General features: G+C 66.7%; 56 protein-coding genes (1 of these 56 only partly in view). 24 read left to right on the top strand and 32 right to left on the bottom strand.

From position 1 onward, the window contains the following. Nucleotides 1–274, bottom strand: the 5' end (the start) of a protein-coding gene (locus tag EPO55_RS22365) for an HlyD family secretion protein (RefSeq protein ID WP_296339544.1). It extends 815 nt beyond the left edge of the window; 274 of the gene's 1,089 nt are visible here — the first part of the coding sequence; it begins with the start codon at nt 272–274; its stop codon lies off the left edge, out of view. Further along, nucleotides 271–768, bottom strand: coding sequence for a MarR family transcriptional regulator (locus tag EPO55_RS22360; protein WP_296339542.1), 498 nt, complete (start codon nt 766–768; stop codon nt 271–273). Before EPO55_RS22360 ends, EPO55_RS22365 begins: the two co-directional genes overlap by 4 nt. A gap of 88 nt (nt 769–856) precedes the next feature. On the opposite strand from EPO55_RS22360, the gene EPO55_RS22355 reads away from it, so the two are divergent. The 5 genes from EPO55_RS22355 (at nt 857) to EPO55_RS22335 (ending at nt 6,938) form a co-directional block, all read left to right on the top strand. Continuing rightward, nucleotides 857–2,401, top strand: a complete 1,545-nt coding sequence (locus EPO55_RS22355) for a DHA2 family efflux MFS transporter permease subunit (RefSeq protein WP_296339540.1) — start codon at nt 857–859, stop codon at nt 2,399–2,401. A gap of 112 nt (nt 2,402–2,513) precedes the next feature. Beyond that, on the top strand, nt 2,514–3,020 hold the full coding sequence (locus EPO55_RS22350) for a MarR family transcriptional regulator (RefSeq protein WP_296339538.1): 507 nt from the start codon (nt 2,514–2,516) through the stop codon (nt 3,018–3,020). A gap of 4 nt (nt 3,021–3,024) precedes the next feature. Then, nucleotides 3,025–4,197, top strand: coding sequence for an HlyD family secretion protein (locus EPO55_RS22345; RefSeq protein WP_296339537.1), 1,173 nt, complete (start codon nt 3,025–3,027; stop codon nt 4,195–4,197). Then, the gene (locus EPO55_RS22340; protein WP_296339536.1) at nt 4,184–5,800 is read left to right on the top strand and encodes a DHA2 family efflux MFS transporter permease subunit; all 1,617 of its coding nucleotides are present in this window, start codon (nt 4,184–4,186) and stop codon (nt 5,798–5,800) included. Before EPO55_RS22345 ends, EPO55_RS22340 begins: the two co-directional genes overlap by 14 nt. 148 nt (nt 5,801–5,948) lie before the next feature. Beyond that, the gene (locus EPO55_RS22335; protein ID WP_296339535.1) at nt 5,949–6,938 is read left to right on the top strand and encodes a Gfo/Idh/MocA family oxidoreductase; all 990 of its coding nucleotides are present in this window, start codon (nt 5,949–5,951) and stop codon (nt 6,936–6,938) included. 68 nt (nt 6,939–7,006) lie between these two features. Here the strand turns inward: EPO55_RS22335 and EPO55_RS22330 are convergent, their stop codons facing one another. Then, complete coding sequence (locus tag EPO55_RS22330; RefSeq protein ID WP_296339532.1) at nt 7,007–7,318, bottom strand: hypothetical protein; 312 nt, start codon at nt 7,316–7,318, stop codon at nt 7,007–7,009. A gap of 150 nt (nt 7,319–7,468) precedes the next feature. Between EPO55_RS22330 and EPO55_RS22325 the strand changes: the two genes are divergently transcribed. Continuing rightward, complete coding sequence (locus EPO55_RS22325; RefSeq protein ID WP_296339530.1) at nt 7,469–8,458, top strand: ABC transporter substrate-binding protein; 990 nt, start codon at nt 7,469–7,471, stop codon at nt 8,456–8,458. 111 nt (nt 8,459–8,569) lie between these two features. Here the strand turns inward: EPO55_RS22325 and EPO55_RS22320 are convergent, their stop codons facing one another. Then, on the bottom strand, nt 8,570–9,229 hold the full coding sequence (locus EPO55_RS22320; RefSeq protein ID WP_296339529.1) for a C40 family peptidase: 660 nt from the start codon (nt 9,227–9,229) through the stop codon (nt 8,570–8,572). A gap of 222 nt (nt 9,230–9,451) precedes the next feature. On the opposite strand from EPO55_RS22320, the gene EPO55_RS22315 reads away from it, so the two are divergent. Further along, nucleotides 9,452–10,105, top strand: a complete 654-nt coding sequence (locus tag EPO55_RS22315) for a hypothetical protein (RefSeq protein ID WP_296339527.1) — start codon at nt 9,452–9,454, stop codon at nt 10,103–10,105. A gap of 8 nt (nt 10,106–10,113) precedes the next feature. Here the strand turns inward: EPO55_RS22315 and EPO55_RS22310 are convergent, their stop codons facing one another. Continuing rightward, complete coding sequence (locus EPO55_RS22310) at nt 10,114–10,794, bottom strand: nitroreductase (protein WP_296339525.1); 681 nt, start codon at nt 10,792–10,794, stop codon at nt 10,114–10,116. A gap of 234 nt (nt 10,795–11,028) precedes the next feature. Here EPO55_RS22310 and EPO55_RS22305 point away from each other — a divergent pair, with 234 nt between their 5' ends. Together EPO55_RS22305 and EPO55_RS22300 are read left to right on the top strand one after the other, a co-directional pair. Beyond that, nucleotides 11,029–12,459 (top strand): aldehyde dehydrogenase family protein, encoded by a 1,431-nt coding sequence (locus EPO55_RS22305; RefSeq protein WP_296339523.1) that lies wholly within the window; start codon nt 11,029–11,031, stop codon nt 12,457–12,459. Nucleotides 12,460–12,504: 45 nt separating this feature from the next. Next, a complete protein-coding gene (locus EPO55_RS22300) occupies nt 12,505–12,885 on the top strand; it encodes a hypothetical protein (protein WP_296339522.1) in 381 nt (126 codons plus the stop codon). Nucleotides 12,886–13,136: 251 nt separating this feature from the next. On the opposite strand, the gene EPO55_RS22295 is transcribed toward EPO55_RS22300, so the two are convergent. Then, complete coding sequence (locus tag EPO55_RS22295; RefSeq protein ID WP_296339520.1) at nt 13,137–14,939, bottom strand: adenylate/guanylate cyclase domain-containing protein; 1,803 nt, start codon at nt 14,937–14,939, stop codon at nt 13,137–13,139. A gap of 513 nt (nt 14,940–15,452) precedes the next feature. Here EPO55_RS22295 and EPO55_RS22290 point away from each other — a divergent pair. Beyond that, entirely contained in the window at nt 15,453–15,947 is a 495-nt protein-coding gene (locus tag EPO55_RS22290; protein ID WP_296339519.1) for a hypothetical protein, read from the top strand. Nucleotides 15,948–16,296: 349 nt separating this feature from the next. Here EPO55_RS22290 and EPO55_RS22285 read toward each other — a convergent pair whose 3' ends face one another. From EPO55_RS22285 to EPO55_RS22235, 11 genes are all read right to left on the bottom strand, one after another. After that, nucleotides 16,297–17,073 (bottom strand): hypothetical protein, encoded by a 777-nt coding sequence (locus tag EPO55_RS22285; protein WP_296339517.1) that lies wholly within the window; start codon nt 17,071–17,073, stop codon nt 16,297–16,299. A 16-nt stretch (nt 17,074–17,089) separates the two neighbouring features. Beyond that, a complete protein-coding gene (locus EPO55_RS22280; RefSeq protein ID WP_296339516.1) occupies nt 17,090–17,887 on the bottom strand; it encodes a 3-hydroxybutyrate dehydrogenase in 798 nt (265 codons plus the stop codon). Nucleotides 17,888–17,899: 12 nt separating this feature from the next. Continuing rightward, on the bottom strand, nt 17,900–18,655 hold the full coding sequence (locus tag EPO55_RS22275; RefSeq protein WP_296339515.1) for an acetoacetate decarboxylase: 756 nt from the start codon (nt 18,653–18,655) through the stop codon (nt 17,900–17,902). After that, nucleotides 18,652–19,836 carry a patatin-like phospholipase family protein gene (locus EPO55_RS22270; RefSeq protein ID WP_296339514.1) on the bottom strand — a complete coding sequence of 395 codons (1,185 nt, stop codon included), beginning with the start codon at nt 19,834–19,836 and terminating at the stop codon, nt 18,652–18,654. Before EPO55_RS22270 ends, EPO55_RS22275 begins: the two co-directional genes overlap by 4 nt. Before the next feature lie 143 nt (nt 19,837–19,979). After that, entirely contained in the window at nt 19,980–21,470 is a 1,491-nt protein-coding gene (locus tag EPO55_RS22265) for a class I SAM-dependent methyltransferase (protein WP_296339513.1), read from the bottom strand. A gap of 40 nt (nt 21,471–21,510) precedes the next feature. Continuing rightward, nucleotides 21,511–22,665 (bottom strand): nucleotidyltransferase family protein, encoded by a 1,155-nt coding sequence (locus tag EPO55_RS22260; protein ID WP_296339512.1) that lies wholly within the window; start codon nt 22,663–22,665, stop codon nt 21,511–21,513. Nucleotides 22,666–22,771: 106 nt separating this feature from the next. Beyond that, nucleotides 22,772–22,966 (bottom strand): lasso RiPP family leader peptide-containing protein, encoded by a 195-nt coding sequence (locus EPO55_RS22255; protein WP_296339511.1) that lies wholly within the window; start codon nt 22,964–22,966, stop codon nt 22,772–22,774. A 78-nt stretch (nt 22,967–23,044) separates the two neighbouring features. After that, a complete protein-coding gene (locus EPO55_RS26165; RefSeq protein ID WP_363719643.1) occupies nt 23,045–23,323 on the bottom strand; it encodes a PqqD family protein in 279 nt (92 codons plus the stop codon). A gap of 127 nt (nt 23,324–23,450) precedes the next feature. Then, nucleotides 23,451–25,235, bottom strand: a complete 1,785-nt coding sequence (locus EPO55_RS22245; protein WP_296339508.1) for an asparagine synthase-related protein — start codon at nt 25,233–25,235, stop codon at nt 23,451–23,453. 2 nt (nt 25,236–25,237) lie between these two features. Next, nucleotides 25,238–25,687: a lasso peptide biosynthesis B2 protein gene (locus EPO55_RS22240; RefSeq protein WP_296339507.1), complete on the bottom strand. Its 450-nt coding sequence runs from the start codon at nt 25,685–25,687 to the stop codon at nt 25,238–25,240. Further along, on the bottom strand, nt 25,684–26,631 hold the full coding sequence (locus EPO55_RS22235) for a hypothetical protein (RefSeq protein ID WP_296339506.1): 948 nt from the start codon (nt 26,629–26,631) through the stop codon (nt 25,684–25,686). Before EPO55_RS22235 ends, EPO55_RS22240 begins: the two co-directional genes overlap by 4 nt. Nucleotides 26,632–26,729: 98 nt before the next feature. Between EPO55_RS22235 and EPO55_RS22230 the strand changes: the two genes are divergently transcribed. The 3 genes from EPO55_RS22230 to EPO55_RS22220 are packed head-to-tail and all read left to right on the top strand — an operon-like array spanning nt 26,730 to nt 29,484. Further along, on the top strand, nt 26,730–27,545 hold the full coding sequence (locus EPO55_RS22230) for a phytanoyl-CoA dioxygenase family protein (protein WP_296339505.1): 816 nt from the start codon (nt 26,730–26,732) through the stop codon (nt 27,543–27,545). Then, complete coding sequence (locus EPO55_RS22225) at nt 27,542–28,504, top strand: phytanoyl-CoA dioxygenase family protein (RefSeq protein WP_296339503.1); 963 nt, start codon at nt 27,542–27,544, stop codon at nt 28,502–28,504. Before EPO55_RS22230 ends, EPO55_RS22225 begins: the two co-directional genes overlap by 4 nt. Before the next feature lie 29 nt (nt 28,505–28,533). Next, nucleotides 28,534–29,484: a hypothetical protein gene (locus EPO55_RS22220; RefSeq protein ID WP_296339502.1), complete on the top strand. Its 951-nt coding sequence runs from the start codon at nt 28,534–28,536 to the stop codon at nt 29,482–29,484. Here EPO55_RS22220 and EPO55_RS22215 read toward each other — a convergent pair. The 3 genes from EPO55_RS22215 to EPO55_RS22205 are packed head-to-tail and all read right to left on the bottom strand — an operon-like array spanning nt 29,409 to nt 33,216. Then, entirely contained in the window at nt 29,409–31,139 is a 1,731-nt protein-coding gene (locus EPO55_RS22215) for an ABC transporter ATP-binding protein (protein WP_296339500.1), read from the bottom strand. The genes EPO55_RS22220 and EPO55_RS22215 overlap by 76 nt on opposite strands. Nucleotides 31,140–31,198: 59 nt before the next feature. Beyond that, nucleotides 31,199–32,059 (bottom strand): c-type cytochrome, encoded by an 861-nt coding sequence (locus tag EPO55_RS22210; protein ID WP_296339499.1) that lies wholly within the window; start codon nt 32,057–32,059, stop codon nt 31,199–31,201. Between the two features lie 29 nt (nt 32,060–32,088). Then, complete coding sequence (locus EPO55_RS22205; protein ID WP_296339498.1) at nt 32,089–33,216, bottom strand: LLM class flavin-dependent oxidoreductase; 1,128 nt, start codon at nt 33,214–33,216, stop codon at nt 32,089–32,091. Nucleotides 33,217–33,336: 120 nt separating this feature from the next. Here EPO55_RS22205 and EPO55_RS22200 point away from each other — a divergent pair, with 120 nt between their 5' ends. The 5 genes from EPO55_RS22200 (at nt 33,337) to EPO55_RS22180 (ending at nt 38,935) form a co-directional block, all read left to right on the top strand. After that, nucleotides 33,337–33,966, top strand: a complete 630-nt coding sequence (locus tag EPO55_RS22200) for an outer-membrane lipoprotein carrier protein LolA (protein WP_296339497.1) — start codon at nt 33,337–33,339, stop codon at nt 33,964–33,966. Between the two features lie 69 nt (nt 33,967–34,035). Beyond that, nucleotides 34,036–34,569: a GNAT family N-acetyltransferase gene (locus EPO55_RS22195; RefSeq protein WP_296339496.1), complete on the top strand. Its 534-nt coding sequence runs from the start codon at nt 34,036–34,038 to the stop codon at nt 34,567–34,569. Between the two features lies 1 nt (nt 34,570). After that, nucleotides 34,571–36,106 carry an AMP-binding protein gene (locus EPO55_RS22190; RefSeq protein ID WP_296339495.1) on the top strand — a complete coding sequence of 512 codons (1,536 nt, stop codon included), beginning with the start codon at nt 34,571–34,573 and terminating at the stop codon, nt 36,104–36,106. Nucleotides 36,107–36,121: 15 nt separating this feature from the next. Further along, nucleotides 36,122–37,024, top strand: a complete 903-nt coding sequence (locus tag EPO55_RS22185) for a DMT family transporter (protein WP_296339494.1) — start codon at nt 36,122–36,124, stop codon at nt 37,022–37,024. Nucleotides 37,025–37,075: 51 nt separating this feature from the next. Next, a complete protein-coding gene (locus tag EPO55_RS22180; protein ID WP_296339492.1) occupies nt 37,076–38,935 on the top strand; it encodes a tetratricopeptide repeat protein in 1,860 nt (619 codons plus the stop codon). A 6-nt stretch (nt 38,936–38,941) separates the two neighbouring features. Here the strand turns inward: EPO55_RS22180 and EPO55_RS22175 are convergent, their stop codons facing one another. Together EPO55_RS22175 and EPO55_RS22170 are read right to left on the bottom strand one after the other, a co-directional pair. Continuing rightward, nucleotides 38,942–39,373, bottom strand: coding sequence for a YHS domain-containing (seleno)protein (locus EPO55_RS22175; RefSeq protein ID WP_296339491.1), 432 nt, complete (start codon nt 39,371–39,373; stop codon nt 38,942–38,944). 88 nt (nt 39,374–39,461) lie between these two features. Beyond that, entirely contained in the window at nt 39,462–39,824 is a 363-nt protein-coding gene (locus EPO55_RS22170; RefSeq protein ID WP_296339489.1) for a YkvA family protein, read from the bottom strand. Nucleotides 39,825–39,903: 79 nt separating this feature from the next. On the opposite strand from EPO55_RS22170, the gene EPO55_RS22165 reads away from it, so the two are divergent. Then, on the top strand, nt 39,904–40,665 hold the full coding sequence (locus EPO55_RS22165) for an SDR family NAD(P)-dependent oxidoreductase (protein WP_296339487.1): 762 nt from the start codon (nt 39,904–39,906) through the stop codon (nt 40,663–40,665). A 14-nt stretch (nt 40,666–40,679) separates the two neighbouring features. After that, nucleotides 40,680–41,039: a hypothetical protein gene (locus tag EPO55_RS22160; RefSeq protein WP_296339486.1), complete on the top strand. Its 360-nt coding sequence runs from the start codon at nt 40,680–40,682 to the stop codon at nt 41,037–41,039. 9 nt (nt 41,040–41,048) lie between these two features. Here EPO55_RS22160 and EPO55_RS22155 read toward each other — a convergent pair whose 3' ends face one another. From EPO55_RS22155 to EPO55_RS22145, 3 genes are all read right to left on the bottom strand, one after another. Continuing rightward, entirely contained in the window at nt 41,049–41,666 is a 618-nt protein-coding gene (locus tag EPO55_RS22155; protein WP_296339485.1) for a hypothetical protein, read from the bottom strand. Between the two features lie 77 nt (nt 41,667–41,743). Then, nucleotides 41,744–42,196, bottom strand: a complete 453-nt coding sequence (locus tag EPO55_RS22150) for a chromate resistance protein ChrB domain-containing protein (RefSeq protein ID WP_296339484.1) — start codon at nt 42,194–42,196, stop codon at nt 41,744–41,746. Then, the gene (locus EPO55_RS22145; RefSeq protein WP_296339483.1) at nt 42,193–43,146 is read right to left on the bottom strand and encodes a Fe-Mn family superoxide dismutase; all 954 of its coding nucleotides are present in this window, start codon (nt 43,144–43,146) and stop codon (nt 42,193–42,195) included. Before EPO55_RS22145 ends, EPO55_RS22150 begins: the two co-directional genes overlap by 4 nt. 118 nt (nt 43,147–43,264) lie before the next feature. Here EPO55_RS22145 and EPO55_RS22140 point away from each other — a divergent pair, with 118 nt between their 5' ends. The 3 genes from EPO55_RS22140 to EPO55_RS22130 are packed head-to-tail and all read left to right on the top strand — an operon-like array spanning nt 43,265 to nt 45,883. Beyond that, entirely contained in the window at nt 43,265–44,230 is a 966-nt protein-coding gene (locus tag EPO55_RS22140) for a chromate resistance protein ChrB domain-containing protein (protein WP_296339482.1), read from the top strand. Continuing rightward, nucleotides 44,227–45,591 carry a chromate efflux transporter gene (chrA, locus tag EPO55_RS22135; RefSeq protein WP_296339481.1) on the top strand — a complete coding sequence of 455 codons (1,365 nt, stop codon included), beginning with the start codon at nt 44,227–44,229 and terminating at the stop codon, nt 45,589–45,591. Before EPO55_RS22140 ends, chrA begins: the two co-directional genes overlap by 4 nt. 16 nt (nt 45,592–45,607) lie before the next feature. After that, a complete protein-coding gene (locus EPO55_RS22130) occupies nt 45,608–45,883 on the top strand; it encodes a DUF3297 family protein (protein ID WP_296339479.1) in 276 nt (91 codons plus the stop codon). A gap of 6 nt (nt 45,884–45,889) precedes the next feature. Here the strand turns inward: EPO55_RS22130 and EPO55_RS22125 are convergent, their stop codons facing one another. The 5 genes from EPO55_RS22125 to EPO55_RS22105 form a co-directional block, all read right to left on the bottom strand. After that, on the bottom strand, nt 45,890–49,780 hold the full coding sequence (locus tag EPO55_RS22125) for an autotransporter-associated beta strand repeat-containing protein (protein WP_296339478.1): 3,891 nt from the start codon (nt 49,778–49,780) through the stop codon (nt 45,890–45,892). Between the two features lie 93 nt (nt 49,781–49,873). Then, nucleotides 49,874–50,467: a hypothetical protein gene (locus EPO55_RS22120; protein ID WP_296339476.1), complete on the bottom strand. Its 594-nt coding sequence runs from the start codon at nt 50,465–50,467 to the stop codon at nt 49,874–49,876. Nucleotides 50,468–50,530: 63 nt separating this feature from the next. After that, a complete protein-coding gene (locus tag EPO55_RS22115; protein ID WP_296339474.1) occupies nt 50,531–50,791 on the bottom strand; it encodes a type II toxin-antitoxin system HicB family antitoxin in 261 nt (86 codons plus the stop codon). Nucleotides 50,792–50,880: 89 nt separating this feature from the next. Next, complete coding sequence (locus EPO55_RS22110; protein ID WP_296339473.1) at nt 50,881–51,099, bottom strand: GDCCVxC domain-containing (seleno)protein; 219 nt, start codon at nt 51,097–51,099, stop codon at nt 50,881–50,883. Next, entirely contained in the window at nt 51,096–51,497 is a 402-nt protein-coding gene (locus EPO55_RS22105; RefSeq protein ID WP_296339472.1) for a hypothetical protein, read from the bottom strand. The genes EPO55_RS22110 and EPO55_RS22105 overlap by 4 nt, the downstream gene beginning before the upstream one ends. Nucleotides 51,498–51,564: 67 nt before the next feature. Here EPO55_RS22105 and EPO55_RS22100 point away from each other — a divergent pair, with 67 nt between their 5' ends. Then, the gene (locus EPO55_RS22100; RefSeq protein WP_296339471.1) at nt 51,565–51,975 is read left to right on the top strand and encodes a helix-turn-helix domain-containing protein; all 411 of its coding nucleotides are present in this window, start codon (nt 51,565–51,567) and stop codon (nt 51,973–51,975) included. 36 nt (nt 51,976–52,011) lie between these two features. Here the strand turns inward: EPO55_RS22100 and EPO55_RS22095 are convergent, their stop codons facing one another. Next, entirely contained in the window at nt 52,012–53,445 is a 1,434-nt protein-coding gene (locus EPO55_RS22095; RefSeq protein WP_296339469.1) for a TolC family protein, read from the bottom strand. Beyond that, nucleotides 53,442–55,548: CusA/CzcA family heavy metal efflux RND transporter (locus EPO55_RS22090; RefSeq protein WP_296339468.1), on the bottom strand; the 2,107-nt coding region annotated here is incomplete at its 5' end. The genes EPO55_RS22095 and EPO55_RS22090, both read right to left, overlap by 4 nt.

Below are 55,548 nucleotides of genomic sequence, written 5' to 3'. Positions count from 1 at the left end.
CCTCGGCGCTGTCGAGCGCCAGCCGGAACGGGCGGGTCTCCAGCGTCAGCAGGGTGTCGCCGGTCGAGACGGTGGCATGGTCGAGGACCGGCACGCGGCGCACGGTGCCGGCCACTTCCGGGGCGATCTGCACGATGTGCGCCTTCACGTAGGCATTTTCGGTGACCACGAAGCGGCCGCCCGACAGCCACCAGTATCCGGCACCGGCGATGGCGACTAACGGCACGACGCCCAGCAGGAGGAGGCGCGGCAGCGCCAGGGGACGGCGGCTCATGACAGGGCGGCGCTGCGCTGGCGCGGGGCGGCGATGTCCGGCGCCGGACCGGCATCGGCGCCGGCCATCGACTGCAGCCGCTCCTTCACGCGTGCCGCCAGACCGGTGAAGCGGACGCGCTCCAGCGGCGACAGCGGCGCCAGAGCGTCGTCGACCGTCCGCTCGGCGATCGCCCACATGCGGGCATGGACGCGCCGCGCTTCGGGCGTGAGGTAGAGGCGCTTCACCCGGCGGTCGCCGGCGTCGCCGCGGCGCTCGACCCAGTGGCCTTTTTCCATGCGGTCGATCATGCGGCCGGCGCTGGCGCGATCGACTTCGAGCATGTCGGCGAGTTCGGTCTGGCTGGCGCCGGGACGACGATAGAGCCGCGACAGCACCAGCCACTGGGCGCGGGTGAGGCCGAGGCTGCGCACCCGGCGGTCGAACACGGTGCGGATCAGGCGCGCCACGTCGGACAGCACGTAGCCGATATAGCCGTCGTCGTCGGGACTCAATCGAAGGCCCTCCCGGGCGGCCCCCTCTTGGAAGGCCATGGAATGCCGTTGGTCGGATATTGTTGCCTAGGCTACAATAGCCATGGCCATGAGTTCAAGTGCCCCCGCCACCGCCGCCGGCGCCGCCGCCCACCCCAGTGAATCCTATTCGTTGGGCCGCCGCGTGCTGATTCTGGTCGCCGTCGTATTGGGCTCGACCCTCTATGCCACCACGCTGCTGATCGCCTCGACGCTGCTGCCGCAGATGCAGGGCACCATGTCGGCTACCCAGGATGAGATCGCCTGGGCCATGACCTTCAACATCCTGGCGACCGCCGTGGCGACGCCGATGACCGGCTGGCTGGCGGCCCGCTTCGGCCGCCGCGAGACGATCAGCTGGTCGGTCTTCCTGTTCACCGTCACCACGTTCTTCTGTGGCGCCGCCGATTCGCTGGAGTGGCTGGTGTTTTGGCGAATCCTGCAGGGCGGGCTGGGCGCGCCCGTGATCCCGCTGTCGCAGACCATCCTGCTCGACAGCTTCCCCAAGCGGCAGCAGGGACTCGTGACTTCGATTTTCGGCATGGCGGTGGTGATCGGGCCGGTGATCGGCCCCACCGTCGGCGGCATGCTGTCGGAGCTCTACAGCTGGCGCTGGGCCTTCTACATGATCGTCCCGGTCGGCTTCCTGTCGTTCGCCGGCCTGCGCCTGACCTTGCCGCGCGACAAGCCGGTTGGCCGCACGGCGCTCGACTGGACCGGCTTCCTGTCGCTGTCGGTCACCATCGCCGGCATCCAGCTCGTGCTGTCGCGCGGCCAGCGCCTCGATTGGTACGACTCCACCGAGATCATGCTAGAGACCTTCATCGCCATGCTGGCCTTCTGGGTCTTCCTGGCGCACAGCCTCACGGCGCAAAGGCCGTTCCTCAACCTGCGCCTGCTGCTCGACCGCAACTATGCGCTCGGCCTCGTGCTGGTGTTGATCTACGGCATGCTGAACTTCACGCCGATGGTGCTGTTGCCGCCATTGCTGCAACAGCACGCCGGCTATCCCGACCTGCTGATCGGCGAGATCGTGGCCGCCCGCGGCGCCGGCGCGGCAATGGGCTTTTTCCTCGCCATCTTCGTCGGCCGCATGGATCCGCGCATCGGCCTGATCGGCGGCTTCTCGCTGCAGGTGATCTCGGGATTGTGGCTGATGAGCTTCGACCTCAACGTCGGCGCGACCGCGCTGATGGCCAACAGCTTCGTCCAGGGCATCGCCATCGGCGTCATCTGGGTGCCGCTCACCCTGGTCACCTTCTCGACCGTCGGTTCCGCCAACCTGGCCGAGGGCACGGCGGTCTACCACCTGCTGCGCAACATCGGGTCGAGCTTCTTCATCTCGATCTGCGTCGCCGAGATCGTGCGCGCCACCGGCGCCAACTACGGCCGGATGGTCGAGCTGGTGAACCCCTACAACAAGGCGCTGGCGCTGCCGTGGGTGACCGGCGGCTGGGATTTCGACACGGTCCAGGGGCTCGCCCGCCTGTCGAAGGAGATCAACCGCCAGGCCGCGATGCTGGGCTACATCAACGCCTTCGGCTTCTACACCTTGTGTTCGGCGCTCGCGATCCCGCTGATCCTGCTGATCGGCCGCCGCGCCCGGGCGGCCTAGGCCGCCGCCCCCCTCGACGGCCCCTCGGCATGCAGAGCGCGCGTTGCAGCCTGACGGCGGACGCGGGGATGGATCGTTGGCGTGCTAATGATTTCAGTCCTATGATTTTTCCATGACAGGTACTGACGATCCTTCCTATCGCTTGGGACTGGCCCTGGCCGAGGTTTCCCGGCTGTGGCGGCACGTGCTCGACGCCCGCCTGAAGCCGCTCGGCCTGTCGACGGCGCGTTGGGTGGCGTTGGTCAACCTGTCGGCCCATCCCGAGGGCCTGACCCAGAACGCGCTGGCGCTGCGGGTCGGCATCAAGGGCTCGACCCTGGTGCGCCAGCTCGACCTGCTCGAGGCCGACGGCTGGGTCGTGCGGCGGGCCCAGCCCGGCGACCGGCGGGCGAAGCGCGTCTTTCTCACGCCCAAGGCGCGGCCGGCGTTGGCCTCGATCGCCGCGGTCGGCCGCGATCTGCGGCGCGAACTGCTGCGCGACTGCGGCGATGCCGAGATCCGCGCCTCCGTCCGCCTGCTCGGCCGCGTGAAGGCGCGCCTGCAGCCGCTCGCGGGTCCCCTGGCTGGGCCACTTGCGAGCGATGGCCGCGTCCCGCCGCGGCTGGTCGCAGCCGAGTAACCACGTGGACCAATCCATTCAGCCACCCGCCACCCGCGCTCCGGCCGCGCCGCCGCCGAGCGCGCTGCCGCGCCAGCAGCAGTGGTCGGCCGGCCGCGGCCGCGCCCTGCTGCGGCCCCGCAGCTTCGTCATCGCCGCGGTCCTGCTGATGGCGCTCGCCTATGGCGGCCGCGAACTCTACATGCGATTCACCCACGTCTACGAGTACGACGCCCGCGTGAGCGCCGACATCGTGACGATCTCCAGCCGTGGCGATGGCTGGGTGGTCGACATGTCGGTGCGCGAGGGCATGCAGGTCGAGGCGGGGCAGGTGCTCGTGCGCATCGACGACCGCATCGCCAAGCTGAAGGCCGACGCGCTGCGCGCGCAGATCGAAGGCGTCCGCGTCGAGCGGGCCAGGCTGCGCGCCGAACGCAAGCTCGACCAGAACCAGGCCAATGCCTCCATGCGCACGCGCACTTCGAACGTGACCGTGCGCGAGAAGGCGCTGGCCGCGCTGCGCGCCGATCTCGATTTCGCCAAGCTGGAACTCGAGCGCAACCGTGTGCTGTTCGCCAGCCGCGTGGTCAACGAGCGCCAGCTCCAGATGTCGCAGGCGGCGGTGACCAAGCTCGAGATCCAGATCCTGCAGCTTCAGGCGGAACACGAGCAGGCCGAAGGCAGCCTCGACGAGGCCCGCGTCGGCCATGACCGGCTGGGCGTGATCGACGCCCAGATCGAGGCGCTCACCCACCAGGTCGCCAACCTCGCGGCCCAGCTCCACCAGCAGCTGGTCGATGTCGAGGACCGCACCATCAAGAGCCCGATACCGGCGGTGATCGACCGTACCTTCGTGCTGCCGGGCGAGTATGTCGCCGCGGGACAGCGCATCCTGCTGCTGCACAATCCCAAGGAGGTCTGGGTCGAGGCCAACATCAAGGAGACGCAGGTGAGCCGGCTCAAGCTCGGCCAGCGCGTGCATGTTTCGGTCGACGCCTATCCCGACGACAGGTTCGTCGGCCGCGTCGCCCGCATCGGCAGCGCCACCATGGCCCGTTTCGCGCTGATCCCGACGCCCAATCCCTCGGGCAACTTCACCAAGATCACCCAGCGCGTGGCGGTGAAAATCGACCTGGTCGACATGCCCAAGCCGCTGACGCCGGGCATGATGGTCGAAGTCGACATTGACGTCCGTTAACGAACCGCTGCGAGGCACACCGCCTCCGGCCAACCCCATCCAGAACGCGGCCTTTCTCGCCGAACACTATGGCCCGGCCTACCGCTGGCTGGTGACCATCACCGGCATGGTGGGCGTGGTGGCGATGGTGCTGGCCATGACCACCGTCAACGTGGCCGTCCCCGACGTCATGGGCGCCTTCGGCATCGGCCAGGACAAGGCGCAGTGGATGTCGTCGGCCTACATGGCGACCATGACCGCCGGCATGCTGCTGAACGCCTGGCTGTCGGGCGTGCTGGGCGAGCGCCGCACCTTCATCGGCGCGCTGTTCTTCTTCTCCCTGGGCGCGGTGATGGGCGGCATGGCGCCGAACGAGGACATGCTGATCTTCGCCCGCGTGCTGCAGGGCTTCAGCGCCGGCATCGCCCAGCCGCTGGTGATGGCCACCATCTTCACCGTCTTCCCGCCCGAGCGGCGCGGCACGGCGATGGGCATCTTTGGCCTCGGCGTCGTCTTCGCGCCGGCCATCGGCCCGACCCTGGGCGGCCTGATGATCGAATACTTCTCGTGGCGCTACGTGTTCTACATCTCGCTGCCGTTCTGCGGCCTTGCCGCCATCATGGGCGCGCTGTTCATGCCGACCCGGCCGCTGGCGCGCGAGATCCCGCCCTTCGACTGGCTGGGCTTTGCGCTGCTCTGCGTCGGGCTGTGGGGCCTGATGACGGGCATCGCCGACGGCCAGCGCGAGGGCTGGGGCTCCGACATCATCGTCTTCCGCCTGGTGCTCGGCACCGTGGCCGCCGTGGGCTTCGTGCTGTGGGAGCTCCATACGCCCAGGGCGCTGCTCGACATGCGCATCTTCGCCAACATCGAGTTCGCCTCCACCGCGGTGATCGCCTTCATCTTCGGCGCCGGCATGATGGGCTCGACCTACATCATCCCGGTGTTCGTCCAGACCATGGTGGGCTTCACGCCACTGCTCGCCGGGCTGATGATGATGCCGGCCGGGTTGATGCTGGCCTTCATCTTTCCGCTGGCCGGGCGGCTGTCGGACGCCGTGCCGGGCTCGATCATGATCATCGGCGGCCTGGTGCTGTTCGCCGCGGGCTTCGCCCTGATGGTCGGGGCCGACGCCAATACGACCTTCTGGACCCTGGTCGGCATGGTGATGGTCTCGCGGCTTGGCCTGGGCTTCATCAACCCCAGCCTCAACGCCTCGGCGTTGAAGGCGCTGCCGCCCGACCGGGTGCGCCAGGGCGCCGGCGTCGCCAACTTCATGCGCCAGCTGGGCGGCGCCTTCGGCATCAACCTGATCGTGGCCTTCTTCGAGGTCCGCACGCGCTTCCATGCCGATGCGCTGACCGCCACCCAGGACTGGGGCAACCGCACCACCGAGCGCCTGCTCATCCAGATGGAGCAGCTCATGCAGCGCTCCGGCCTGCCGTTCCAGCAGCAGAAGACCGCGGCGCTGGAGTTCCTCGGCCAGATGGTGAATGCCCAGGCCCAGATGCTGGCCTTCTCCGACACCTTCATCGTGATCGCGATCGTGTCGCTCCTGGCCCTGATCCCGGCGGCGCTGCTGTCGCGCTCGCAGCAGCAGGTCCGGCGGCCTGCCTGGCGCTGAGAAGAGAAAAGAATTCCCGTCGTCTCTCCACGCCGCGTTGCGCGCTCCGGTCGAGACGACGGAATATCACGCTCTGGGGTGACCGCTTTCCGCTGACGCCGTACAACTACCCCGACACCCAACGGCAAGAGGGGCTGCGGTCACAGGTATGAAACACGACAGCGTTGCGATCGGCATCATCGGCGCCGGCATCATGGGAGAGCGGCTGCTCAACGCGATTCTCCAGCAGGACCCCGGGCTGGTGCAGGCCTGCGGCATCTGGGATCCCGCGCCTGAAGCGATGCAGCGCATGGCAAAGGCCTTTCCCCAGGTGCCGCGCCTCGCCGATGCGGCTGCCGTCATTGCGGCGAGCGACTGCACCTACATCGCCTCGCCCCCGGCCTCGCATCTCCCGCACGCCCGCGCGGCGCTGGCCGCCGGCAAGAGCGTATTCTGCGAGAAGCCGCTGGCGGTCGATGTCGCCGATGCGCGCGCGTTCGTGGCGGAGGCCGGCGATCGCGGCGCGGTGAACTTTCCTTTCGCCTCGTCGCCGGCCGTGGCGACGATCCGGCGCTGGATCGAGGGCGGCGAGATCGGCACGCCGCGCCGCATCGCGATCGAGGTGGGCTTCGCCAAGTGGCCGCGCGGCTGGCAGGCCGATGCGGCGGGCTGGCTGGACGGGCCGGCGCAGGGTGGTTTCACGCGCGAGGTCGTCTCGCATTTCCTCTTTCTGTCGCGGCGGCTCGTCGGGCCGTTGCAGGGTCTCGCCGGCAAGGCGTCTTTTCCGGAAGCCGGCAAGTCCGAACGGCGCATCGCCGCGACCCTGCAGGCGGGCGACCTGCCGGTCACGCTCAAAGGCGCGGTCGGCGAGACGCCGAAGGACGATCACAACATCTGGATGCTGGAAGGCGACAAGGGCGCGGTCCGGCTCTGCGACTGGTCGATCGCCGAGCGGCGCCTGGTCGACGGCACGTGGCAGCCGGCGCCGGATGCCCTGCCGCAGGCAGAGGCCCGGCCGCTGGCCCTCAGGCGCCAGCTCGAAGGCGTGGCCAAACTCGCCCGCGGCGAGCCGCATCATCTCGCGACCCTGGCCGACGCCCTCGAGGTCCAGGAGATCGTCGAAGCCATTCTCGCTGGCCGAGCAGCATCGATTCGATGATTTTTTGTTCCTCTCCCCCGTTAGGGGGAGAGGAGTATGAAGGTGACGACGTCTCGTCGGAATTTGCCCTACCGAAGCTGTCCCAACTTCGTCCGCTCGAAGCTCCGGCGAAGCTCCGCCGTCGACAGCAGCGCGTACCCCGTCGGAACTCGGGCGATGTCCTCGGGCGAACGGCGCTCGGCCGGCGTCTCGGCCAGCCGCAGCCGCGCCTCGCCGGCGGCATAGTCGCCGGCCTTCAGGCTGGCGAGGGCGCGCACCAGATACTCGCCGGCAAAGGCGTCCGGCGGCTGTCCGCTCGCCTCATGGCCGGCGATGAAGGCTTCTATGCGCTCTTCCAGGTGGCGGCGCGCCGCTTCGTGCGCACCGGGCGGCAGGGTCATGGCGGAAACAACAGCCTCACAGGATGTCGCAACTGTAGCTCAAATAGCAGTCGGTAGGGATGCATTCACGCCCGCGGCTCACGGGGACAAGCGGCGGTGACCAATCCGGGCTATAGAGTGTGCGGTAAAGCGATGGATTGAGGAGAGGATGTGAAGCGGCGCTTGTTTCTCGGCGGCCCCCCTGCAGCGGTCGCTGCCGGCAGCGTTCCCCACCGCGTACTGGCACAAGCCGGAGGCAAGCGCGTGGTAGGCATTCTCACCGGCTATGCCGATGCCGATCCGGAAGGAACGGCGCATCTTGCCGCGCTCCAGGAAGCCCTCGATCGGCGTGGGTGGACCGACGGCCGCAATGTCCGAATCGAGTATCGTCGTACGGTTGGCAATGCGGATCGCGCCGCTCTCCAGGCTGCCGAACTGCTCGAGCTGAAACCCGACGTCATTCTGACGACGGGCGGCACGGCGCTCGTATCCGTGCTGCGGCTGACCCGATCCGTACCCGTCGTGTTCGTTACCGACACCGATCCTGTGGCGTTGGGTTTGGTCTCGAGCCTTGCCCGCCCTGGCGGAAACGCCACGGGCTTTATCTCATTCTCTGCCGACATCGCATCCAAATGGCTGCAGCTTCTCAAGGAGATTTCTCCTGGCCTGACGCGCGTTGCCGTCCTGAAAAGCTCCAATCCTCAGGCGACAGTGACGTTGCCGGTCATCGAGGGCGCCGCCCCGGGATTGGGCCTGCGCAGCGTCGCCATCGATATCGGCAACAGCGCCGATATCGAGCGGTCTGTCAGCGAAGCCACGGGAGAGCCCAATACCGGGTTGCTGGTGCTTGCCGGCGCCACGGCACTCGGCCATCGCGAGCTGATCGTCGGACTGGCCGCCAGGCATCGGCTGCCCGCGATGTATTCGAATGTTGCCTTCCCTCGCGCTGGTGGACTGATGTCCTACGGCGTCGATCGCCGCGAGCGGATGGTGCAGGCTGCAGGTTACGTAGACCGCATCCTCAGGGGCGAAAAGCCCGCGAATTTGCCGGTGCAGACTCCGACTGTTTTTGAACTGGTGCTCAACGTGCGGACGGCAAGGATGCTGGACCTTGCGCTGCCACCGCACTTGCTCGCGCTCGCCAGCGAACTGATTGAATGAGAGCAACGGGTGCAGCTGCCTCTTTGGCGAAGCTGTCCCAATCTTGTCCGCTCGAAGCTCCGGCGATGCTCCGCTCCGCTCGGGAAAGAGGGCAGGACGCCGTCGGCGCCGCTACTGCGGAGACAGCCTCACCGCCGTCATGAAGCGGGTGCGGAAGTAGTCGGAGTCGAGGTGCGTCACCATCACGGGCGAGCCGCGATGCGTGGCATGAACGAACTGGTCGTTGCCCGCGTAGATTCCGATGTGGGTGAAGGTGCCGCGGGAGCCGAAGAAGACGAGGTCTCCGCGCTGCAGGTCGCTGCGCGCGACAGGCGTGCCCTCGCGCGCCATCTCGTGCGGCATGCGCGGAATCCGTTGTCCGAAGACCGCGCCGTAGAGGTAGTAGACGAAGCCGCTGCAGTCGAAGCCCGTCTTCGGCGAGGTGCCGCCGTAGCGATAGGGCGTGCCCAGGTAGTTCATGGCGCGCGAGACCAGGCGGTCGCCCCAATCGTTGGCGACGGCGGGGGTGGCGAAGGAGACCGGGACCACGGCGGCCACGGCAGGCGCCGCCTGCGTGAAGCCGGCGTACACGCCGTTCTCCTGCTGCCATTTGGCATTGAGTTGATCGGAAACGGTATCCGTCGGATCGGCCTTCGCGGCTGCTTTGGGGGCCGCAGGCTTCAGCTTCGCCTTGGCGGGCGCCTTGACCTGGGCAAAGGCGGGAGAAAGAACACCCGCCGTCCCGAAAAAGGCCAGGGTGGCCAGCAGCAGGATCCGGTTTCTCAACGCCATGAACTTTGGTCTCCCTTGGCCCCGATGCAGGGCGCCCAGCGGTTCAGGCCATTGTGGCGAAGGCGAACCCGTCCGTCCAACAAATGTTGCATTTTTGCCACAGTAATTTTAGCCGATAACGCATTGGTTTCATTACCTTTTCGGCATCTCACATGCCAGATTGGTGCCGGGGGTCGAGCCATCGGCCCCCCGTTCTTGAGGCTTGTGTTCTGAGGATGGGAAATGGGCGGGCTCGAGAAGCTGGTCGTGGTCGCGGCGTGTGTCCTGGCGATGACATCCTGTGCCAGCGACCCTTCCTTCCAGGTGGCGGCCATGGAAGCCTCCGACAGCGGCGATCAGAAAGCGGCCACCGTCCTCGCCCGGAAAGAGGTGGCCCGCTTTGCCACCGCCGACCAGTGCTCGCCGAAAGTCACCGTCAATTGCGGCACGCTCGCCCTGGCCTACGGCACGCTCGCCCGTTACCAGATCCTGGACGGCGATCGAATGGGCGGAGAAAGCAGCTTCAGGAGTGCCAAGGCGGCGTTGCGGTTGACCGGCCTCGAGACCAGGGCAAGTGCCACCGGCGTGGTCTATGGCGACGTCTCGGAAGCGTTCTGGAAAGCCGGCGACCGGGCTCGCGCCATCGACGTCTTCAAGGAAGGCCGAACGGCGGGCGCAGACCAGTACCTGTACATGACCTCTGCGGCGCGATTTGTGGATCAGCAACAACAGCAACAGCAGCAGCAACCAACCGATCAACCGCCGCCGACTGCCCCAGGGCCGAGCGTTCAAGCCACGACCCGAACCGCGGGCACAGCACCCGCCAGCTCTCCCCTTCAGCCGACTCCCCTTCAGCCGACTCCTCTGCAGCCATCGCCCCTTCAGCCGACGCGATAGCGGGGGGATCAGTCCTCCGCGAAGCCGACGTAGCGGACGAACGCATCGGCCGGCTGGCGTTCGGAGCGGACCGCATTCGCCGGGAAGGCCTCGTCGGGATAGCCCATCGCGATGCAGGTCATGATCGCTTCGTCGTCGGGGATGTCGGCCACCTCGCGCACGATGTCGGAGCGGGAGATGCCCTGGCCGTTCACGACCGCGCCGATGCCGCGATCCCAGGCCGCCAGCACGATGCCGTAGCAGAGCGCGCCCAGATCGAAGTGGCAAGTGGCGCCGGGATCGAGGACGCGATCGTAGGTGAGCACCAGCGAGACTGGCGCATCGAACTGCCTGAAACCGCGCAGCACCCAGTCCTGGCGCATCGCCTTGTCGTCGCGGGCGATCCCCATGGCGGCGAACAGCTGCTTGGCGATGTCGACCTGGCGCGTGCGATGGACGCCCTCGTAGGGGCCGTGGGTGAAGATGTCCCGTTTCGGTTTCTTGCCCGCCGCCATCTCCTCCATGTTGCGGCGACGGACCTGCTCCAGCGGCCCGCCGGTGAGGACGTGGACATGCCACGGCTGGCTGTTCATCGACGACGGCGCGCGCTTGGCATCCTCGATGATCTCGCGGATCAGCGCCTTCGGCACCGTCTGGTTCCTGAAGCCCCTGACGCTGCGGCGGCTATGCACCAGTTCCTGAAAATCCATGAGTCGAAACCGTGCGTCCCTGCGCGTGTGATCGAGAGGGGTCAGGATAGCAGGCATGCCGGCCGGGAAACATGAAGCATCGCCGCCGGTCCGACGTCTGAAGTCGGCCGATTGGCGGAATTCATCGAAAAGAACGACGTAGGAATTGCGGCCGGCCAGCCTTATCGTCTGGCCCGTTCGGGCCGCGCCTGCAGCGGCCCCCGGATTTCAACCTGGATTTCAACGAGGTGCGCCATGGTCAATCGCATGAAGTTCTACATCGACGGCGCCTGGGTCGATCCGGCCGTCATGAAGACCGTCCCGGTGGTCAATCCGGCCACCGAAGAGCGTCTCTATGACGTGGCCGTCGGCTCGAAGGCGGACGTCGACAAGGCGGTCGCCGCGGCCCGCCGCGCGTTCGAAACCTTCTCGGTGACGACCCGGGAGGAGCGCATCGAGCTGCTCACCAGGATGATCGAGGCCTACAAGGCCCGCGCCAAGGACATCGCGCTCGCCATCTCCGACGAGATGGGCGCGCCGATGATGATGGCCGAGCGCGCGCAGGCGGGATCGGGCCTCGGCCACCTGATGTCGACCTTGCAGGTGCTGAAGGACTATCACTTCGAGGAAAAGGTCGGCTCAGCCATCGTCGTGCGCGAGCCGGTCGGCGTCATCGGCATGATCACGCCGTGGAACTGGCCGCTCAACCAGATCGCCTGCAAGGTGGCGCCCGCGATCGCCGCCGGCTGCACCATGCTTCTTAAGCCGTCGGAGTTCACGCCGACCTCGGCCTTGATCTTCGCCGAAGTCATGCATGACGCGGGCGTGCCCAAGGGCGTGTTCAACCTCGTGAACGGCCTCGGCCCCGATGTCGGCGTCGCGATGAGCGAACACACCGGCATCGACATGATCTCGTTCACGGGCTCGACCCGCGCCGGCATCGACGTCGCCAAGCGCGCCGCCAATACCGTGAAGCGCGTCAGCCAGGAACTCGGCGGCAAGTCGCCGAACGTCATCCTGGAAGATGCCGATTTCCTCAAGGCGGTCTCGGGCGGCGTGGCCTCGGTGTTCAATAACTCGGGCCAGTCCTGCAACGCGCCGACGCGCATGATCGTGCCGGCGGCGAAGATGAAGGAAGTGGCGGCGATCGCCAAAGGCGTCGCCGACAAGACGAAGGTGGGCGACCCCAAGGCCGAGGGCATCACCATGGGGCCCGTGGTCAATCGCACGCAATGGGACAAGATCCAGGCGCTGATCAAGAAGGGCATCGACGAGGGCGCCACGCTGGTCGCCGGCGGCCCCGGCCTGCCCGAGGGCGTCAACAAGGGCTTCTACGTCCGCCCGACCATCTTCGCCGACGTCACCAACGACATGACGGTGGCCCGCGAGGAGATCTTCGGACCGGTGATCACCATCCTCGGCGCCAAGGACGAAGCCGACGCGGTCAAGATCGCCAACGACACGCCCTACGGCCTTGCCGGCTACGTCTCGGCCGGCTCGGTCGAAAGCGCCAACCGCGTCGGCCGGCAGATCCGCGCCGGCAACGTCAACCTCAATGGCGTGCCGAACGAGCGCACCGCCCCGTTCGGCGGCTACAAGCAGTCCGGCAACGGCCGCGAATGGGGCAAGTTCGGCATGGAGGAATTCCTCGAGGTCAAGGCGATCGCCGGCGCCAATCCCTCGTAGGCTCGGCACGCCTCTCGTCCGAGAGGGTACGGGAGGCGGCCCATTGTGAAGTTCATCGAATGGAACCGGACGGGGATGTCCCGCGACGTGCTGTGCGTCGGGCGTTGGGCGTTGAAGCTCCCCAAGCTGAAGACGTGGCGGGCATTCCTAATAGGGCTGCTTGCGAACATGCAGGAGCGCGACTTGTCGAAGCGCGATTGCTGGCCCGAACTCTACCCTGTGGTGTTCGCGCTGCCGGGAGGCTGGCTTGTCGTCATGCGGCGCGCCACACCCCTGACGGATGCACAAGCCGAAGCTCTTGACCCGTTAGCGGTCCTGTCGCCAGAGGATGACCGCCCCTCGATACCAGCGGAGCCCAAAGCCAGCAGCTTCGGAATGTTGGACGGACGCCTTGTCGTGGTGGACTACGGCGACAATCCCAATTGATGGCGAGACGCGCAAGCATTTAGCAGCAGGTGCGACAGGAGGAAGTCCCACAGTATTCCAAGGCTTCCCACCACGAGGTGTCGCACCTTCAGACCCACTTGGGCCATCCTTGGAGGTCCGCTATTGGGGTCAGACCAGAAGTGATCGACGCCCCCTCCGGACGACGCGAATGACCCGAAGCTGACATGGCGAAACCGCTTACTCGGGCACCCCGACGACCGAAACAATGGTGGCCAGGCAGCGCTGCTCTCTCATTCGGGAAGCCCTGCGAGGCGCAGACCTTGACGTATAGACGCGTACTTCTCCGGGGCGGCGTTCGGGATCCCCCGATTCCCCCGACCAATTGTGTACGCAGGATCGAGCGCAAGAACATGCTCGGCGGCCATGCGGGCTTCGGCCTCTCTGCCGGTCGAGGCGGCAGCTGAGGCGAGCTCGATCCATCCCGACAGATAGTTCGGATTGTGCTGAACCGAACGGCGTGCCCAATCGCAGGCGGCTACCGGGTCGCCGTCGACGTGATGTGCCAAGGCGAGCCCATGGAAGATGGCGTAATTCCGCAAATCGCGGGGGCTGAGCCGGCGCGCGCGGTTGAGATGGTCAATGGCAATTCGAGTCTCACCCAATCGCGCCCTCACCAAACCACTCTGCATAAAGCCATGCGCGTAGTTCGGGTTTATGGCAATCGCCTCATCGATATAGGTGATTCCCTTCGACAGATCGCGTGCAAACCAGGCGAAGCATTGTCCGGCGGTACCGAGCATGAACGGATCGAGCCGGTCCGCGCGCAGGCCGCGTTCGACGAGGTCGAGCACCTCAGCGAATTCCGTCGCTTCATCGACGATCCAGCCCTGCGTCAGCCGCTGAATATAAGCGCGCGCTGCCAGCGCATAGGCTGGGGCCAAGGACGGATCGAGACTGATGGCGTGAAGACACCCCTCCAGCATCTCCTGGGCGGCCTCGCGCGTGAAGGCATGGGTGAACGTCAGACTACGGAGATAGTGATCGTATGCATTCAGGTTCTCCGGGCGCTTGCGGCGTGTCCGCTCAATCTCGGCTTGCTGGATCGCCGGCTCCAGAACGCCGACCACGGCCTCGGTGATCTGATCCTGCAACTCGAACAGGTTTTCGATGGGTCCGTCATACTTATCGGCCCATACGTGGTTGCCCGAGGATGTGTCGATGAGCTGTGCCGTGAAGCGAACCCGACTACCGGCACGTCGGACGCTTCCTTCAAGAACATAGTGCACGCCGAGGTCGCGACCGACCTGTCGTATGTCAACCGCCTTGCCTTTGTAGGTGAAGCTTGAGTTGCGGGCGATGACGAATAGCCAGCGGTAGTGCGACAACCCGGTCAGGATGTCCTCCGCCATGCCGTCGGCAAAGTATTCCTGTTCGGGGTCGCCGCTCATGTTCTGGAATGGCAGCACGGCGATGGAAGGTTTGGCCGGCAGCTTGAGGGGAACATCAGCGAGTGGCGTCGCAAGAGTAGGCGCTGCAACGGTCGATGGAGCTTTGACTGTCCAATCGGCTGGGTCCCATTTTACACCGAACGCCTGAACCGGCCGCTCGATGTTCTTCAGTGCAAGACTGCCAAGATCGTCGAAGTTGGCCTTGAGCCGACCGGCTACTGCGTTATGTACGTCGCCGGAGATCACAATGCCGCCGGGCGGCGCTTCCGCCTCCAGCCGCGCCGCCACGTTCACACCATCGCCGTAGAGATCGTCGCCGTCGACAATCAGGTCGCCGAGGTGCAGGCCGATGCGGAATACGATGGCCGTGTCCTCCGGTTGATCCTGATTGGCCTCCGCCATGGCATGCTGGAATTCGATTACTGCGCCAAGTGCATCCACGGCACTCGGAAACTCAATGAGTGCTCCATCACCGGTCAGTTTGACCAGCCGTCCGCCGTGGCGGGCCACCGCCGGCTCAAGACGTTCGGTTCGATGCTCCCGCAGGCGTGCTAGCGTGCCGCTCTCGTCCCGCCCCATCAGCCGGGAGTAGCCGACCACATCGGCTGCTACGATTGCTGCTAATCGACGATGCTCGCGGGCCAATGGAATTTCCCAGCCTCCACATCTTGGATCGTAGAGGAGCCTATCTAACTGGGCAATGACGCTGCCGACGTCGCTCGTTCATGACCGCTAATGGCACTAAGCGGACATTCCGAGAAGCCTGCGACATGCCCGCAATCGGGTGGAAAGCGGACCTCGGTCGCTGGGTTTGCTGCACACGAGTAACGCGTCCAAGAAGCCGCGAATTGGCTGTTAAGCCTGCTGGGTGTAGTTCCAATTTCGCCAAGGATGTCGCACCAGGCGCTAAGTGCCTGATGCCTTTGACAGAATAAAAGTGGTTGGTGCCCGAGACGGAATCGAACTGCCGCCCATTCCATCGAGACCCGCATGCACTGCCAGCATTTCAAAACGCTCCAACAAAATTTGACAGGTTCAGCAGGTTTTTGCTAAGAAAAAATATATTGTGGCGGATTGCATGTCTGCTGCTTCCAGGCCCGCCCGGCCCCTGATCCCAGGAGGCGCAGCGGGCTTTTTCCTGTCCAAACGAGGTCCAGAATGTCCAAGCCGGAAAGCCGCGGCCCCGGTCGCGCGCCCCTGCCCAAGGCCAGGGTGAACGCCTTCTTCCATCATCTCGGCCGCACCGGCTCGGTGACGGTCGCCGCCAACCGCGCCCAGCTCCGGCGCAGCACGCTCTACCAGAGGCGCCAGGACGACGAGGAATTCGCCGAGCGCTGGGCCCAGGCGCTCGATCTCGGCGTCGAGCGGCTGCAGGACAATGCCATGAACCGCGCGATGAACGGCACGCCCAAGCCGGTCTGGCGCAACGGCCGACAAGTCGGCTCGGTCCAGCAGTTCGACAATCGCCTGCTGCAGTTCCTGCTGCGCTCGCATCGCCCGGAGATCTATGGCGATCGCAAGAATGCCGGGCTGCCCGCATTGCCGTTCGATCTCGCCAAGCGTCTCGCCGCCGCCGCTATCCGCGCCGACGCCTATGACGCCCGCCGCGCCGAGGAGAAGCGGCGGGCCGAGAGCGACAAACGAGGAGACTGATATCGACAACGACGACCACAACTCAGTCCATCAACCACAAGGCGTCCGTGCCACCGGGCCTCCCCCCGGCGTGCCCCAAAAGCTCTTTAGAGAGCGCTGCGCCTTGGCATGGTCCTGACCATGCCCTCGACAACGAAACGAGACCCAAACAGCAAACAATGCCGACGGCGAACGTCGGTGCGGGCGACCGGTTTGCGACGCTGCCCCGGACAGGTTTCTGGACAGAACGCGTTACATTCAGGCGTCCACAAATAATGCGAGAAGGCCGTGCAAACACGGCATCGAACGGCCTTTCAGGTCGTGAAAAAGCGCGTGAGGCGCGGGCAGGGAGTTTGCCCGCGTCGCAACGTCAGTGGCCGCCGCCGAGCGGAAACTGGACGTTGAAGCCGGCATAGACCTGGAAGGTCGGCACGCCGTCGCCGCTGCGGATCGCCGAGTACTGGGGCTCGACGAAGAAGTTGAGGATGCGACCGCTCGGCAGCGGGATCACCCGGCCGAGGCCGATGCCGATCGGCACGACCGTCGTGCGATGGGCGAGGTCGAACGACACGATGCCGCTCGAGCGCAGGTAGTAGCCGTCGTCCAGATTGTAGAAGAGCAGGGGCTGGAAGGTGAGCGACTGCGACTGGCGGTCGAACGACTGCTGATAGGCGGCGAGAACCGCCGTCAGGCCCCAGGTGTGCCGCGCGCTGGCGATGCCCTGGCCGCCCAGCTGCCACCGGCGGTCGCCCAGCGCGGTGCTGGTGGCCGTCGGCACCACCGCCAGCGGGCCGACGCCGAATTTCACGTTGTCCACGAAGAAGACGGGCACGTCGAAGATCGTGAGGTCGCCGATGCCGGTTTGCGAGCCGCCCGGTCCCCAGGCGCTGGCCAGCGCCGGAAACGAGGCGCGGGCGAACTGGGCGACGCCGAAAGCATCGTGCGGCAGCACGCCCCGGACGTTGGTCTGGTTGGCGCCGCTGCCCGTCTGCCCGTTCAGGAAGGGCTGGAAGTAGTCCTGGAGCTGCAGCGCCGCCTTCGGGGTCAGCGGATCGTTGCCCTCGTTCTGGGCATTGTCCTGCGCTGCGGCGGCCGCGGGCAGGGCAAGCAGCGCCGCCAGCAGCCGCCGGACGATCCGTCGATGCATGATTGGCCGGGAGGCCTTACTGCATGAACCAGCCGTGGCTGACGACGGCCGACTGGCCGCTGTGCACCGTGTTTTTTGCCGCGGCATAGAAGAGGACCGCATCGGCCACGTCGTCGGTGGTCGTGAACTGGCCGTCGATCGTGTCCTTCAGCATGACGTTCTTGATCACGTCGGCCTCGGAGATCTTGAGCTCCGCGGCCTGCTCGGGGATCTGCTTGTCGACCAGCGGCGTGCGCACGAAGCCCGGGCAGACGACGTTGGACGAGACGTTGAACTCCGCGCCTTCCTTGGCCAGCACCTTGGAGAGGCCGATCAGCCCGTGCTTGGCGGTGACGTAGGGCGCCTTGAGCTTGGAGGCTTCCTTGGAGTGGACCGAGCCCATGTAGATCACGCGGCCGTACTTGGCCTTGTACATGTGCTTCAGGCAGGCCTTGGTGGTGAGGAAGGCGCCGTCGAGATGGATCGCGAGCAGCTTCTTCCAGTCGGCGAAGGGGAAATCGACCAGCGGCTTCACGATCTGGATGCCGGCGTTGCTCACCAGGATGTCGATCTTGCCGTACTTGGCGATGGTGTCGGCGACGCCCTTCTCGACCTCGGCCTCGTCGGTCACGTTCATGGCGACGGCGAAGGCATCGCCGCCCCCCTTGTCACCATAGCGTGCCTTGATCTCGGCCGCGGTCTTGCCGGCGGCGTCGAGGTTGAGGTCGGCGATCACCGGGATGCCACCTTCGGCCGCCAGACGCAGCGCGATTTCCTTGCCGATGCCGCTCGCGGCGCCGGTGACGATGGCAACTCTTCCTGTGAAACGTGACATGAACGGCTCCTGTTATTTGGCGAGGTAGTCGAACACCACTTCACCAAGACCCAGTGTCAGGTCGGTGACGAAATGGCTGGCCGACACGACTTCGCGCACCGGCAGGCGGGCGACGTCGCACTGGGCGTGGTCGAAGAGTTGCAGGGCGGCGGGGCCGGTCCAGGCGCCCTTCACGGTCACGTCCTCGCAGTAGTAGCGCACCAGCTCGCAGATGCGCGGCGTGCAGTCGACGTGCGGGATGATCTTGATCATGAAGGCGGGCCTGGCCAGGCTCTTGAGCAGCGGCGCCTGGTCGATCTCGCGGTGTTTGTAGCCCATGGTGGCGTTGACGCAGAGCACCGAGCCGTAGTGCAGCGTGCAGACCAGCGTCTCGCTCTCGTGGGTGATCTTGGGCGTCGCGAGCTTCTTGGGGAAACCCCAGATCTCGCGGCCGCCGGCGATCGGCGAATTGTCGTCGAGGTACATGGCGTGGACATAGCCGCCCTCCTGCACCTTGCCGTCCTTGCCCGTGAAGCGGACCGGGATGACCTGGCCGGTCTCGGTGTAGTCGCCGAAGCCGGTCGAGTCGGGCATGCGGATGAACTCGTAGTTCACGGTGTCGCCCACGACCTCGAGCGGTTCCGGTACGACGGCGCGCAGGAGCTCGGGGTCGGTGCGGTAGGTGATGATGACGAATTCGCGATTGTAGAACTTGTACGGTCCCCGCGGATAGGCCGGGTTGTTGAGCGGCATCGCGAAGGCGTTCTTGCGGACATCGGCAATTTTCATCGTTTGGTCTCCTCGCGGCCCTGCCGGGCGAGATCGAAGGTGAATACGCCATCGGCGCTTTGCGGGCGCTGCAGGACTTCGGGGTGACGCAGCGTGTTGATCATGTCGTCGTAGCCGGTCTTCCAGTGCTCTTCCATCGTCCGGCGCGAGAACTCGTAGTCCTTCGACGCGCCCTCGTAGTTCTTGGCGTGATAGATCAGGTGGATGATGTTGTAGACCTTGGTGTCGGCTTCCTGGGCAAGGATCTCCGCTTCCGGCGTCTGGCGCAGCTCGGGCCGCATGTTGGCCAGCAGCATGGCCGCGGCGCGGCGCACCGCCTGCAACTTGCGGAACTGGTCGGTGCCGGCGCGAGTCCGGCTCGAATAGCGGATGTCCTTCTGGCGCACGTCGATTTCGATCATGTCGCGCGGCAGCGCGCCGCTGGCGCTCCACAGGTCGACCTGGAAGGCGAGCGTGTCGTGGCGCGGCCGGGCGTCGAGCACCCATTGCAGCGGCGTGTTGGAGACGACGCCGCCATCCCAATAGAACTCGCCGTCGATCTCGGTGGCGGGAAAGCCCGGCGGAAGAGAGCCGCTGGCCATGACGTGGGCGGCGGCGACCTTGTGTGTCTTGTTGTCGAAGTAGGCGAAGTTGCCGGTCCTGACATTGGTGGCGCCGACGCTGAAGCGCATCTCGCCCGAATTGATCCGGTCGAAATCGACCAGCTGTTCGAGCAGCGCCTTGAGCGGCGCGACATCGTAGAAGCTCAGGTTCCCGGGATTGCCCGCCGGCGTGAAGATCGGCGGCGGAAAGCGCGGCTTGAAGAAGTTGGGCGCTCCCCACAGCAGCGTGCCCATGGCGCGCCACTGGTTGACCAGCTGGTGCTGCATGTCGTTCTTGATGTCGAGGCCGGCGAAATAGGGAATGCCCATCGGCGGTGCGGTGACCGTCTCCCAGAAGGCGCGCAGCTTCTCGACCCGCCGTTCCGGCGCGTTGCCCGCGATCAGCGCCGCGTTGATGGCGCCGATCGAGATGCCGGCCACCCAGTCGGGGTGGAGGTTGGCCTCGGCCAGTGCCTGGTAGGCGCCGGCCTGGTAGGAGCCCAGCGCGCCGCCGCCCTGGAGGAGGAGCGCGATGCGCTCGAAATCGGGGCGCGGCCGCGGTCCGTTCGGGCTGGAACCCGGTGCAGACATGGAACTCATGGCGCCTCTCCCTCGCGGCAGGAGCGCCGCGGCGATGACTTCTGACCTGCCCTCTACACGACGGCAATGACGATTCCGCCGCGGAAAGGATGGGGCCGGGCACTACGTCGCAAGTCGTTGATTCAATGCAAAAATCGGGCCCCTTAAACGATCTGCAGCAATTGCAGCGTCGGCAGCATCTCGTCGGCGAAGGTCTTGGCCTCGGCGATCAGATCGGCGGTGGGCTCGATGGCGAGGGCGCTTGCGGCGGCCCGCGCCCATTCGTCCGGCCGCGTCTCGCCGCGGCGGCGTTCGGCCAGGAAAAGCTGTTCCTTCCGACTGACGTGAATGCCCCCGCCGGTGACGGGGCTGGCGAGGTCGTGAACGTCGTCGGATATGCGCGCTCTTTCGATCAGGTGAGCGTTGAGCCTGTCGGTGCGCGGCCGAACCAGGGCCGTGACCGAATCGTCCTGTGCGGCCTGGATCAGTCCGCAACTGGCAATGAGGATCACGGCTTCGACGACCTGATCGAGCGATATGCCCTTGGGGCGCAGCGTCTGCTCGAGCTGGCCGAGGGACCGGACCTTGCCGTCGCCCAGGATTTCGAGGACCGAGCCATACGCCGCCTCGCCCGGTCCGGTCTGGCTGAGAGCGAGGGCGGCGCGCAGCTTGAGCGGCAATTCGAGCTGATGCGTCACGGCGATCACCCGTTCGTGGCGGAGCGCCTCGGTCCGGTCGGCGGCGGAGAGCCGTTCGGCTCCCCTGATCCAGTAGTCGCGGCGGAAGCGCTGGTTGACGATCAGGTCCCGGACCGTCTCGCGCAATCCGGCGTCGCCCACATCGGCGAGCAGGCTGCGTTGCGCGGCCGACAGGCCCATCGCATCGATGTGATCGGTAAAGTCGGTGGCGCAGGCGTAGCTCACGTCGGCCGGCGCCAGCCAGCGGGCGACAGTGGCGAAGTGCATCGGCTGCCAGTCGCGGTTGAAGAATTCGTGCGCCAGGTAGTGACGATCCTCCTCGTTCAGGGTCTTGAAGCTGTCGGCGACTCCGGGGTTGTCGCGGGCAAAGCCCGGATTGGCCGCCAGCAGCCGGTCGGCGAAGGTCATGGCCTGGTCGATGCGATCGGCGATGGGTGTGGCCTCGCTGCCGGCGCGGTTCGCGTGTTCGACGAGCAGATGGCGCAACGGCGAGAAGGCCGCCCAGCCCGGCAGGGCGTTGTAGCCCATGTAGAGGACGCCGCCCGGCTTCAACCGATGCTGGATGAAGGTCACGATCGCCGCGCGATTGCCATCGGAGATCCAGCTCCAGACGCCGTGCAGGCCGATGTAGTCGAACATCGGCAGGTTGCGCCTGGAAAAATCGACAAAGGAGTCGGTGTGGAAACCGGCTTCGGCACCCGAAGCCTCGGCAAGTGCCCGGGCGAAGCCGGCATGCGCCGGATTGATGTCCGTGCCGTGCCAATCGACCGCCGAGGCCGCGGCATGGATGCCGAGGCTCACACCCTGGCCGAATCCCAGTTCGCAGGCCGTGGTGATCACCGGCGCTTTCAGGCCGGCATTCAGGAGCGCAAGTCGCAGCCGAAGCGGATTGAGTTCAGTGTAATAGCTGTAGATATAATCGATATCGGTCCGATAGCCGTCGGCGCCGTCGTTCATGCCCGGTGTCCGCAACTGTCGCTGCGCCTCGTCGAATGCATCAGCCGGTTCCGGCGAGGGTCTTGAAGGCAAGCCGGAACGGACGGGTCGCATAGTACGCTCCCCAGAGGGCCGGCGGGAGCTTCAAGGCAGCATAGTCGCCAGGGGTCGGCGTGAAGGCGAGCCTCAGGGTCCCTTTGATCCGGTCCAGGCGCCTGTCGCAAAGGCCGAGGTCGGAGAAGTTTTCCCCCTGCGACGACGGCAGTTGCCCGGCGCGCATGCGCTCAGCCAGCAACAGCGCGCGGGAATGGACCCGATCGCTTTGCGCGAGGAGACCGGCCAGTGCGCCGGGGACCGCGACGTCGAGCAGCTCCCGCGTCATCGCGCAGCCAAGGAGAATCGCATCGCCGCAGCCCTGCGCCCGGGCGCGTCGATGAATCTCGGACCAGTCGAGGTCGCGGTGGCGATCGATCATCAGGGCAAAGTCGCTGACCCATTTCAGGAGCTTCCAAACCTCTTTCGTTCCGTGACCGGCGAGCAGCAGCGCCAGGTTCGCACCGGCGATGGTTGGAATGTCGCGATCGCCGATCGATATCCGGCGGAGGTCGTTCCAGACATCGGCCGTCTTCAGGGGAAAGGGCACATGTGGGCCGCTCAAGGCCCAATGCAGGTCGATCGCGGCGTCGCCATCGGCGCGCGCGAAAGCGGTTTGGCGTAGATGCGCGAGGAATGCTCGCCGGAAAGCCCGGTCGCCCTGGCCGCTCAGATATCCCAGTGCGGCCACAACGTCCTCGGCATCGTCCAGCCGGTGCTCGGGCACCAGGACGTCGATGTCGTTGTACTCGCGGCGGGCCAAGTCGCCGTAGAGGGCGATGGCCAGGGCAGGGCCCTTGAAGGCGACGAAGGGAATGGCCTTGCCTTCGAACGCCGTTGCCAGGCGGTGGAGCTCGCCGGACAAGGTGAGCGTCCGCACGAGGTGCCGCTGGCGAAAGCGCTCCAGCGAGTCTCTCTCGGTCTCGGGAACGGCTTCCCAGGAAACATCGCTCAGGCTTTGGAACAGCTGGGGCCGCACGCCGTGGCCTTCGGCGAGCCGGGTCAACGACGGATGGTCGATTCCCGTGTGAAGCAAAGCCCGGATGCGCGTCAGGTCCGGCTTCGGCCGCGTCGCCAGACAGAGCAGGTCGAATTCAGCGCCGCCTGTTCGAACGCCCGGCATTGGCGGCCCCAATTATGCGTGAGCTGTAATTAGCGATCACGCGCGCCGAGAAGGGTCTCGGCTGTCGTTACGGCAGGGGACAAACCCGGCAACGATCCAAACGAGATCAGGACCGGATATCGCTGACCAGATGCCGGCCGCCGCGCCCGGTGAATCTCTTGTACTTTCCGTCTCCGCCACCCTTGGAGCTCTTGGTCATGGTGAGATCGCGCAGGGCGCCGAGCTTGGAGAGGACGGGCTTCTCGTAGGGCTTCTTTGCCGGTGGCTGTGTCGACTCCGAAGTCCCCTCAGTCTTGTTCATTGAGTTATCCATCATGGCATGGCCTTTCGCTTTGACGATCGCCCGGCCGGCGTGATCTCGCTGGCGGGCGGGTCGCATTCATCCTGTCTTCTCAACGAGGCGCTCTTCCTCCAGACTCGCCAGGATCTGCAACACATCCGCCCGGCAAGCAGCCTCCGATACGTCGAATTCAGCCTGGACCGAAGCACAAAGGTCGGCAACGGATCGGGGTTGCTCGAGCGAATCCCAGATATGGACGCCAACCCCTTGGAGTCCAAAATAAATCGCACGATCGAGATCGAGAATCGCGACCTCATCGTTGATCCTGCAGGAAACCTGCCGCGTCGATCGCTTGAAAACCACGAGGGGCTGGACCATGCCGATTCGTCCTGAAGCCCGTCGAGAGGACGAGCAGAATTCGCTTGAGAGTTCATCCCAAGCGCTATTGTGAATTTACCAAGTGTTTCCCTGCAGATCAAATGCAATAAATCGTGATCTCGAGGTGTCAGGAACGCTCTTGGAGCAGCCAGTGATCGAGCGCCAGGGCTCCCGTGGCGAGATAGAGTTCTGCGTCCGAAGCATCGGCCGTCGGCAGGGACCGTGCGTCGACATAGTGGTCGAGCCGATGTCCTCTCGAGAGTTCCGGCAGGCCATATTTGCGCATCATTGCCACGTCCGGATAGCAGGCAAGGGGCGTCTTTTCACGCTCGAGCACTTCGGTAGGCAGTCGCCCCCTCATCGCCTCGCGCATCAGGTGCTTTTTCCAGCCCCAGGGAATCGGAGGTACGGAGAGCATGAATTCGGCGACGCGGAGGTCGAGGTAGGGATGACGCCGCACGATTGGCGTCAGCGACTCCATGAAATTCATGTTGTCGAGGTCGCTCTGCCAGAAGGGGCTCGTGAAGGAGGCGATCGCCCGGGGGCGCCAGGAGTGAGATGTGTCGCCACCTTCGCCCAGGGTCGCGATACGCTCCGCCAAATTCAGGCGATCGACGAAATCCCGGTTGAGCCATGATGGCGGCGTGTCGGGCCCTTCGGGCCCCCGTTGCGGGCGGGCATGGCGTCTCAATGTTTGAGCCCAGCCGGCGAGGCCCTTGACCCGGGTGTACTGGAAAAGCGCTCCGGCAAGCCGGCGCCAGGAGCGGCGCCTGAACAGCCATTCGAGGTAGCTGTTTCGTTCGAAAGTAAGCGCGTTGTCCGGCCCTTCGCCTTCGAACCAGACAGGAGCGAAATGCGCCAGGTCGCGGTCGATCTGGCGAAGGTAGTGGACGTTGAGGATCGATGTCGTCGGCTCAGGGCATCGGATATTGCGCGAACGCCATTGCGGATCGTAGGCGAATTCGTCGGCGATCCTGATCCGCAACTCGATTCCGAGACGACGGGCTGCCAGGGAAGCGAAATGATCCTCTCTGATGTGCATCACCTCCTCGTAGTGTTCGCATTCCGCGACGACCCGCGCGGTGTCCCCGGTTATGTCGACGGCGCAGGCGGCGAGCGTCGTGGAATCGAGTCCGCCGCTCATGGAGATGCCCACCCTGCCCGCTGGCAGCCGGTCGGCGATGGCGTGTGACAGCAATTCCCGAAAGCGCTCGGTGTAGGTTCGCGGATCACGGAAATGAATCGGCTCGTTGATCTCGAAGCGCCAATAGCGTCGAACGGTTGCTCCGGCATCGCCGAGCTTGATGACGTGGGCGGGAGCAAGCCGGTGGATGTCCCGGTAGACGGTCCGCTCGAACTCGAGAGAAAAGCCGACGGTCAGGAAATCGGCGATCCAGTAGTCGTCGAGGTCGCGGCTGCTCGCTGTCCGGGTGGCCATCCAGTCGAGCGAATCGCTGATGAGCCAGGTGTTTCCCGTCTTGGCATGGAACAGCAGCCGTACACCCATCTGGTCGCGGACACCGACCAGGCTTTGCCGCTCGTCGTCCCACAGGACAAAGGAAAAATCGCCGGCGAGAAACTCGACGAACCGCTCGCCCCACTTGGCATAGGCATGCAGGCACAGAAGCGCATCCGGGATCGCCTCGAGCTGATCCCCGATCTGCGCCGCCAGTCGCGCCTGAAGGTCGGCGCGCGCATCGAGCCGGATGCGCCCAACGATCCAGTAGCGGCTGCCCAGGGAATGAATGGCGCATTTCTCCCCGGGGGTACCGGACGAATCGGCGCTGGAACAGATGAAGGCGGCCCGGCCGGAGTCGCCGAACAGTTTGATGTCCGGGTTGTCGCTCGTGCCCAGACGGAGCTGCTGCGCATCGATCGGCCCGGCGTGAAGATTGAAAACCGCGGCGAACAATTCTAGCCCGGCGTGAGGTTGCGCGCGCTCGCATCACCCGAAGGATCGCCCGCGCGCCAGGTCGTGAGTATGGTGTAGCGGTCCTGCCCCTCCTCGCCGATCAGCACGCGGCCTTCGTGAAGAATCCAGGCATGGGCCGCAATGCCGTGCGGCTCGTGGGCGACGCCGATGTGAAGCTCCGAAGCGAGACCCTGCGCCGAGAGCAGACGCTGAAGGGCGAGCGCCGAGCACAGACACGTTGCGCCGGGCATCCATCGCGAAGCCGTGCGAACGGCCCAGACGACACGGTCGACCGGCTTGGTTCCTCCCTTGAGATGGCTGGCCCAGCCACGCAGGCGCTCGATCGTGACCAGATGCAGCGCACTGCGGACGATGGCGAGCGTTGCGAATGCCTCGATCAGCAGCACCTGATCGCGGCGCGGCAATGCGAAGAAGGCGGCCAGTCGCCTCACGTCCGGATCGCCCGATGGATTTCTTCGGCAACGTCATCCATGGCATCGATGCTCCTGGGATAGCGCAGCTCGTAGACCGGGAGCGTGCGGGCGACTCGGGCCGCAAACTCGATCTGCCGCGCCAGCCGGCCGGGCAGAGCATATCGGGTGTCCATCGTCGACGATATGATGACTCGGGCGAGCTCGACGCCGCCAAGCCGCGAACGGGAAACCCCTTCGACGCCGGGCTGATCGTCCGGGTGGCCGAGGTGAAACAGGGCGGCCAGCGGCATGGGCTGGCGGCGCGACGGGACGCTCGCGCGCGGCTGGATCATGACCTTGCCGCTCAGCGAGTTGAAAAAGCCATCCGCCATCGCGCCTGGGAGGAATCTCTTGCCGGGTTCGTCGAGCAGCTTGAGGCGATAGGGGCCGGGATAGGCCAACAGCGCGCCGGCGGAGAAGCTCACGCGCAGCATGTCGTCGGTGACGAGATCTGCCCCCTGGCTGATGAGGAAGGCGGCGAGCGTCGACTTTCCCGCACCGCTGAGACCCAGCAGCCCGACGGCGCGGCCGTCGGTCTCGACCACGGTCGAGTGAAGCGTCTCTTCTCCCTGGAGCGTGAGGGACGCGCTCACGACGAAGTTCAGCAGGTTGGCTTCGAACGACCTCTGGTCGATGTCGCCCGGCCTCGTGCAGATCACGTTTCGTCCATCGGCGGAGATCTGGGTCTCGAAGACGCCGTCGGCCTTTACATAGACGCTGCCGTCCTCGAGCACGACGTGCTGCACCCAGTCGTCGGGGTCGGGCGCGCGGCCGGGCGCGATCGTCCGGAAATGGTCGGGCGAGGCGAAGGCAAGCGTGATCGCGGGCTGGCCTTCGCCGTCGGCAAGCTCTTCCACCGAGGTCAGGCGCAACTCGCTTTCGATCACCAGGCCGTAGACTCTGTAGCGGTAACGGGCTCTCACGCGGGCTCCTGCCAAGTCGGCGCCTTCAGGGGCTATTGCACAGCGCTTTGACTTCCCCGATGGTTGATACAGCCATATCGGAGGCGTAAGCGGTACGCATGATAAGAATCGACTGTCAGGGCGTTTCGACCGACGCCCTCGCTCAATCCGAGCAGATTCGCGCGGCGGCCGATTGCTTTACACGACATGGCTACGCAATCCTCGATCATGTCCTTCCCGAAGATGCCGTTCGCGGCCTACACGACGAATTCAACGACCGATATAAGGACTACATAACAGATCGCGAGCCCGAGGATTCGCTGGAGGTCGGCGACAAGCGGTTCATGATCCCGCTTCACCTGTCCGGAAACCTCGGCGCTCCCCTGGTCTTCGCCAATCCCTATGTGATCGCCCTGGTCCGGGAAGTCCTCGGCCACGACGCGGTCCTCGAGGCTTTCGGTGCCATCATCTCGCTCGTCGGGTCCGAAGCCCAACACCCCCATCCCGACGGCCCGCCGTTGTTCGGCTCGGAAATCTCGGCGCTCCTGCCCGCGCACGCGCTCACCTTCGCTCTGCCCCTGGTCGAGATGAACGAGGTTTCGGGAACCACCGCCCTTTGGCCGGGCAGCCATCGGTGGCTAGGGCCAAAGGAGGATGTGCCGCCCGAGCGACCGGTCATTCCGGTGGGCTCCTGCGTGCTGTGGGATTTCCGGCTCATCCACAGCGGTGCGCCGAACCGGTCCGATCGGCCCCGGCCGATGGTCTATGCCACCTACGCGAGGCGCTGGTACCAGGATCCCGTCAACTTCATCAAGGCGGCTCAGCAGCGCCTGGTCTTCGAGCCGGCATTCTTCGAGGGCATTCCCGAGGATATGCGGACGCTGTTCTCGCATGTTCGCGGTGCCTTGCTGCCGGGCGAGCCCTTCCGGGGATGAGCGGCGCGCCTGACAGGTTTGCCGGCGCGGCGGAGGCTCTGCTGAAGCAGGCGGAACTGTCGCCAGACGAAGTGGCGGAACGGTTCGGAGCTGCGCTCGATGTCGAACGGTGGCGGCGGCTGGTGCCTTTTGCCTCGATCGAAGAGAAGGTCGTCTCCGGCGACCACGCCCGGATCGCGCTGCAGGACGCCGTTCGCGAGAAGAGTCGCCTCGACGAGGACGGCTATTTCTGTCTGAAACAGGTGTTCGATCGCGAGTGGATCGCCCGGATGCATGACATCGCCAGGGCGGTCCGCGCCGATGGCTGGCCGGTGGCCTTCGCCTTCGTCTACGACGACTTCTGGAGCGTCGCGCGAACACCATCGATATCTGCCTTTCTCGAGGCCTCGCTCGGCCCGGACTTCGTGCAGAACACCGTCGTCTGGGCGCACTGGGTTCCGGACGCGAAGGGCGTGGCCGGATGGCGCCCGCATGACGACTGCCGAGGAGGCGGCGACACGTTCCTGTCGCTCTGGATCCCGCTTTCGGAGGCCACCGTGGAGAACGGCTGTATGTTCCTGGTGCCCGATCGCAGGTCGCGCGAGGTCGCCGACGCGATCAAGGCCCAGGACAGCATGCCGGACACATTGTTCCGCAAGACCTTGCAGGACGTCGTCGCCTTGCCGGTTCCGCCGGGATCGCTGATCGGCTGGCGTGGCGATGTGCTTCATTGGGGCGGCGCCAACTCCGGCAGTGCCGTGCCGCGCGTAAGCCTGGCCCTGGAATTTCGGTCGCGGGATGCAAAGACACGTCGCTTCGAACGGCCGTTGATCGACCCGCGCGCGGCGCTGCCACCTTTCAGGACGCGTCTGTTCGCGATCGTCAAGGCGCTTCGAGAGTACACGGAGTTCGAGCCCCTTCTGCGGCGGCACCTGCCGCTCGCCGAGCGGATCTTTGAAGCAACCTCGCCGCAAGAATGACGCCGCCCGCACAGGCATCTAAGGGTGTCGTGCCGAGGTTCCTGGCCGGTGGGTCGCTGGGCTACGCGCGCAGCTGGGTCAAGAACGTCGTGAAGGGAGCCCTCGGACGCGCTCCGCACTTCACGGCGCAGGACGTGCTGTTCCGCGCCTGGCTCCGCCAGCTCTGCGGCGGACCGAAGCTCCGGCAGATCACCTGCGATGCGTCCACGGACGAAGGCGCGGGCTCGCAGGCGCTCATGACGATGCGCGCGATCGACTTCGCCCGCGCCACGGGTCTCACCTACGTCCACACGCCCTTTTCGCAGATCCATCATGCCGACCGGCCGATGCAGGCCTGGGCCGAGGCCTGGGAATCGCATTTCAATCTGGGCGAAGGTGAATCCCGGAGCCGCCGCGACGGTGGCGACACGGTCAACTACGCCTTCACCTTTCCGACGCTGCATGCCCTGTTCGGCATCGAAGCGTCCGAGCCTGACTTCGACGACGCCACCATCCTCGAGTTCCGCCGCAGGTACTACGCCAACAAGTCGCCGCGGAAGAACGAGGTTCTCTCCGTCTGCGTTCATGCCCGCCGGCGCAATCGCCGCGATTTCCACTCAGGGGATTCGACCGACCTGCCGCGCCTCGCCCGAACGCTCGCGCGGCTTCGCTCCGTGCTCGACGCCCAGGGCGTCGTCTACACGCTACGCCTCTTCTCCCAGGGACATGCGGAAGAATTCCATGCGCTTGATATCCCGGAGAGCGCTCTATTTCTCGATGCCGACCCGCTCTGGAGCATGCGGGAAATGATCGAGGCCGACATTCTGGTCACGACGCTCGGAACGTTCAGCTACGTGGCCGGTCTGCTCTGCGACGGAATCGTCCTCGGCGATGCATCGGGTCCGCCAGCCAGGGGATGGCTCGCCTACGACGCCAACGGCGATTTCGATTCCGAGGCACTCGGGCTGGCAATCAACTTGCCGTCGACCAGCGCGAGGTAGCGGTCGGCGCCCATGATCGCCGCCGGCCGGTGCGTGACCACCACGATCGTGGTCCTGCCGTGCAGGCCGGCGATGGTTTCGAGGATGCGGTCCTCGTTCTGCGAATCGAGCGCGCTGGCCGGCTCGTCGAGCAGGATCAGCCGCGGTTCCCGAAGCAGCGTTCGCGCCAGGGCGAGCCTTTGACGCTCGCCGCCCGACAGGTTGGTGCCACGGTCGCCGACGACGGTATCCAGGCCGTCCGGCAGAGCGCGCAGCAGTTCGGCCAGTCCCGCCAGCCCGAGGACATCGAGCATCCGTTCATCCGATGCCGCGGGATCGGCCCATGCGAGGTTTGCCCGGATGGAATCGTGAAAGAGAAATGCCTCCTGTGCCATGTAGCCGACCGAGCGGCGCCAGCCCGGCGCGAGGGCCGCCGTCAGCTCGATGCCGTCGATCAGGATTCGGCCCACCGTGGGGACGACCAGTCCGCCCATGAGATCGAGGAGCGTGCTCTTGCCGGCACCCGACACGCCCGACAGGACGGTGAGGGAGCCGGCCGGCAGCGCAAGATCGATGTCGCGCAGCACGTCGCCGGCCGCGTCGTATCCGAACCCGACGCCTTCGAGGCGCAGTTCCCTGTCGAACGAGACCCGCTCCGGCGGCGTCTGTCCGATCCGGTCGGCGGCGGCGTCGCAATCGGCGATGGTTGCCGCCACGATCTGGAACGCCGACGAACAATGGACGAATTCCTGTGCCAGGTTCTGGATGTCCTGGAACATCGGCATGAGTCGCTGGAACACGAAGATCAGGACGAGAAGATTGGCCAGCGGCAGCCCGAGCCAGTCGACGGCCAGCCAGAGCAGGGCGGCCAGGACCACCGCCGTCGCGATCTCCAGGATCAGCTCCGTATTGGCGAGCAGGCGGCGGTTCGCAAGGCCCGCGCCTTCCGCCTGCTGCACGGCATCGGCGAAGGCGCCGACATGCTGCGCCTCGGCGCCGTAGGCCTTGGTCAGCTTGAGCGCCTGCAGGAACTCGGTGATCTCCCGGCTGACGCGCGTGCCGGCCTCCGAGACGACGTCGCCGAGGCGCCGGCTTTCGACAAGCCGGCGCCGCAGACCCCAGGCCAGGCAAAGGCCGAGGGCAATCGCCAGGGCCGAGAAGGCAGGCGCGATGGCGAAGGCGATGGCGATGTGCGCGAGGAAGATGACGAGGCGGGCCGGGATCTCCAGCAGCAGCTGGACGCCGTGCTCGATGCGGTCGACTTCGGTGGCGAAGATGGCGTGAAAGTCCGCCGTCCGCCTGCGCCGCAGGTACGACCACGAGGCGTTGGCGATGGCGGCGTAGGTTCTGATCTTGAGATCGACGGCATAGTCGAAACGCAGGCTGGCGACGGCATTCTCCTGCAGCCGGGCGACGACGGCGCGCACGACGGCGACAGCCAGGAACAGCAGCAGCAGTCCCGCGAGCGTGGCCGGCAGAAGCGCGAGGAACCAGCTGGCGGTGCCTGTCATGACGGGCATCGGAGCGCCCAGGGAATTCAGCAGCGGGACGAGAAGCACCAGGCCCGCACCATCGCTCACGCCCGCCAGCAGGATGAGCACGGCGACATGGACGAGCCGGCGCGGGCCGATGGATGGCCCGCGCAGCTGCCAGGCCGCCTTCAGATCAGCCAGCATCAAACGGGACGTTTCTCATCGGCCGTTACATTAGCCGAGCGGACCGTTCGCGCCAGCGGTCAGGGCGTTTTCCTGGGCGGCAGGCTGCGCAGCCACGCGATCAGCGCGGACATGTCGTCGGCCGATATCCTGTCGTAATAGGCGAAGCCCATCGGTGGCTTCAGCGGCTGGCCCTGCCGGTCGATACCCTTGCGGATGGCGCGTTCGATCTCGGCGTCGGTCCACTTGCCCAGGCCCTGGTCGGGGTCGGAGGTGATGTTCTTGGCCACGCTCAGTCCGAACGGCCCATGGAACTGGCGGCCGCCGGCACCGAGCAGTGTGTCGTACTGGGTCCGGCCGTTGGCGGCCGGCGGGGTATGGCACTCGATGCAGTGGCCGAGCGGACCGGCCAGATAGGCGCCGTAGGCGAGCTTGTCCGTTCTGGGCGGCGCCTCGATCACCTTGTCGATCGGCGGGCCGTAGCTGGCAGGCAGCGGAATCTCATATGTCGATTTGGGCGTGACGTTCTTCACCGCCGGCACCGTGCGCAGATAGGCCACCATGGCATCGAGGTCGGCATCGGCCAGGCCGCGATAGAGTTCGAAGGGCATCGGCGGGCGGATGAGCGAGCCGTCGGGCCGCTTGCCTTCGCGGATCGCGACCTTGAGCTGCGCGTCCGTCCATTTGCCGATCCCGGTTTCGGGGTCGGGCGTGATGTTGGTCGAGTAGGCCGTGAACAGGCCGGGATGAGCAATCTCAAGTCCGCCGGCCAGAGCCTTGCCCGGAAGCGGACCGTTCGGCCCCATCGGCGTGTGGCAGTTGCCGCAGCCGGCAATACTTTCGACGAGATATTTGCCGCGCTCGACCGTCGACTGGGCGGAGGCACCGGACCAGACACCCAATATCACGGCCATCGCGGCCGCCGCCAAAGACCGATGCATGCATTCCTCTCCCCCTGGGGAGAGCGCTCTTACTCCGCGGCCGCGGCGAAACGCAAGTCGGGAAGCGGCTGCGCGCGGTCGATCGCTGCGCCGGCGTCGAATTTCTTCAGCTCCGGCATCACCGTCGCGGCGAACATTCGCAGGTTCCGCGCCGCTTCCTCGTGCGGCATGCCGGCGTAGGAGAAGACTCCGATGTAAGCCGAGTTGTTGGTCTGCCTGTGGATCGCCATCACCTTCTCGTAGACCTGCTCCGGGGTGCCGTAGACCTGCAGGTCGGCGAAGAACTCGATCGCCTTCTGGTCGCCGTAGACGGCGAGCTTCTCGTTCATCTTGGCGTAGTACTCGTAGCCGCGCTGGTTCTTCATGTGCTCACCGGCGAACTGGTAGTGGTCGAGCACGGTGCGGTAGTAGCCGCCGATGTACCTGATCGCCATCTCGCGCGCCCGCTCGGCGCTCTCATCGACGAAGGTCCAGCCAGCAGAGATCGGCTGCGGCGCGTCGGTGCCGTTGATCTCGCGATAGAGCGTATTGTACTCGGCGAGCTCCTTCTCGACCTCGCGCCACGGCTTCTGCGGGATGATGAGGAGGCCGACGCCCAGCCGCGCCATGATGCGCGCGCTCTCCGGGCTGACGGCGGCGGCATAGGTGCGGCCGCGGAAGCTCTTGAACGGCGCGGGGCGGATGGCGACGGGCGGCTGCTTGTAGTGCTTGCCCTGGTATTCCATCACGCCGGTCTCGAGGCCCTTCAGCAACGCCTCGCCGTACTCGACGAACAGCTCGCGGCTGTCGCCCATGTCGAGGCGGAAGCCGTCGAACTCCACCTTGCCGGCGCCGCGGCCGAGACCCAGGATCATGCGACCACCGGACAAGTGATCGAGCATGGAGATCTGCTCGGCTGCCCGCATCGGGTCGTGCCACGGCAGCACCACCACCATCGAGCCCAGCCGGACGTGCCTGGTGCGGCCGGCCATGTAGGACAGGAACTGCACCACGTCGGGGCACATCGTGTAGTCGGTGAAATGGTGCTCGACCGACCAGATCGATTCGAAGCCCAGCGGCTCGGCCATGTCGGCCAGCGCGAGTTCGTTCAGGTAGATCTGGCGGTCGCTGAGCGCGCGGCCGGTGTTCTGGAAGACGGCGGCCATTCCGACGTGCATCGAAGGTTCCCCCTTTGATTCGGAAAATATTCGTTCCGACGCATGGTAAACAGGCGTTTACCGGCTTGGAAAGGGGTCAGTTTGCTTGATTCCGCCGCATTCGATCTTCATATGCAGCCCATGCGTATCCTCCTCGCCACCCTTCTGCTGTCCTTCACTTCGATCCTCGCTGCGGCACCCGCCGGTGCCCAGGAAATGGCCCAAGCCCAGCCGTCCACGGCCGAGGTCGAGAAGTACATCAACTCGATCCGCACGCTGAAGGCGCGGTTCGTGCAGAGCAATCCCAACGGATCGGTCGTCCAGGGCACGCTTTATGTGCGCCGCCCGGGTCGCATGCGCTTCGAATACGATGCCCCGTCGCAGCTCAAGATCGTGGCCGACGGCTACCAGGTGACGATGTGGGACATCGCCACGAAGGACTTCGGCCAGTGGCCGATCGGCTGGACCGCCGCCTCGTTCCTGGTCAAGGAGCCGCTGTCGCTGAGCGGCGACCTGCAGGTCGAGAAGACCGAACGCAGCGACGGCATGCTGCACGTCACCATGAGCCAGGCGAAGAAGCCGCAGGAGGGCAAGGTGATCGTCCGCCTCGGCGAGAATCCGATGGTGCTGCGCGGCTGGACGATCATCGACAACCGCGGCAACCAGGTGAACGTATCGCTGCAGGACGTGCAGTCCGGCATGCAGCTGGCCGACTCCCTGTTCAAGTTCGACGGCCCCGATCCGGGCGCGATTCGGCGCGGCGGCAACTAGCGTCGGGCGCGCGCGCCTGACGTCGACGCGCTATAGTCCCCGCATGGATCGGTGTGGGGGACAATAGACGTGAGCGGACTGATCGTGCGGGCCTCGACCGAGGCCGATGTGGCGCGTTGCGCGGAAATCTACGGACATCATGTGCTGTACGGCACGGCCTCGTTCGAGGTCGATCCGCCGGATCTTGCCGAGATGAAGAAGCGCCGCGCCGCGGTGCTCGATCTTGGGCTGCCCCATCTGGTGGCCGAGCGCGCCGGCCGGGTGATGGGCTACGCCTATGCCGGCAACTGGCGGCCGAGGCCGGCCTACAAATTCTCGGTCGAGGATTCGATCTACATCGACAAGGACGCGGTGGGCCAGGGCGTCGGCAAGGCGCTGCTGCCGGCGCTGATCGAGCGGTGCACGGCGGCCGGCAAGCGCCAGATGGTGGCGGTGATCGGCGATTCGGCGCAGACGCCGTCGATCCGGCTCCATGCCTCCTGCGGCTTCGAGATGACGGGCACCTTGAAGAGCATCGGCTTCAAGTTCGGCCGTTGGCTCGACAGCGTGCTGATGCAGCGGCCACTGGGTGTCGGCGACACCACGCCGCCGGCGGAGCGCTGACATGCGCCTGATCGACTACTTCGACCGCGGCGCCGATCTCTTCCCCGAGCGCCATTGCCTGCATGACGGCAGCCGCGGCTGGACCTATGCCGAAGTGCGCGGCCAGAGCCACCGCGTCGCCAACGGCCTGCTGGTGGCCGGCCTGGGGCGCGGCGCCAAGGCCGCCGTCTACAGTCCCAACCATGCCGCGGCTTACGCCTGCCTGCTCGGCATCGTGCGCGCCGGGGTCACCTGGGCGCCGGTCAATGCGCGGAACGCTCTGGAGGAGAATCTCTACATCCTGAACAACACGGATGTGGAATTCCTCTTCTACCATTCGAGCTTCGAGTCCGCGCTGCCGCGCATCAGGGAGGCCTGCCCCAAGATCAAGGACTTCGTCTGCCTCGACCTGCCGTCGTTCGAGGCGTGGCTGGCGCGCTTCGAGGCCGCCGCGCCCGACCTGCCCGACGATCCCGATGGCGTGGCCTTCCTCGCCAGCTCCGGCGGCACCACCGGCCGGCCCAAGGGCGTGCAGATCACCAACCGCAACATCGAGACCATGAATTCGATCTTCTGGGCCTGCATGCCGCTCGAGGCGCCGCCGGTCCATCTCATGGTGGCGCCGATGACCCACGCGGCCGGCGTCTGTTCCTTTCCCATGCTGCCGTTCGGCGGCACCAACATCTTCATGGGCACGGCCGATCCCGGCGGCATCCTCGCGGCGATCGAAAAGCACAAGGTCACGCACATCTACATGCCGCCGACCTTGATCTACATGCTGCTGGCCCATCCCGACGTGCGCAAATACGACTACAGCTCGCTCAAGAATCTCGTCTATGCCTCGGCGCCGATGTCGGTCGACAAGCTCGTCGAGGCGATCGAGGTCTTCGGGCCGGTGCTGACCCAGACCTACGGCCAGGCCGAGGCTTGCATGATCTGCACCTTCTTTTCGCCCAAGGACCATGTCGAGGCGCTGAAAAGCAACAACCGCCATCGGCTGGCGAGCTGCGGCAAGATCTCGCCGCTGGTCCGGCTGGAGGTGATGGACGAAGAGGGCCGGATCCTGCCGCGCGGCGAGCGCGGCGAGATCGTGGTGCGCGGCGGCCTGGTCACGTCGGGCTACTACAACAACCCCAAGGCCACGGAAGAAGCCTCGACCTTCGGCTGGCACCATACCGGCGACATCGGCGTCATCGACACCGACGGCTTCGTCTATATCGTCGATCGCAAGAAGGACATGATCATCTCTGGCGGCTTCAACGTCTTCCCGAGCGAGGTCGAGCAGGTGCTGTGGAGCCATCCTGCGGTGCAGGACTGCGCCGTCATCGGCGTGCCCGACGAGAAGTGGGGCGAGGCGGTGAAGGCGGTGGTCGAACTGAAACCCGGCGCCACCGTGGCGGCCGAGGAACTGATCCATCTCGCCAAGGACAAGCTCGGCGGCGTGAAGGCGCCCAAGTCGGTCGACTTCATCGCGGCCCTGCCGCGCAGCCCGGTCGGCAAGGTGCTGAAGAAGGATCTGCGCGCACCTTACTGGGCCGGCCATGACCGCAAGATCTGAAGGGCGGACGATCTAGTGCTCGCCTGGCTGCGACGCCTGCCGCCGAACGTGCAGGGCGCGTTGTGGCTGGTCAGCGGCGGCTTCATCTTCACCTCGACCGGCGTCATGATCCGGTTGCTGTCGGAACAGATCGACAGCGTCCAGACCGCCTTCTTCCGCGCCGTCATCGGCCTCGTCCTGCTGCTGCCCATGATCCTGGCCGGTCGCGTGAAGCCCTGGCATTCCAAGCGCCTCGCCGGCCATTTCTGGCGCACCTTCATGGGCACCGCCTCGATGGTGCTGGGCTTCTATGCGGTCTCGATGCTGCCGCTGGCCGACGCGACGGCCATCGCCTTCTCGCAGCCGCTGTTCTCGGTCCTGGTCGCCGTCGTGCTGGCCAAGGAGAAGGTGCGCTGGCGGCGCTGGACCGCCACGGTCGTGGGCTTCGCGGGCGTGCTGGTGATGGTGCGGCCGGGCGAGGGCAGCCTGCAGCTCGGCGCCCTGGTGGCGCTGGCCAATGCCGCCACGGTGGCGATCTCGATCCTGCTGGTGAAGCGTCTCTCCGATTCGGAAACGCCGCTGATGATCCTGACGCAGTTTGCGATCTTCTCGACGCTCCTGCTGGCGGCGCCGGCGATCTGGGTGTGGCGCTGGCCCGACCTGTGGGGCTGGACCCTGGCGGTCGGCATCGCGCTGGCCGCCACCGTCGGACAGTATTTCTGGGTCCAGGCCTTCAAGGCCGGTGAGATGTCGGCGGTGGCGCCGTTCGAGTATCTCCGCCTGCCGTTCGCCGTGTTCGTGGGCTGGCTGGTGTGGGGCGAGATGCCGGTGATCTGGACCTACGTCGGCGCCGCCATCGTCATCGCCTCGGCGCTCTACATCGCCCACCGCGAGCACCAGCTCGCCCGCGAGCGAAGAAGGGCAGCCATCGGCAGCTAGGCCGCGCCCGGCTGTCTGGACGCGCAGGAGGGCAGGCGGCATGCTGACGCGATGTCGACCGACCGACCGCTCGAGACGCGCCGGCTCGCCGCAATTCTGGCGATCGACATGGTCGGCTATTCGCGGCACATGCAGGCCGATGAGGCGGCGACCCTGCGGGCGCTGCGCGAGGCACGGTCCGCGGTCATCGAACCGGCGATCGCGCGGCACGGCGGCGCCGTCTTCAAGACAACCGGAGACGGGCTTCTCGCCGAGTTCTCCAGCTCCGTCTCGGCCACGCAATGCGCCGTCGACATCCAGTGTGAAATGCCCGAGACCGGCTCCGCCGCGCCCGGGCAGTTCCGCATCGGCGTCAGCCTGGGCGAAATCGTCGTCGATGGCGACGATCGCTATGGTGACGGCGTCAACCTGGCGGCGCGCCTGGAGGCGGTCGCATCGCCGGGCGGCGTGTCGGTGTCGCGGCTTGTGCGCGACCAGACGGAGGGTAAGCTCGCGGCACGCTTCGTGTCCCGCGGCGCCTTGGCGCTCAAGAACATGGTCGAACCCGTCGAGGTCTTCGACGTCGTGCCGGCCGATGCCGCCGGCGCACCGGCCCGGGCGGCACGCCATCGTCGTCTGCCGCGCCGCCTGCTGGCGGCGTTCGCCGCCGCCGCCGTCGCTGTGGCCGGCATCGTCGCCTTCTTTGCCCTGCCGCGCGTTCCGGTTCCGGGCGTGGTGCAGTCGATCGCGCCGCTGATCGCCGTGCTGCCGTTCGCCAATCAGAGTGGTGATCTGGGCGAGGAATACTTCAGCGACGGCATCACCGACGACGTCATCGGCGCGCTGGGCCGCTTCTCCTCGCTCGCGGTGCTTTCGCGCAACGCCGTCATGCCGTTCAAGGGGCGCCAGGCGGCAAGTGACGAAGTTGTCCAGAAGCTCGGCGCCCGCTACGTCGTCGAGGGCAGCGCGCGCCGCGCCGGCGACCGGGTGCGGGTCCAGGCCCGGCTGACCGACGCGCAGGGCGCGCGCGTCCTGTGGTCCGACCGCTTCGATGCCAGTACCCGCGACCTGTTCGTGCTGCAGGATGAACTCGTGCAGCAGATCGCCGGCTCGCTTGCCTCCCAGGTCGATCGCATGGAGCGGGAGCGCGCACGCCGCAAGCCGACGGAGAATCTCGACGCCTACGACCTGGTGCTGCGTGGCCGCGCTCTGCTCGAAACCAATACGCGGATGGCCCATGTGCAGGCGCGCGCCCTGTTCGAGCATGCAATGGCCTCCGACCCGGCCTTCGCCGACGCGCGCGTCGGCCTGGCGCGGGTGCTCTACTTCTACGTCCAGTACGGCTTTACTGAATCGCCGGTCGAAGCGGCCCAGGAGGCGGAAGCGCAGCTGCGCGAAGCCCTGCGGCTCGATCCGGCCAACGTGCGGGCACTGGGGCTGCTCGGCCAGATTCTCACGTATTTCGGCCGCTACGACGATGCGATGGCATCGATCGACCGGGCGTTGGCGATCAATCCCAGCGACGCCGAGGCCTACTATTCGCGGGCGTCGGTCCTCCTGTGGGTCGGCCGGCTGGACGAATCGGGCCGCGCCACGGACCTGGCGCGCCGGCTCGACCCGACCACGGCGTCGAGACCGGACCACCTGTTCAATCAGGCTCTCCGCCTGATCCTGCTGGACGAGCCCGAGCAGGCGCGGGTGTTGATCGAACGCCACGCCAGCTCGACACCGCGCTTCGGCTCGCTCTACGTGCTGCTGGCAATCGCCTATGCCCAGCTCGATAGGCCGGACGACACTGCGCGAGCCGTCGCGACGGTGCGCAAGATCGACCCGTTCTTCGATGCCGACCGATTCGGCACCCGCTTGCGCGACGCTGGTCAGCGACAGCTCGTGATCGAAGGGTTGCGCAAGGCGGGCCTGCGTCCGGACTGAACTCGATCAGTGCTGCTTGATCCAATTGGCGTTGGCGCGCCTGAGCAGCGTGGGGTCGTTGCGTGCCTGTTCCGGCCCGGTCGCGCCCGAGAACAGGAAGAGCCGGCCATCGGATATGATCCAGTTCTTGGGATCGGCTTCGATCTTCTTGCCAGCCGACATGCCGGCTGAACAGAGCCCCGCGAACTGCGGCGCGTACTTCTCGGGATCGCGGGCGAAAAGCTCGCGATGTCCCTCGTTCATGAAGAGGTAACGCCTGCCGTCCCATTGGTACGAGGTCGACGGATTGCCCTGCTCTGGCCGCCCCAGGGTGAAATAAGCCACGGCGTCGTAGCCGTGAATCGCAACTTTGGCGTCGCTTGGCGTGCTTTGGGCCATCGCCGGTGACGCCGCGAGGGCCGCAGCGAAGACGAGCAGGGACCGGCGAGCGATAGTCATTGGTAGAGGCTCCAATCGTTCAATGATGGCAGCAAGGCCTGAAGCCATCAAGGGATGGAGCATCCGCCGGCTGTTCGAAACCGCTTCGCTAGGCCGGCTGTGCCGCTTCCTTGAGGAGCCAGGCGCGGGCCTTCTCGCGATGGGCGTCGGTGATGTGGACCTTGGCGGCGGTGAGCGCGGCCACGATGATCGCGGCGTCGTCGGTGAAACCCAGCCCCAGCATGAAATCCGGGATGGCGTCGATCGGCAGCACGAAATAGGCCAGCGCGCCGAACAGGGTGGCGCGGATCGGCAGCGGCGTGGCGCTGTCGGTGGCGCAGTAGAATGCCGCCACGGCGTCCTCGGTAAAGGGCACGCGGCCCAGGGTCTTGCGGGCCTTCTGCCAGAAACCCCGGCTCACCGTGTTCTGGTTTGCGGCCAGCTTCCCGACCAATTCGGTGGAGTTGCTCATGGGTTGAAAGGTTGGGCGGGCGGGCCTGCTTGGCAAGAGGGTCGGGCGTGCTAAAAACGCCCGTTCAAGGAGGACACAAATGAACGTCAAGGGTCAGGCCGCCATCGTCACCGGCGGCGCATCGGGTCTGGGGGGCGCCACGGCGTCGGCGCTGGCGGCGGCCGGCGCCAAGGTCGCGATCTTCGACCTTCAGGACGAGCTCGGTGAGAAGAAGGCCAAGGAAATCGGCGGCCTCTACGTCAAGACCAACGTCTCCGATGCCGCCAACACCGAGGCCTCGGTCAAGACGGTCGTCGAGAAGCTGGGCGCCCCGAGGGTCGCGGTGAACTGCGCCGGCATCGGCCGCGCCGCCCGTACCATCTCCAAGAACGGCCCGCACGACCTCGGCATGTTTGCCCAGGTGATCCAGGTCAACCTGATCGGCACCTTCAACGTCATCCGCCTCGTCTCCTGGGCGATGAGCCAGGCCGAGCCGATGGACGACGGCGAGCGCGGTGTCATCATCAACACCGCCTCGGTGGCGGCGTTCGACGGCCAGATCGGCCAGGCGGCCTACTCGGCCTCGAAGGGCGGCGTGGTCGGCATGACGCTCCCCATCGCCCGCGATCTTTCCAGCATGGGCATCCGCGTCTGCACCATCGCGCCCGGCCTGTTCCTGACGCCGATGATGATGGGCCTGTCGGCCGAGGCGCAGAAGAGCCTGGGCGCGCAAGTGCCGTTCCCCTCGCGCCTCGGCGATCCCAGGGAATACGCCCAGCTCGCCATGTCGATCGTCGAGAACCACATGCTGAATGGCGAGACCATCCGCCTCGATGGCGCCATCCGCATGGCGCCGAAGTAGGGCGGGACGGCGCGATGCGACCGGGCCTGATGCTGGCGATGGTGGCGGCTCTTGCCGCCACCGCGTCGTCGGCGCGGGCCGAGCCGCGCTGGCTCGCCTGCAAGTACACCGATCAGGGTGGCGTGACGCGCAACTTCCACATGGTGTTCGACGACCTGCGCGGTACGGCGTCCATATTCGAAGCCGGCACGTTGGTCGAGGGCAGCGGCACGAGCATCAATTTCCAGTCGATCCGCACCAGCTTTCCGGCCTTTGCCGCGACCTACAATCGCAACGACGGCGCACTGGCAATATCGCCCCAAGGAAGCTTCGGCGGCATCCTGCGCGGCGAGTGCCGGCGCAGCCCGCCGCCGCCCGGCGCGCCGGCCACCTGACTGCCGCGGCTATTCGAGGTCTTTCGCCCGCTCGCAGCGCAGGTCGGCGACGCTGTTTTCCGTCGCTTGCTGGCCCGGTGTCGTCTGGCCGTTGCAGGTGAAGCGGATCCTGAGTGTCTTGGTGCGGGAGACGCGGTCGGGCGTGCCGAAGATGTAGCCCATCGCCGGCACCTGGCACCGCCACGAGCTGTCGCCGCAGATGTCACGGACGGACTGGGTGACGTCGATGGTCTGGCCGTTGGGTGAACCCCAGGTCGCTTCGAGGATCGAGATCGTGCGCGGGACCAGCGGCAGGCCGCCGACACAGTCCATGCGGACCTTGAGGCCGGTGGCCACGACTTCCGACAGCACGAAGCGCTGCGGCTGGCAGGTCCAGATGACCGCCAACCGGTTGTCGAAATCGAGCTTGGTCTGGCCGTAGTTCGCGGCATTGGCGAAGACGTCGCAGGGATAGCCGTTGGGGCAGGTGACCTGGCTGGTGACGTCGGCGGAGGGACCCGAGGCGGGGACACCCCAGTAGGCCTTCTTCAGCGCCGCCGTGGAAACCGGCACCTTGGGCGCCGAGTTGCACGCCACCACGGTGGCGATCGCGACGACGGCCAAGACAAGTAGACGACCCAGAGCCATGGTGCCCCCAGCTAGATCAACGAAGACACAAGGTAGCGTTCGCTCTACGCAGCGGCAATGCAATAAGCGTCTGCGGCCTACATCTTTGGCGGCCAGTTGTGCGTCTCGCCCGTGAGGCTGCGGCACCACGCGTAGAGCGCGTCGTACATCGCCATGCCGTGCTTCAGCATCTCGTGGTCGTCGGTGTAGACGTGGCTGAGGCCGAGTGAGATCGCGAACAGGCCAGACGACTGCGGCGTCAGGTCGAGCCTGGACGTGTCGGCGCCGCGCACGATATCGGCCAGCTTGTCGAGGCCGGGCGCCGAAAGCTTGTACTCGGCGATGAAGGCATCGAAGCTGCACTTCTCGCCCACGTGGCTGAACTTCACGCCGGGGATGTCATAGGGGATGGCGCCGGTTTCCTTGGCCGTCGCCAGCACCTTGTCGGCCGGCACGTAGAGGAACTCCGGCTCCTTCTCGATGAAGCGCTTGATCAGCCACGGGCAGGCGATGCGGTCGATCTTGGGACGTTCGCGGGTCACCCATTTCATTTCGTCTCTCCTTCCTTGTGCGGTTCGGTCGGCAGGCCATCGGCGCGCCAGGCGCCGATGCCGCCGGCGACGGCGACGGCATCGATGCCGCGTTCGCGCAGCTTGGCGGCGCAGTTGCCGCCGATCTCGAAGCCCCAGGCGCAATAGACCAGCGCCTTGGCGCCACGCGGCAACGATGCCGCGATCTCGTCGACCTTGTCGGGCGGGGCCCGGCGCGCGCCGCGCAGACGGACCGGCACCGAGGTGGCGTCGTCGGCGAGGCGGGCGTCGATCACGATGAGGTCGGGATCGGCCTCGAGCATTTTTCGCGCATCGGGCGTCGTGACCGTGTGCGGCTTCTTCTCGGGCGGTGCGCCCTCGAAGCGGGCGGCGACGCGTGCCCAGGCGATGTTGGCCATGAAGGCATCGACATAGGCGCCGACATTGGCGCCGAAATCGAGGTGGTAGGAATGCTCGTACATGTCGAGCGCGAGAAGCGGCGTGCCGCCGGCCAGGCCGTGCGTGTGATCGGCCGCCCACACGTTGGAGAGCGTGCCGTCGCTATCACCTCGGGGGGGCGAGCGCGTCAGCAGCACCCAGCCCGAGCCGCCGCCCAGCGCCTTGCCCATGGCCGTGAACTCGGCGCGCCATTTGGCGAGCGATCCGAAGTCGCGCGCGATGGCATCCGCAAGGGCACCCGTCGGATCGCCGCCGCCGCCTTCGCCCAGACCGTCGAAATAGATCTCGTGCAGCAGCATCGAGTTGGTGGCGATCAGCTCCTCGCGCTTCAGCCCGTTCAGGCGAAAGCCCGGGGCGCTGGCCGGATCGAAGGACGCGAGCTCGCCCTTGATCGCGTTCAGCCGGCGCACCGTGCCGCCGTAGTTGTTCTCGTAGTGGCTGGCGATCAGCCGGGCCGAGAGCCCTTTGAGGCGCGGCGGCTTGAAGGAGATGGGGCGGGCATGGAAGGACATCTGGTTTCCCTTGCTGATACACTCGTTTCATCGTCAAAATAGCCATGTCCCGCGGGGATGCAAGAGAAAAATGATACAAGTGTTGCATTTACTATGTGTGGTATGATACGGGTGAACGATGTCAAGCAATGAGACCCCGGAGGGCGCGCGGTGGCTGCTGCTGATCCATCAACTGCCGGCCAAGCCCGCCTATGCGCGGGTAAAAATCTGGCGGCGGCTGAAAGGGCTGGGCGCGGTGACGGCGAAGAACTCCGTCTATGCGCTGCCGGCCAACGCCGAGACGCGCGAGGACTTCGCCTGGCTGGTCAGGGAAATCGCCGAGCTGGGCGGCGAGGCGTTCGTCTGTGAGGCGCTGCTCGTCGACGGCATCGGCGACGCCGAAGTCCAGGCGCTGTTCGACGCCGCACGCGACGAGGACTACGCCGAAGTGTCCGCCACCGCGCGCGAGCTCGCGACCAGGCACTCGGGTGCCGACCTCGCGGCCCAGGCGGCGCGGCTGCGCAAGCAGCTCGACGAGATCGTCGCCATCGATTTCTTCGGCGCCGATGGCCGCGAACCGGCCGAGGGGCTGGTGTCGGGTCTCGAAGCCGGCCTGCAAAAGGAGGAAGACATCGTGACCATGACCGAAGCGAAAGCGGCATCGGGCCCGTTGAAGAACCGGGTCTGGGTGACGCGTCAGGGCGTGCAGATCGATCGCATCGCCTCGGCCTGGCTGATCCGCCGCTTCATCGATCAGGCCGCGCGCTTCAAGTTCGTGCCGGGCACGGGCTATTCGGCGGAGCCGGGTGAACTGCGCTTCGACATGTTCGAGGGCGAATTCACGCACCGCGGCGACCGCTGCACCTTCGAGGTGCTGTTGGCAGACGCGAAGCTCGACGATCCGGCCTTGACCGCGATCGGCGAGATCATCCACGACATCGATCTCAAGGACGGCAAGTATGGGCGCGAGGAGGCCGCGGGGGTCCGCAGCCTGGTGGCCGGCATCGCGTCATCGCACAATGACGACACCCAGCGCCTCGATCGTGGCGCTGTCCTTCTCGACGATCTCTATCGCTCGTTCGCGGGCAAGCAAGGCGGCAAATGAAAGACCACGGCGTTCCCTTCTCCGAGGCCATGAAGGTATGGGCGCGTGTCGCCGCGCTGTCGTTCGGCGGGCCGGCCGGCCAGATCGCCGTCATGCATCGCATCATCGTCGAGGAGAAGAAGTGGATCGGCGAGCAGCGCTTCCTGCAGGCGCTGAACTACTGCACTTTGCTGCCCGGCCCCGAGGCGCAGCAGCTCGCCACCTATATCGGCTGGCTGATGCACGGGACCAAAGGCGGACTGTTCGCCGGCACCCTGTTCGTGCTGCCGGGCCTGCTCGCCATCATGGCGCTCTCCTGGATCTACGTGCTGCTGGGCAAGGTCACCCTGGTCCAGGGCCTGTTCTTCGGGCTGAAGGCCGCCGTGCTGGTGATCGTGGTCGAGGCCGTGCTGCGCGTCGGCAAGCGGGCGCTCAGGAACAACGTCATGCGCGCGATCGCGGCCGCGGCCTTCGTCGCCATCTTCTTCTACAACGTGCCGTTCCCGCTCATCATCGTCGTTGCGGGCCTCATCGGCTTCACCGGCGGCAAGCTCGGCTGGCCGGCGTTCCAGGCGGGCGGCGGGCACGGCAACCTCGGCGCCGCCCACGTCACCGATGCCCAGTCGCTGCTGGGGAGCGAGACGCCGGCGCACGCACGGGCCAACGTCCGATGGTCGCTCATCATCGCGGCCGTGTTCCTGGCGCTGTGGCTGGTACCCGTGGCGGCGCTCTATTTCGGCCTGGGCGGCGACAACGTCTTTGCCCAGATCGCGGTCTTCTTCAGCAAGATGGCCGTGGTCACCTTCGGCGGCGCCTATGCGGTGCTGGCCTACGTGGCGCAGCAGGCCGTCGAGAACTATCAATGGGTGACGGCGGGCGAGATGCTGGATGGGCTGGGCCTGGCCGAATCGACGCCCGGTCCGCTGATCATGGTGACGCAGTTCGTGGGCTTCCTCGCCGCCTGGCGGGCGCCGGGCGACCTGCATCCGCTGCTTGCCGCCACCCTGGGCGGGCTGCTCACCACCTGGGTCACCTTCACGCCCTGCTTCCTCTGGATCTTCTTCGGCGCGCCGTTCGTCGAGGCGCTGCGCGCCAACAAGGCGCTGTCGGCGGCACTCGCCGCCATTACCGCCGCCGTCGTCGGCGTGATCCTGAATCTCGCCGTCTGGTTCGGCCTGCAGGTGCTGTTCTCCGACCTGAGGTCCGTCAGCTCCCTGGGCGCCGCGTTCGACCTGCCGGTGCTGACCTCGGCCAATCTTCCGGCCATCGCGCTGGTGGCGGCCTGCGCCATCGCCATCTTCTTCTTCCGCTTCGGCATGGTTTCGGTGCTGCTCGCCAGCGCCCTGGCCGGCGTCATATACGCACTGGTCTTGTCCGCCTGACGTGCTAGCTAGGGGCATGACCGACACCCCTGTATCGCCCGCCGCCACCCCGGCCCTGCCGGCCCAGCTCCCGGACCGCCTGTCGACGAATCCCAAGAGCCCGTTCTACGACGAGGCGCTGCTGGCGCGCGGCGTCGGCATCAAGTTCGACGGTGAGGAGAAGACCAACGTCGAGGAATATTGCGTGAGCGAGGGCTGGGTCCGCCTCGCCGTCGGCAAGACCGTCGACCGCAAGGGCAACCCGCTCACGATCAAGCTCAAGGGCAAGGTCGAGCCCTACCTGCAGAAGTAGCGCGCCCTACCAGGTCAGGCGGATGCCGGCGCTCAGCATGTGATTGTCGGTGCCGGTGCCGACCTCGCCGTCGTAGCGGAGATAGAGGGACGTGCCCTGGGCGATGGCGGTGTTGGCCGCCAGGCCGATGATGGCGCTGTCGCGCGCCTGTGCTGCGCCCTGCACGGTGAAGCTGGAGCCCGGCGCGCCGGCGAAGGCGGACGTCACCGGCCGCGACGTGTCGGCATATTCGTGCGCCCAGCCCAGCCGGAACTGCAGTGCCAGCCTCTCGCGCCAGCCCACGTCGACCGCGCCGGCCAGTTCTGCGCCCAGCACGCTGCGCACCGATGTCGTCGTCTGCTGCGCCACGTTGAGGCTGAGCGAATTGGCGCCGGTTTCGCTGAACGCCGCCTGGTTGATGCTCGAGGCCTGGAACCGCGCGAACGGCGTCAGCGACGCGGCGGCGGTCTGGTAGACGTCGAACTTGTAGCCGGCCTCGACCTGGCCCAGCAGCTGGCTGGCGCCGGTGCGGCCCAGCGCGGTGCGGGCCTGCAGGCCGGGGACGGAGATCATGCGCGTCATCTGGTTGTCGTTGTAGGCGTAGCCCGCCAGGGCATCGACGTAGAAGGCGCCCGGGGTGAAGGAGGCGTAGAGGCTGGCCTGGTAGCTGTCGCTGGTGCCGCGGCTGTTGAAGCCGTTGGTCCACTGGTTGCCGCTCGCGTAGCCGAGGCCGGCGCCGAGCAGGAGCCGCGGGTCGATGCGATAGTCGATGCCGGTGGCGATGCCGCCGCTGTTGTAGGTGAGGGTCGAGGTATTGCTGTTGCCGGCGACGCTGCCGGTGCCGCCGAGCGCGCTCACCCAGACGCTCCACGGGCTCGGGCCGTCGCCGTCACAGGCGACGTCGCAGGCCTGGGCCAGCGCCGTGCGGGTGCCGCCGCCCGAACCGCCGCGCGCCGCGCTCATCTGCTGGCCGACGGCGTTCATGAACAACAGGCCGCTCTGCACATTGGCGGTGCCGAAGCCGGAATACTGCTGGCCGCTGATGGCATCGAGCGCCGCCGGGCCCTGCGCCGTGCTGAGGCCGGCCAGGGCGTTGATCACCGTGCCGAAGTCGCCGCTCGCCGACCCGCTCACCCGGTCGAGCGCACTGCCGACGGCGCGCTGGTTGGCGGTGCGCGCGCCCGCGGCGAAGGCGTTCTGGCTGAGCAGCAGGGTGAGGAAGACGTTGTTGGCGTCGTAGCTGAGGCTGGGCGTCAGGAAGGCGAAGTTGCTGGTGACGGTCGAATAGGCGCCGGTGACGCCGCCGGTCGCGTTCAGGATCGTGTAGGTCGTGCGCGGGGCGTAGCTGCCGGCTTCGGCGATCACCTGCACGGTGCCGCCGTTGATCGTGGCCGTGCCCGGCGCGCCGGTGACGTTGATGCGGTCGGCCTGGCCCGCGGCATTGACCTCCACCTGATAGGTGCTGCCGGCGGCCTGGGTGTAGGACCCGACCACGTTCAGGGTGCCGATCGAGTTGCCCGGCGCCAGGGTGCCGCTGTTGGTGACGCTGCCGGTGATGGTGCCGCTGCCGCCGAGATTGCCGCCGGCGCCGACCGTGACGTCGCTGGCGATGCTGCCGTTGACGGCGAGGCGGCCGGCCGAGACCGTGGTGCCGCCGGAGTAGGTGTTGACGCCGGTGAGGATCGTCGTGCCCGTGCCTCCCTGGACCACCGAGCCGGTGCCGGAGATCGCGCCGCTGTAGGTCGTGTTGGTGGAAGAGTCGAAGGCCACCGTCCCGTTGTTGACGACGTTGCTGGTGAGCGTGCCGCTGGCATCGGCGGTGCCGACCTGCAGCCGGCCGGCCAGCACCGTGGTCGTGCCGGTGTAGGTGTTGTTGCCGGTCAGGGTGGTGGCGCCGGTGCCGGCCTGGACGACCGAGCCGGTGCCGGAGATCGCGCTGGCCACGGTCATCGCATCGGAGCGGTTGAACCGCAGGACGCCGTTGTTGACGGTGGCGCCGGTGCCCAGCGCGCCGGTGGTGCCGCCGTTGCCGATCTGCAGCGTGCCCCCGGCGATGGTGGTGGTGCCGCTGTAGGTGTTGGCCCCGGTCAGGGTGAGCGTGTTGGTGCCGAGCTTGCTGAGCCCGCCGGTGCCGGAGATGGCGTTGGCGACGGTGAGTGCATCCGAGCGGCTGAAGGCCAGCGTGCCGCTGTTGGCGACGCCGCCGGTGCCCAGCGTGCCGGTCGTGCCGCCGTTGCCGACCTGCAGCGTGCCGGACGAGATCGTGGTGCCGCCCGAGTAGGTGTTGGCGCCGGTGAGGGTGGTGGTGCCGGCGCCGGACTGCAGGAGCGCGCCCGAACCCGAGATCACGCCGCCATAGGCGAGCGCATTGGAGCGGTTGAAGGCAAGCGTGGCGTTGTTGGTGATGTTGCCGGAGATCGATCCTGTCGTGCCGCCCGCGCCGATCTGCAGGGTACCGCCCGACACCGTCGTACCGCCGCTGTGCGTCGCCGCGTCAGCCAGCGCGGTCGTGCCGCTGCCCGCCTGGGTCAGCGAGCCCGTGCCCGAGATCGCGCCGGCCACCGAGAGGCTGTTGGTGCGGTTGAAGGTGAGCGCAGCATTGTTGATGACGTCGCCGGTGCCGAGCGTTCCCGAGGCGCCGTTGTTGCCGACCTGCAGCGTGCCGGCCGAGATCGTCGTCGTGCCGCTGTAGCTGTTGCTGCCCGTGAGGGTTGCCGTGTTGGCGCCCTCCTTGGTGAATGTGCCGGTGCCTGAGATGGCGTTGGCGACGGTCGCCGCCGTCGAGCGGTTGACGATCAGCGCGCCATTGTTGGTGATCGCGCCGGAGCCCGCGTCGCCGGTGGTGCCGCCGCTACCGAGCTGCAGCGTGCCGGCCGAGATCGTCGTGCCGCCGGTGTAACTATTGCCGCGGACGAGGATGGTGGTTCCGCTGCCTTTCTGCTCCAGCGTGCCCGTACCGAAGATGACGTTGCCGAAGGTGTGCGAGTCGCTGCGGTCGAAGGCGAGCGTGCCGTTCACCGTCAACGTGCTGTTGCTGATGGTCCCGGTGGTGCCGCCGTTGCCGAACTGCAGCGTGCTGCCGGCGTTGATCGTCGTGCCGGCATTGGCGGAATTCGCGCCGGTCATGACGATCGTGCCGCTGCCGACGATCCGCAGTGCGCCCGTCCCGGTAGCATTGCCGTCGTAGACAAGCGTGTCGGATCGGTTGAAGGACAGCGTCCCGCCGGCCACATGGCTGACATTGCCCACGATCGAGCCGGTCGTGCCGCCGCCGCCGACCTGCAGGGTGCCGCCTGAGACCGTGGTGCCGCCGGTGTATGTGTTGGCGCCGCTGAGAGTCAGCGTTCCGGAGCCTTCCTTGACCAGCGATCCGCCGGCACCGGAGACGACGCCGCTCAGCGTCGTCGACAGGTTGTTGCCGCCGGTCGTGAGCCGCCTGGCGCCGAGGGTGACGTCGCCCGCGCCCTCGATCGAACCGACGCTGGTGCCGGCTGACGCGAGGCTGGAGATGTTGAGGCTGGCACCCGAATTGAGGATCAATTGCGCATTGCCGCCCGACGCCGTGTTGGTGAAGGCGATGCTGGCGCCGGTCATGCTGATCGCGGGCGCGTTGGTCGAGTTGTTGACGATGCCCGTGCCGGTGAAGGTGAGGCCGCTCGTGCCGGTGAAGCTGTAGGCCGGCGCACCGGCATCGAACTGGAAGCCGCCGACCGTGACGGCGCCGGGCGCCAGCGAGATCGCGGTCGTCGTCGAGGCGCCGAAGATGGCAGTGCCGAGCGGTACGCCGGCCGTCCAGTTGCCGCCGCTGTTGAACTGGTTGGTGGGCGGATTGACCCGCCACGTCGCATCCTGGGCCAGCGCCGCCATCGGCGAGGCGGCGAGCAGAGCGGGAACGAGAAGGGTGGCGGCGCGAAGCATGAGGCAACGCTAGGCGCCGGCCGTAACCGGGGCGTTTCGCCTCCCTGCCGAATTGTTGCGTGAGTTACGCGGCGTTCCCGGCCGGCTGCGGGCCTACCAGCGCCCGAACGGCACGAAGCGGCGGCGTCCCATCGGCTGGTCGGTGAACAGCACGAGGAAGAGTTGGGCGAAGAGCGCGCCCAGGCGGGGATCGTCGGGGCCTGTCGCTGCCGTCCAGCCCATGGTCTCCGACAGGGCGAGATCGTTGCGGCAATAGACGCCGTAGACGTAGACGCGGCCCGGCGTTGCCGGCTTGAAGCGGGTCACGCCATTGCACACCGGGCCGGAGCCGAGATCGTTGGCCGGATCGAACACCAGCACCAGGCGATAGTCGGGGTGCTGCTCCTCGAGCGGCGGCTCATAGGTGAATGTCAGCGCCGGACGGGGCTTGTTGGCCTGCATCACCGGCAGCAGGCGGCGCTTCACCTCCTCGACCGGCAGGGCGGGGAAGGGATTGCCGGCAAAGACCACGCGGAAGGTCCGGCCGTCGGTGGCGGCCCAGAACTCGCTGAAGTCGTACTCCGGCGCATAGTTGTAGCCGCCCAAAGTGGGTCCACCGGTCGGCCCCGTCATCTGCCCGTTCGTCTGCCCGGTCACGCAGGCGCCGAGCGTGGCGGCGAGGAGCAGGGCAGCGCTGAGGTGACGCATGAAGGGCTCTCCGGAGCAGTTACCCTTCATAAACGAATTCGACGGCCCACAGTTGCCGGTCGATTATCCGATGATGAGCAGCAAACGGCGGACCTCGCGCCGCCCCTCGCTCGAAGGCAATGCATCGACCGGGCGTGCTGCGGGCGCCGGCCGGCCGCTCATCAGAAATTCATGCAGCTGTTGCCGCGCGCTTTGGGAAAGCTGCTGGACGACCTCGTCTTCCGTGCGGCCGCTGGCGGTCGCGCCCGGAAGATCGGGAATCCATCCGAGGAAGCGGCCGTCTTCGGCCCGCTCGATCAGCGAATAATAGCAAGCATCCAGCATGGGTCTTCCCCCTGCTGCGATAGTGCGGAAGGCAGGCAAAGGCTTCGTTGATCTGGATCAATTTTGCCGCGGAAGCCGGTTCCCGCAGGCTACGAATGGCCGCAATTCGCCGGGCCGCCAAGTTGGATCGGCGGGCAAGGGGCCGTTCCGTAGGAGCAGAACACGCAGCAGTCTCCGGGCTTCGGGCGGAGCAGTGTCCTGCAGGCCCCGCATTCGTAGAAGAACTGGCAGGCGTCGGTCGGCATCGTCTCGACCTTTGTCGCGCCGCATGCCGGGCAGCTGACGGTCGATCGAAGGATCGCGCTCATATCGGCGGCTCGTACCAGAAGGTGAGAACGAGGAGCATCATTGCCAATATGACGGCTGCGATCCCCATCCAGCCCACGATCGAGCGTCCGCGGGCGGCCCCGGCAGCGCACACGCCGCACGCCCGGGCCCGCCATTGTCGCCACGCGACGACCCCGGCGCCCGCCAGGCAGATGACCGCCAGATAGAAGAGTTCCCGCTGATATTGCGCAGCCAGATAGCCGATGCCGACCAGCGAGGCCGCGCCGATCCCCAGGGTGGAGAGCGCAATCGGCAGGGCACAGCACGAGGCGACGCCGAACGCCGCCAGCAATCCGCCCGCGGCGAGTGCGGTTCCTGCCGCGTCGCCCCGGCGGTCGGCGCCGGGCGGCGCCGGCGAAGCATCGGTCTTTATTTCCATAGCCATTGGGTACAGCCTGTAGCGACTACAGACTCAACAGTGCTCCGATCAAAGGATTGTGATCGCCATGCCGGCCAAGGACGCGTTTGCCATCGGCGCTCTCTCCGAGGAGACGGGCGTCAATATCGAGACCATCCGGTATTACGAGCGGATCGGCCTTCTGCGCAAAGCCGCCCGCAGCGCCGCCGGATATCGGCTCTACCGGCCAGGCGACGTCGCCCGTCTGTGCTTCGTTCGCCGCGCGCGCGATCTGGGATTTTCACTCGAGGACGTGCGACGGCTGCTCGCACTGGCCGACCGGGAATCGAGGTCGTGCGAAGGCGCGAAGAAAATCGCCGAGGCGCATCTCGAGGAGGTGCGCGCCAAGCTCGTCGATCTGCGACAGATGGAACGCGTTCTTGCCGCTACGGTGAAGGCCTGCGGGCGCGGAACGGTGCCGGATTGCCCGCTTCTCGGTTCCCTGGGCCGCCTGACCTGACCTCGCGGCCGGATGACGCCGCTTCGATGCGCGCGGTCATTGCATGATCCCGGGAGACGCGATCGCGGCTGGCGCGTTGTCGCCCCCTGACGTGCCGCCGATGGTGAGTGCTGCCTGGAGATCGGCCACGGCGAGCAGGAAGTCGCGCCGTGCTTCGAGGGAAGCCGAATTCGCCGCGATGCGCACGCGGGCGTCGGCGAGATACTTGAACAGATCGACCCGCATGCCCTCGCCGATGAGGACGCCGTTGCTGTAGCGCAGCATGATCTCCTTCGAGACGGCCTGGCGCAGCGGCAGCACCTGGTCTCGCCAGGAGCGCGCGATGTCGTAGGTGGCACGATAGCTTTCATAGGCGATGCGCGCTTCGGAGCGGGCATCGACGGCCTTGCCGGCCAGCAGGTTCAGCGCCCGCATGTAGGTTTCACGCGCCGCCCGCGTGCGCGCCTCGCCGGTGTCGAAGATCGGGATCTGCAGATCGATCTGCGCGCCGCCGCGGTTGATCGCGGTGTCGAGGTTGGTCAGCGGGTTGGCCGTCTCGTTGTTGAAGATGCCCGACAGTTGCAGCATTGAGACGTAGCGCGTGGCCTCAGTGAGGGAGAGCGACTTGGCGAGCGCCGTGACCTCGCGGCGGGCGATCTCGAGGTCGACCCGGCGCTTGATCGCCTCGACCTCGATCTCGACCGGAGACTCGGGCGACGATGGCAGCGGCGGCAGTTCGGTAGGCAGGGTGAAGGCCAGGTCGGTGCCGGACAGGCCGAGCAGCCGGACGAGCGCTTCGTGATCCTGACGAGCGCGCAGCTTCGCCTGTGCCACGCGTGCACCGAGTTCGGCGCGGAAGGCGGCGATTTCGGCCTGGTCGAGTTGGTCGCCGCCGCCGGCTTCGCCGATCCCGGCGATCAGTCGCGCCGCCGTGTCGGTCGTGGCCCGCGTCTGTTCGAGGAAGCCGACCTGCTGGCGGGAGGCGATGGCCCGCACGTAGGTGCGGCGGGTATCCGCGGCCAGGCGCAGGGTGGCTCCGATCGCCCGGTAGCGGGCCTGCCCGAAGCGCTCGGCGGCGATTGCCGTGCGTCGCGGCAGGGTAATGAGGTTGAGGATGTCCTCGATCAGCCGGATTTCGAAGTTGGCCACCCCGGTCCCGGCGACCCGCAGCAGCGAGAGGCTCGGATTGGGCGGCAGGCTCGCCTGCACGTAGGCCGCCTCGGAGATCCCGAGATCGTTGTAGGCGGCCTGAAGGGTGCGGTTGTTCAGGAGGGCGATCTGTACCGCCTGCTCGGCCGACAACGGCCAGGCCAGCAGCGCGGCCACCTGCTCGCGGGCGCGCGCCGCCTGTTCGTCGGTCGAGATCTTGACCACGTCCTTGCCGATCTCCTTGCGGACGCCGCTTGCGACATCGCCCATGCCGCCGTCGGGCGAGAATTGAGCGCAGCCCGCGAGGAGGGCGGACAGCACGAGAAAAGCCAGGCGTCTCATGCGTGGGCCTCCCGGATGGCAGCGGGTGCGGGCTGCAGGTCCCAGCCCTTGACGAGGCCGTAGAGCGCCGGGATCACCAGCAGGGTGAGCAAGGTCGAACTCACCATGCCGCCGATCATCGGCACGGCGATGCGCTGCATCACCTCCGAGCCGGTGCCGGTGCTCCACAGGATCGGCAGCAGCCCCGCCATGATGGCCGTCACCGTCATCATCTTGGGCCGCACGCGCTCGACGGCGCCTTCGACGATGGCGGCGCGCAGGTCCGAGCGGTCGAGCGCCCGGCCTTCGGTCTCGCAGCGTCGCTGTCGTTCCTTCAGGGCCTGGTCGAGGTAGATCAGCATCACCACGCCGGTTTCGGCGGCGACGCCGGCCAGCGCGATGAAGCCCACGGCGACGGCCACGCTCATGTTGAAGCCCATCCACCACACGAACCAGAAACCGCCGACCAGCGAGAAGGGCAGCGACAGCATGACGATGAGGGTCTCGGTCATGCGCCGGAAGTTGAGGTAGAGCAGCACCAGGATCAGCAGCAGCGTGGCCGGCACGACGATCTGCAGTCGGGCCTCGGCGCGCTCGAGGAACTCGAACTGGCCGCTCCAGATGGCGTACGAGCCGGGCGGAAACTTCACCTTCTCCTGCACGGCGCGCCGCGCGTCGGCGACGTAGCTGCCGAGGTCGCGGTCGCGGTAATCGACGAAGACATAGACCGCAAGCTGGGCGTTCTCGGTGCGGATGGTGGTCGGCCCCTGGTTCACCTTCACTTCGGCGAGCTGGCCGAGCGGCAGCATGCTGCCCCGCATGGTCGAGACCAGCACGTCGGAGGCGATGGCCCGCGGGTCGGAGCGCAGGTCGCGCGGATAGCGGACGTTGACGGTGTAGCGCTCGCGGCCCTCGACCGTGGTGGTCACCGCTTCGCCGCCCAGTGCGCTCGACACCGCCTGCTGCAGGTCCTCGATCAGCACGCCGTACTGCGCCAGCCGGGTGCGATCGGGCACGATGTCGAGGAACGAGCCGCCGGTGACCCTTTCGGCGAAGGCGCTGGTCGTGCCCGGCACGCCGCGCACCGCCGCCTCGACCTGGCGGGCGAGGGTCTCCAGCTCGCCGAGGTCGCGCCCCAGGAGCTTGATGCCGACCGGGGTGCGGATGCCGGTCGCCAGCATGTCGGTGCGGGCCTTGATCGGCATCGTCCAGGCGTTGCTGACGCCGGGGAACTGCAGCGCGCGGTCGAGTTCGGCGATCAGGCCGTCGACGTTCATGCCCGGCCGCCACAGCGCCTTGGGCTTGAGATTGATGACGGTCTCGAACATTTCCAGCGGGGCGGGGTCGGTGGCCGTCCCGGCGCGGCCGCCCTTGCCGTAGACCGACGCCACCTCGGGGAACGACCGGATGATCTTGCCCTGGGTCTGCAGCAGCTCGGCTGTCTTGGTAACCGAGAGGCCGGGCAGCGTCGTCGGCATGTAGAACAGCGTGCCCTCGTCGAGGGTCGGCATGAACTCGGTACCGATCCGCGATGCCGGCCACGCCGTGGCGGCCAGTATCGCCAGCGCGAAGGCGACCGTGAGCAGGCGCGCCTGCAGCACCAGTCGGATCGCCGGCCGATAGAGCCAGATCAGCAGCCGGTTCACCGGATTGCGGCGCTCGGGCAGGATCCGGCCGCGCACGAACAGCAGCATCAATGCCGGCACCAGGGTGACCGACAGCAGCGCAGCCGCCGCCATCGCCAGGCTCTTGGTCCAGGCCAGCGGCTTGAACATGCGACCCTCCTGCGCCTCGAGCGTGAAGATCGGCAGGAATGACACGGTGATCACCAGCAGGCTGAAGAACAGCGCCGGCCCCACTTCGACGGCGGCGTCAACGATCGCCTCGCTGCGCGACTGACCGGGCTTCAGCCGCTCCAGGTGCTTGTGGGCGTTCTCGATCATGACGATGGCGGCGTCGATCATGGCGCCGATGGCGATGGCGATGCCGCCGAGGCTCATGATGTTGGAGCCGATGCCCAGCAGATGCATGGCGAGGAAGGCCATGAGGATGCCGACCGGCAGGGTGATGATCGCCACCAGTGCCGAACGGACGTGCAACAGGAACACGAAGCAGACGAGCGCC

The organism is Reyranella sp. (assembly GCF_004296935.1).
Taxonomy (GTDB): Bacteria; Pseudomonadota; Alphaproteobacteria; order Reyranellales; family Reyranellaceae; genus Reyranella.
This window is presented reverse-complemented; position numbering and strand designations above follow the sequence as displayed.

Bases quoted from the DNA above. Each gene is read 5' to 3' on its own strand.
- EPO55_RS22355 (WP_296339540.1), top strand. From the start codon at position 857: ATGAGTTCAAGTGCCCCCGCCACCGCCGCCGGCGCCGCCGCCCACCCC.
- EPO55_RS22350 (WP_296339538.1), top strand. From the start codon at position 2,514: ATGACAGGTACTGACGATCCTTCCTATCGCTTGGGACTGGCCCTGGCC.
- EPO55_RS22335 (WP_296339535.1), top strand. From the start codon at position 5,949: ATGAAACACGACAGCGTTGCGATCGGCATCATCGGCGCCGGCATCATG.
- EPO55_RS22330 (WP_296339532.1), bottom strand. From the start codon at position 7,318: ATGACCCTGCCGCCCGGTGCGCACGAAGCGGCGCGCCGCCACCTGGAA.
- EPO55_RS22320 (WP_296339529.1), bottom strand. From the start codon at position 9,229: ATGGCGTTGAGAAACCGGATCCTGCTGCTGGCCACCCTGGCCTTTTTC.
- EPO55_RS22315 (WP_296339527.1), top strand. From the start codon at position 9,452: ATGGGCGGGCTCGAGAAGCTGGTCGTGGTCGCGGCGTGTGTCCTGGCG.
- EPO55_RS22310 (WP_296339525.1), bottom strand. From the start codon at position 10,794: ATGGATTTTCAGGAACTGGTGCATAGCCGCCGCAGCGTCAGGGGCTTC.
- EPO55_RS22305 (WP_296339523.1), top strand. From the start codon at position 11,029: ATGGTCAATCGCATGAAGTTCTACATCGACGGCGCCTGGGTCGATCCG.
- EPO55_RS22290 (WP_296339519.1), top strand. From the start codon at position 15,453: ATGTCCAAGCCGGAAAGCCGCGGCCCCGGTCGCGCGCCCCTGCCCAAG.
- EPO55_RS22285 (WP_296339517.1), bottom strand. From the start codon at position 17,073: ATGCATCGACGGATCGTCCGGCGGCTGCTGGCGGCGCTGCTTGCCCTG.
- EPO55_RS22280 (WP_296339516.1), bottom strand. From the start codon at position 17,887: ATGTCACGTTTCACAGGAAGAGTTGCCATCGTCACCGGCGCCGCGAGC.
- EPO55_RS22275 (WP_296339515.1), bottom strand. From the start codon at position 18,655: ATGAAAATTGCCGATGTCCGCAAGAACGCCTTCGCGATGCCGCTCAAC.
- EPO55_RS22270 (WP_296339514.1), bottom strand. From the start codon at position 19,836: ATGAGTTCCATGTCTGCACCGGGTTCCAGCCCGAACGGACCGCGGCCG.
- EPO55_RS22265 (WP_296339513.1), bottom strand. From the start codon at position 21,470: ATGAACGACGGCGCCGACGGCTATCGGACCGATATCGATTATATCTAC.
- EPO55_RS22260 (WP_296339512.1), bottom strand. From the start codon at position 22,665: ATGCCGGGCGTTCGAACAGGCGGCGCTGAATTCGACCTGCTCTGTCTG.
- EPO55_RS22255 (WP_296339511.1), bottom strand. From the start codon at position 22,966: ATGAACAAGACTGAGGGGACTTCGGAGTCGACACAGCCACCGGCAAAG.
- EPO55_RS26165 (WP_363719643.1), bottom strand. From the start codon at position 23,323: ATGGTCCAGCCCCTCGTGGTTTTCAAGCGATCGACGCGGCAGGTTTCC.
- EPO55_RS22230 (WP_296339505.1), top strand. From the start codon at position 26,730: ATGATAAGAATCGACTGTCAGGGCGTTTCGACCGACGCCCTCGCTCAA.
- EPO55_RS22225 (WP_296339503.1), top strand. From the start codon at position 27,542: ATGAGCGGCGCGCCTGACAGGTTTGCCGGCGCGGCGGAGGCTCTGCTG.
- EPO55_RS22215 (WP_296339500.1), bottom strand. From the start codon at position 31,139: ATGCTGGCTGATCTGAAGGCGGCCTGGCAGCTGCGCGGGCCATCCATC.
- EPO55_RS22210 (WP_296339499.1), bottom strand. From the start codon at position 32,059: ATGCATCGGTCTTTGGCGGCGGCCGCGATGGCCGTGATATTGGGTGTC.
- EPO55_RS22205 (WP_296339498.1), bottom strand. From the start codon at position 33,216: ATGCACGTCGGAATGGCCGCCGTCTTCCAGAACACCGGCCGCGCGCTC.
- EPO55_RS22200 (WP_296339497.1), top strand. From the start codon at position 33,337: ATGCGTATCCTCCTCGCCACCCTTCTGCTGTCCTTCACTTCGATCCTC.
- EPO55_RS22190 (WP_296339495.1), top strand. From the start codon at position 34,571: ATGCGCCTGATCGACTACTTCGACCGCGGCGCCGATCTCTTCCCCGAG.
- EPO55_RS22180 (WP_296339492.1), top strand. From the start codon at position 37,076: ATGTCGACCGACCGACCGCTCGAGACGCGCCGGCTCGCCGCAATTCTG.
- EPO55_RS22175 (WP_296339491.1), bottom strand. From the start codon at position 39,373: ATGACTATCGCTCGCCGGTCCCTGCTCGTCTTCGCTGCGGCCCTCGCG.
- EPO55_RS22170 (WP_296339489.1), bottom strand. From the start codon at position 39,824: ATGAGCAACTCCACCGAATTGGTCGGGAAGCTGGCCGCAAACCAGAAC.
- EPO55_RS22165 (WP_296339487.1), top strand. From the start codon at position 39,904: ATGAACGTCAAGGGTCAGGCCGCCATCGTCACCGGCGGCGCATCGGGT.
- EPO55_RS22160 (WP_296339486.1), top strand. From the start codon at position 40,680: ATGCGACCGGGCCTGATGCTGGCGATGGTGGCGGCTCTTGCCGCCACC.
- EPO55_RS22155 (WP_296339485.1), bottom strand. From the start codon at position 41,666: ATGGCTCTGGGTCGTCTACTTGTCTTGGCCGTCGTCGCGATCGCCACC.
- EPO55_RS22150 (WP_296339484.1), bottom strand. From the start codon at position 42,196: ATGAAATGGGTGACCCGCGAACGTCCCAAGATCGACCGCATCGCCTGC.
- EPO55_RS22145 (WP_296339483.1), bottom strand. From the start codon at position 43,146: ATGTCCTTCCATGCCCGCCCCATCTCCTTCAAGCCGCCGCGCCTCAAA.
- EPO55_RS22140 (WP_296339482.1), top strand. From the start codon at position 43,265: ATGTCAAGCAATGAGACCCCGGAGGGCGCGCGGTGGCTGCTGCTGATC.
- chrA (WP_296339481.1), top strand. From the start codon at position 44,227: ATGAAAGACCACGGCGTTCCCTTCTCCGAGGCCATGAAGGTATGGGCG.
- EPO55_RS22130 (WP_296339479.1), top strand. From the start codon at position 45,608: ATGACCGACACCCCTGTATCGCCCGCCGCCACCCCGGCCCTGCCGGCC.
- EPO55_RS22125 (WP_296339478.1), bottom strand. From the start codon at position 49,780: ATGCTTCGCGCCGCCACCCTTCTCGTTCCCGCTCTGCTCGCCGCCTCG.
- EPO55_RS22120 (WP_296339476.1), bottom strand. From the start codon at position 50,467: ATGCGTCACCTCAGCGCTGCCCTGCTCCTCGCCGCCACGCTCGGCGCC.
- EPO55_RS22115 (WP_296339474.1), bottom strand. From the start codon at position 50,791: ATGCTGGATGCTTGCTATTATTCGCTGATCGAGCGGGCCGAAGACGGC.
- EPO55_RS22110 (WP_296339473.1), bottom strand. From the start codon at position 51,099: ATGAGCGCGATCCTTCGATCGACCGTCAGCTGCCCGGCATGCGGCGCG.
- EPO55_RS22105 (WP_296339472.1), bottom strand. From the start codon at position 51,497: ATGGAAATAAAGACCGATGCTTCGCCGGCGCCGCCCGGCGCCGACCGC.
- EPO55_RS22100 (WP_296339471.1), top strand. From the start codon at position 51,565: ATGCCGGCCAAGGACGCGTTTGCCATCGGCGCTCTCTCCGAGGAGACG.
- EPO55_RS22095 (WP_296339469.1), bottom strand. From the start codon at position 53,445: ATGAGACGCCTGGCTTTTCTCGTGCTGTCCGCCCTCCTCGCGGGCTGC.